Source organism: uncultured Friedmanniella sp. (assembly GCF_964244005.1).
In the GTDB taxonomy this organism is placed as follows: domain Bacteria; phylum Actinomycetota; class Actinomycetes; order Propionibacteriales; family Propionibacteriaceae; genus Microlunatus.
Map to the genome: position 1 here is coordinate 1 of NZ_CAXTHG010000011.1, position 57,671 is coordinate 57,671.

Here is a 57,671-nt window from a genome sequence, read left to right on the forward strand (position 1 = left end):
TGGTCCGCCCCGACGGCACCACTATCGAGGTTCAGTCCGTCGACGCCACCGGCGAAACCGCGACGGTTCACAACTTCGAAGTCGACGGCCTCCACAACTACTACGTCCAAGCAGGTGAGCATTGGATACTTGCTCACAACACCTGCGTCCTGCCTACACCAGAGGTAACGCCAGGTACGCGCCTATATAATATTGTGGATAATCTCTACAGGGGTACTACGAATGAAAACCGGATAGGAAATGGGACAACGATGGACGCAATTCGATACGAAGTGGCTACTCAGCAGGAGGTTCACGGCAGGATGCATGTTGCTAAGGGTCGTGAATCATTGAGAGGCATCAAGAATTGGCAGCGGAAGTACCCAGATGCACCATACCAAGATAGATTAGTAGCCGAGAGTTTGAGGATGGAACTCGGGGACGTTCTTCCGTGAGGGGCCCAGTGAGCGACGTGGTTTCGGCGTTTCAAGATCTGGTTGATGGCGAACCAACTCTTCGGCCCCTCCTGCAGGATCACCTCGAATATTACGATCAGGAACTCCTCCCCACCCTATTCATCGCAGAAATTGTCTCCTGGGTAGTCGACCATCTCGAGGACGCTCCCGAAGTTGCACATGTGGTGATCAGGTGGATGAATGAAACATATCCTGCTGCTTCTGAAACTATGAAGAATGTGATCGCGACGGGTGGAGTCGAGGCTATGCCAAGCCCCGGCCAGCCGGGGTGTGAATTGCGAGACCTGCTGAGTCCAGAGCTACAAGCAACCGATCCATGGTGAGGCTCTCTCCCTGCGAATTTATAAATCTCGCCAGAGTCGAGGCGTTCAAGCTGCATGGTTCACACGGTGGTCGTTGATCATCGTCGGGCGCGCTTTGGCCGTCTTTCAGTGTTGATTCTGCCGTCTAGGTACGACGATTCGACAAAGTGTCTCGCCCGGGCGTTTCTTCCAGTTATCAGTTTGTTACGACTGCCGCGGAGCATCCAAATTTGGCTAATGTGAGCCCCGTTTACCCCGGAAAATGTTTTTCCAAGACGGATGGGGCCGACTACTTCTTAGTGGACGCGAACAAATGGTCCGCCGGGAAGCACCATTACTAGACCCGCGTTGTGGAACCCGAAGGGAAGACTAGTGCCGATGGATGACATTGGAGAGTTGATGTCAGTTGGGAGCGATACGTCCTTTCTTGCATTCAGGGGAACGGTTCGTGAGCTCTACAACGCGGTGCTCGGATGGACTGACTCAGGGCTGGTTGCGCGAGTGGCTCGCGGATACAAGATAGAAGTATTAGCGGATCTGATGAACGAAGTATCGCCAGCCTTGCAATTCTCATACTACTTTGGAGAGAACTGGTCTGCCGCGCAGGACTGCCTGAACGACATGGATTGGCTCCCTCGCGGGGACGGGGTCGTGGTAGCAATCTCCGATGCCTCCCAGGTGTTATCTCGGGATCACGTCGAAGACTTTGAGACTCTCATACGGAGTCTCGTTAGTGCGATGGCGATTTATTCTCATCCGGTAAACGAGGGAGCGTGGTGGGACCGGCCGGCTGTTCCTTTCCATGTCGTCTTGCATTTTGAACTTGATGACGTTTCTGGACTTGATGCTTGGCGCGCGGCGGGAGCAGTGGTTGTTCCGATGATCCACTAGGCACTACCTTCGCTGGGGCCAGGTACCCCCGGCTTGATGGCGTTGAAGGCTAAGGCGCAGCCTCACGACACCACCAGCATGAAGCCGCAATTGTTTAGCGGTAACTGACAACGTATTCACCCCCACCGATTCATAGCGCGCCATCCTGGTCCACGAAATGACAAAAGGTGTGAAAGCGGCTACAGATAACAGCGACGACCGCCGTCCATGCGATCTTGGTCACCGAGTTCTTCTGGGACACCGCCGCCTACGCTGGCGCACCCGTCCTCGCCGGCGACACCCCGATCCTCTCGGCCGGGCCGGTCACCGGCATCGGCAGTGACTGGACAGCGCCGGGCTGGCGCACCGCCCGCTCCACTGACGCCGACCCCTGGGCCGCGGGCGGCGGCACCGCGCTCGGTCCGTCGGTCGCGATCGACCCGTCTGGCGGCCTGGCCATTGACGGTCTCGAGTGGATGGGCGCCCGGGTCTATGACTCGACCGCCCGCGGCATCCTGTCGGTCGACCCGGTTGACAACTTGACGCGGTCGTGGGATAACAACCCGTACGCTTACGCCGGCAATGACCCGATTCACGCTCTGGATCCGCTCGGGCTGGCGCCGGTTACCGACTCCCAGCTCGCCGACTATCGAAACAACAACGGCATTGTCGGGACATACAACGCGGTGAAGAGCACGGCCAGCACAGTCGCGAACGGCGTCGGGCACTGGTTCGAGAATAACTGGGAGTACGTCGCGGGCGGCGCGATGGTGGTCGGTGGCGCGGTGCTTATCGCTACCGGCGTCGGTGGTCCAGCCGGGATGATGCTCGTGTCCGCCGGCGCGGACACGATCATCCAGAAGGCGACCACGGGCGAGGTTAACTGGGGTCAGGTCGCTGTTTCGGGCGCGGCGGGTGCTGTCGGGTTCGGTGTCGGCGGGGCGATCGCCAAGACAGCCCTGAGCACGGGCGCGAACACCGTTCTCAGTAACGTGGGCAGCAGCGTCGCCGAGGGAGCGTTCAGCGGCGGAGGTAACTACCTCACCGGCTCCGGCCCCAAGACGGTGAGCGGGTTGGTTCGGGCGACAGCCAGCAACGCGGCGTTGGACGGAGTCACCGCGGGGATCGGTCACGGGGCTCCGACCAACAAGCTGCTCGGCAAGGTCGAAGCCACCGTCGCCGACGGGTGCTTCGTCGCCGGCACGGACGTGCTTCTTGCGGATGGGTCGAGCAAGGCCATCGAGGACGTCGAGACCGATGATGAGGTCCTCGCGTACAACCCTGAGACGAACCAGACCGAGAAGCGCCGGGTTGTGCGCACCTACGTGCACGAGGACAAGCCGACCTATGACGTCGTCGTCGAGGACGGCGAGAAGGTCACCGCCACGTCCGAGCACCCGTTCATGGTTGCGGGGAAGGGCTACACGCCGGTCGACGAGATGGAGAAAGGCGACCTCCTGGTTCGACCCGACGGCAGCACCATCGAGGTACTATCCGTCAACGCGACGGGTGAGACCGCGACGGTGCACAACTTCGAGGTCGAGGGCCTCCACAACTACTACGTCTTAGCCGGGCATGACTGGATCCTGGTTCACAACGACTGCTTGACGCGCGTCCGGCATTACACGTCGAAGTCGGCTGCCGATAAGATCATGGAGGAGGGCCGAATCATAGCGAGTGACCAGAACAAAGTCTTCGTCACGAAGGCGAAGGAGAAGCTGTTGGGGGGCGAGGAGGCGCGAATTCGTCTTGGCCTGACACCGGGTCGGGGCCACAGTGTGATCGAGTTCGACGTCCCCAGTCACAGACTCGAAAAGCAGTTCAATTCACGCCAAGGCCGAGTTGAGCATTTCATACGAGGTGACGTGGAGATGTTGAATCCTGTGAGGGTGCGATGAACTTGGATCATGAGATCAAGTTGACGGCTGACGAGGCGGACGAGCTGCTCGAGATTCTCACCGATGTTGTCGTCTCCCTCGACCGCATGGGGAGCTGGGAGGCTTCGGGCGAGGATCCCGGGCACACCTGGATCCATGAGTATTTCAGTACGGGCGGCGCGACCCGTCGGCTGTCCCATGCGCGCGGTATCCTTGATTACGCGTTTCACCGGGTGTACGACGAGGACGAGCTTGAGGAAGCATGGGCCGAGCGGCCGTGGCCTGCCTGGACTAAGCCCGAGCCGGATATCGGAAACGACGCATCTCCGGGCGACTGATCTACTCCCTCCTGCGTGGTGTTGGAGTTGCTCGTCGACGACGGCGAGGGTGCTGCGTTCGTCCTCCTTGACTGCGGCGCAGGGCGGCGCAGCAGCTGTGAGCAGCGAGCTGGAGACGGTCGAGGTGGTCCGCGTCATCTAGCCGCCCCCAAAGGCTCGGGAGCTCGCGTTCGAGCGGTGTTCGTCCAGTTCGATCTCGTTCGCTTACTCGCTAAGTAAGGTTCCTCCTGCAGTCCGGGAGTGGCCTCTTTTGGGAGATATCGAACACCGGAGAGTTCAGCGGGCTCTCGCAGAGGGTATCACTAAAGGCATGTCCGTTCGGAAGCAAGAGAAAGCTGGTATCGGCCTGGATGGCGTGAGAGTGAAGTTGTTTGGAAGTCTGACCTAATCGGAAGAGACTTGATGGGCCACACTCCTGATGCGAAGCACATCCACCTCTATCTCGACGCGTTTTCATCGAGAACAGCTCTGCGTCAGGACTTTGGGGCACGAAGAACTCATGTCGACCAGATGAAAACTTTTGGTCAGCCGAGACCTCCGAAGACCTGCAAGCCTTCGAGAAGGCAGCGTACGAGATCGACTACCAATGGTAAACATGCGGCTGAACGCTAAATGGCTGAAGAGGTTCGAAGCAGTTCTCCTAGGTGACGATCCCGCTCAAATGCTCTGCCCCTCATGCCGCTGTACGGGACTTGAATCGTTGTGTCACGTAGCGGCGCCAGAGACCAGGCTTGGGTGGTGCGTTATCCGCTGTCAAACATGCGGCCACGGCGGTTGGGTTAGTCGCCTGGTCGTCCCCCAAAAGTTAGAAACCGAAACAGATCCGGCGGATTGGCCCGACACAGTTCTCGATTGACTGACTTAACTGAGTATCGACTCCGCTAGAGGCGGACCATCAAAATACGCAATTATCGGACCGAGAATGACGTAGTCGTCAGAACTCCTAGTCAGTCGGGGTTCAACCATAACCCTCGATACTGATACCTGAACCAACCACTGACGTTCACTTCATTAAGGGCTCGACATCGCCGAGTGTCGTCCCGACTAACCCAGGATGGCAGGCGAAATGAGTCAGCTAGACTTCTTTGACTCTGAAGAGTACGGACGTATTCCGTTCTGGGAGAACTACCTCGTTTGCCAAGCGGTACAGGCATCGCTCGGTAGGTACCCTCCGCATGCCACTGCGATCGGCATCGAAGTGAAGGGGAGAAATGCAATCTTCCATTTCCAGATGCCCTACGCATCACAGGAGGACGAAGAGGAGATGCTGGACATCCTTGATGAGTTCGAGACGATAGCGGAGGTCGAAGTGCACGTGAGTAGGCACATTGCCATTCGTAGTGAGCGGCAGACCGCGCCGTCAGACGGCGTTACTTGGATTTACCTGTCACGCACGAAATAGCGACCTCCGGGCTACTGCGGCAGATCGGGAACGCTTGACCTCTTGAGAACCAACAGTCGACGGCGCGAGGGGAGGCGAAGCTACATTTCGACCGCAGGCGGCGGTGGCGCTACCCCTGAAGGGGATTGGTGCCCGAGGAGCCAGCGGACTTTCCGGTCGGCAAGACAAGTTTGCGTGAGGGTCGTCGAGGAGAACAGCCCGAGGAGGCCGCGGTGACCGCAAAGACCAGTACTCAGCAGGAATGGTTCAGCAACTACGCAAGCTCGACGATGTCGATCCTGGGCGCGCACGCGCCCGACGCCGACGGCGACCTCCCGGTGTCTGGCGAGACGTGCATGGCCTGGGTCCCTACGGAGACGAGCGATCCCTGGGGTGTCCGTGTGTTCGCCTTGGCTGCCCGGAACCCGCCGCTCAAGGCCGCCGTCTACAACGAGATCCGAGCCAACGGGGCCGAATTGGGGTACGACGTCCGCGGCCTCTCACTGTCGAGCACTCGGCTCCAGGAGCTGGCACCGCCCGCTGGACGTACGACCTCGACAGCCAGGTCGTCAACTACCACGTCCGAGCTGGACATTGCTGGCTTCTAGTTCACAACCACTGCTTGACGCGCGTCAGGCATTACACAAGGAAGTCCGCTGCCGAAAGATGATACAAGCAGGACGATCGTTGGCGACTGGTCAGAAATAAAGTCTTCGTCTCGAAGGCGAAGGGGAAGATGCTGTCGCCAGTGAGGGCGGAAGAATTCCTTGGTATTGATCCAGGTTGTGGTCACAGTGTCGTCGATTTCGATATGCTCAGCCATAGACTCAAGGCGCAGTTTGATTCACGCCAAGGCCGATTTGAGCATTTCATACGAGGTGACGTGCATATGTTGAATCCTGTGAGGATGCGATGAAGCTGGAGCATGAGATCAAGTTGACGGCTGGCGAGGCGGACGAACTGCTCGAGATTCTCACCGATGTTGTCGTGTCGCTCGACCGCATGGGGAGCAGGGAGGCTTCGGGGGAGGATCCCGGGCACACCTGGATCCATGAGTATTCCAGTACGGGCGGCGCTACCCGTCGGCTGTCCCATGCGCGCAGTATTCTTGCCAGCTCGTTTCGCCGGGTGTACACCGAGGACGAGCTTGAGGAAAGGTGGGGCGAGCGCCCTTGGCCTGCTTGGACTGAGCCGGAGCCGGATACCGGAGACGACGCCTCTCCGGGTGACTGATCTACTCGCTCCTCCGCGGTGCTGGAGTTGCTCGCCGACGACGGCGAGGGTGCTGCGCCCGTCCTCCTTGACTGCGGCGCGACGCGGCGTAGCAGTGGTGAGCAGTGAGCTGGTGACGGTCGCGGGGCGCCGCGCTATCTATCGATCTAGCCGCCCCCAGAGGGGCTCTACGAACTTGAGAGGGGTGCCTGACTGGGGTTGGGCTCGTAGCCCCGACATGCTGTTTGGTTTCTCACAACGTCCAGCAGCTACCCTGCGAAGCACCGCGATCAGTCTCCTACGAGTGACGTCGGCACCAACACGTCGTCCAAGGCCTACGACATCACGCCCGTGACCCGAAATCCATCCTCAAAGTGCTCCTGACCTGCTGAACACGACTTTGCCGAGCCTTGGGCACTACCCGTCGAAGTCCTCTGCCGGTAAGATCACGGAGGAGGGCCGAATCATAGCGAGTGACCAGAACAAAGTCTTTGTCACGATGGCAAAAGAAGAAGCTGTTGGGGGACACGGAGGCGGGGGATCTTCTTGGCGTGGAACCGGGTCGTGGTCGTAGAATTTATTTGGATCGAGACGACCCCGGACTGCGAGTTGAGGGGTGGGCGACAACCTTAACCAAAGCAAGAAGGCTCGTTCTCAATAAGTACGGGAAGGGCACGTCCTTCGATCTGGAACGAGGAAGACGCCGCGCGGTCCAGATGACCACAGTTTGAGCCGCTCAGCTCGATAGGAGTGGCACCGCACTCAGTCCGTCGGTCGCGATCGACTCGACCGGCGGACTCGCCATCGACGGTCTCGAGTGGATGGGCGCTCGGGTCTACGACTCGACCGCCCGCAGCTTCCTGTCCGTCGACCATCGACACTCTCACGCAAACGTTCGAGAACTACCCGTACGCCTACGCCGGCAACGACCCGATCCACGCCGTCGACCCCGCCGGCCTGTCCCCGGTGACCGACCAACAGCTGGCGGAGTATCGCAACCGCAACGGCATTGGCGGGGCCTACAACAATGTGAAGAGCGGCCCTCGCTGCCGCCAACGAGGCGGTGGGCCACTGGTTCAAGAAAGCTGGGAGTACGTCGCCGGCGGCGTCAACTGGGGCGAGGTTGCTGTGTCGACCGCTGCCGGAAACTGTCGCATCTCCCGCCGAACGTCTCACGCAAGCTCGTTGAGGCTGATCTCGACGGCAAGGAACTGCTCCGGGAAGGCCTGCAACACCCTGAGCCGAGGATCAGGAACGGGGTAGACGCGCGGCTGTAGCCGCGGACGTAACGGCGCGAGCCGGGAGTCGGCCAGCACGGCGGAGACGGCGCCGGCGTCGCCGCCACCGATCACGGCATCCAGGTCGGCGACGTGGGGCAGCAGCAGCCGGGCCACGACGTCGGCGGTCTCGGCGTACGCCTGGGCGGCCTGGTTGCCGCGGCGCCGGGCGTAGCGCTGCTGGGACCAGCCGCCCGCCTTGGTCCGGCCCTGGACGTAGGTCGAGTCGACCTTCGACGAGACCAGCCGATCCCCGACGAACCGGCCGACCGCGTAACCGCCGAGGCGTACCAGCACGACCCCGACCGTCCGGTCCTGACCGACGTGGGCCAGCAACGCGGGAACAGGCTCGCCGACCGGCGACCACCCCAGGAACGGGACGGTGATGACGGCCACCGCCCCGTCCGAGGCCGTGAGCGTGACCGCGTCGCTGCGAAGGCCCGCGGTGAAGGAGCCGTGCCGACGGGCGAAACCGTCGATCCAGCCGGGCAGCCGTTCACGCGAGACGTGCACGACCCGGTCGGCCACGGCGCTCCTTCGGACAGGGAATCAGGTCCAGACATGGACGAACCCGCGAGCTGATCGGCGTTCTCTCTGGAGAGTCCGTCGGCCGGGGAACAACTCCGGCACTCGCGGGTTCGGGTGTTGGCTGTGGATTAGCCGGCCGCACGGGACCAGTTAGCACAGTCAGCGCGTGCGGCTAGCTGGCCGACACCTCACATGTCCCAAAGTCACTCATTCTTTGGACCACCTCCTCTCCGTGTGGTTCGACGATAGGTGGCGGTTCGGCGATGCGCAACGGCTATTTTCAGGCCAGGATGACCTCGACGCCGGACCCCTGCAGCGTCTCGACCGTGGCCGGGTCGGCGGCGCTGTCGGTGAGCACCGCGGCGACCTCGTGCACGTGGCAGATCCGGGAGAAACCGACCGTGCCGAGCTTGGACGAGTCGGCGACGACCACCGTCCGCTTGGCCTGCTGCACCATCACCCGGTTGATCGCGGCCTCGGCCTCGTCGTGGGTGGTGATGCCGGCGACGGGGTCGAGGCCGGTGGCGCCGAGGAAGCAGATGTCGGGCGTCAGCTGGCTGAGGGTCTCGCTGGCCATCGCCCCCACCAGCTCATAGCTCTGCGGTCGCGCCACCCCGCCGCAGACCACGATCTTGATGAACGGACGGACGGTCAGCTCGGTCGCGATATTGATCGCGTTCGTGACCACCGTGATGCCGTTGTGCAGCGGTTCCGCCCCGGGGATCGCCCGGGCCACCTCGACCGTCGTCGTGCCGCCGTTCAACGAGACCGTGCACCCCGGCCAGAGCATGGCCACGGCCCGCGCGGCGATCCGGCTCTTCGCCTCGCCGTGGTTGCTCGACTTGTAGCGCAGCGGCAGGTCGTAGGAGGTCGTGTTGGGGACGGCGCCGCCGTGGGTGCGGCTCAGCAGCTGTTGGTCGGCGAGATAGTCCAGGTCGCGCCGGATCGTCGCGGCCGAGACCGCGAACCGCGTCGCCGCCTCCTCGACGTCGAGCTTGCCGGCGTTGACGAGCAGCTCAAGCAGCGCGGTGAGACGCTCGGCTCGTGTCATCGCTTCACCTACTTCCGCTCCGAGCGCCGACGCGCCAATACATGACCATGATATGTTCATATCTGCTCGTTTACGCGGAAAACAAACATAAGTCAGATGCTACAGGGGTTACTGTGGGATTTTTCGTCGAAGCCGAGATCACATCGCAGCCGGAGTGCTGGCGGCGTGCGGCTGCTCTGGCCCGCGAGCTCGCGCCGTCGCTCCAGCGGCGGGGTGAGCGCATCGCCTTCGTCGGCTGCGGAACGTCCTGGTTCATGGCCCAGGTGCTGGCTTCCTGGCGCGAGTCGGCCGGCTACGGCGAGTCCGACGCGTTCGCCGCCTCCGAGATGCCCGACCGCCGCTACGACCGCGTGATCGCCCTCACCCGCTCGGGCACCACGACCGAGGTCGTCGACCTGCTGCGGTCGCTGCGCGGTCGGACGCCGACGGCTGTCGTGCTCGGCGACCTCGACACCCCGGTGGCCGAGGTGGCCGATGAGGTGGTCGACCTCTCCTTCGCCGACGAGCGCTCGGTCGTCCAGACCCGCTTCGCCACCAGTACGCTCGCGCTCTTCCGGGGCGCCTACGGCGCCGACGTCGCCGCGCTCGCCGACGCCGGCGAACAGGCCGTGGTCGAGCCCCTCGCCGCCGGCTTGGCCGAGGCCGAGCAGGTCAGCTTCCTCGGCCGTGGCTGGACGATCGGCCTCGCCCACGAAGCCGCGCTGAAGTTCCGCGAGACCTCCTCGTCGTGGGCCGAGTCCTACCCGGCCATGGACTACCGGCACGGCCCGCTGGCCATCGCCGGCCCCGGTCGCCTGGTCTGGATGTTTGGCGAGCCACCGTCCGGGCTCGTCGACGAGGTCCGAGCGACGGGCGCGACGTTCGTGAGCTCCGACCAGGACCCGCTGGTACACCTCGTGGTCGCCCAACGCGTCGCGGTGGCCCGCGCGATCGCCCTGGGCGTCGACCCGGACGCCCCGCGCCACCTCACCCGCTCGGTCGTGCTTGCCGGCTCAGCCTGACGCGTGTCCCACCCCAGCGACTACGTGGTCGCCGTCGACCTCGGCGGCACCCTGACCAAGCTCGCGTACGCCGGGCGCGACGGTACGTCGAGCCCACCCCGTCGGCTGCGCACCGAGACCGCGGACGGACAGGTCTCCATCGGCTGGCTCGCCGACGTGCTCTCCGACGCGGTCCGGGACCGGCCGGCCGACCGCTGCCTCGGCTACGCCGTCGTCGTTCCCGGCGTCATCGACGTCCCCGGCGGCGTCGTCCGGGCGGCCCCGAACGTCGGCTGGTACGGCGTCCCACTCCGGGCGCAGCTGACCGAGCGGACGGGGCTGGCCGGCACCGTCGGCCACGACGTCCGCTCCGGCGGTCTGGCCGAGTGGCGGGTCGGTGCGGGCCGGGATGTGGCCGGCGTCCAGGCCACGAACCTGCTCTTCCTCGCCCTGGGGACCGGGATTGCCGGAGCCATGGTGGTCGACGGCCGGCTGGTCGACGCCGACGGCTACGCCGGCGAGATCGGGCACACCGCCGTCCCCGCCGCCCAGGGACTCGACTGCCTCTGCGGGCAGCGCGGCTGCCTGGAGACCGTCGCCTCCGCGACCGGGGTGTCCCGCACGTACGGGCGACGCGCCGGCGGTCCTGCTGTCGACGCCCGCCAGGTCGCCGACCTGGCCCGGGGCGGCGACGCGCACGCGCAGGCGGCGTACGGGCTGGCCGTCCGCGCGTTGACCGAGGCGTTGCACACGTACGCGACCCTGCTGGCGCCGGCCACCATCGTGGTCGGCGGCGGGCTCGCGGGGGCGTACGACCTGATCGGTCCCCCGGTCGAGGCCGGGATCGCGGCCGCGATGACCTTTCAGCGGCGACCGCGTCTCCTACCGGCTGCGCTCGGCGCGGACGCCGGCGTGATCGGCGCCGGTCTGGTGGGCTGGGACCGAGTCCGATCCGAGGAGGGTGCATGACCGATCTGTGGTGCGAGCGGGCCGTGCTGCCACCTGGGGCGGCGACCGGCGTGCTGCTTGAGGTGGCGGACGGGCGGTTCACCACGGTCCGGCCCGCCGAGCGACCGACGGAGGGGGCCGAACGGTTGGCCGGCTGGGCCGTCCCGGGCTTCGTCGACACGCACGTGCACGGCGGCGGCGGTGCCGACTACGCGACCGTGGACCCCGACGAGGCGCTGGCGGCCCGCGGGTTCCACCGGCGGCACGGCACCACCAGCTCGTTCGCCAGCCTGGTCACGGCCGACCTGGACACGCTGGTGGCTCAGCTGCGGACGCTCGCGCCGCTCGTGCACGCCGGTGAGCTGGCCGGCGTGCACCTCGAGGGGCCGTTCCTCTCGCCCGCACGCAAGGGCGCGCACACCGAAGCCCTGCTCACGCCCCCCACGCCGGCCGCGGTCGACCGGCTGCTCGAGGCGGCGGACGGCACCCTCGCGATGGTCACCGTGGCGCCCGAGCTGCCGGGCGCCCTGGAGACGACGGCCCGACTGGTCGCCGCCGGGGTCGCCGTCGCGATCGGCCACACCGACGGGGACGAGACCGACGTGCGGCGGGCACTGGACGCCGGCGCGTCGGTGGCCACCCACCTGTTCAACGCCATGCGACCGATCCACCAGCGCGAGCCAGGGCCGGTCCCGGTGCTGCTGGACGACGAACGGGCGATGGTCGAGCTGATCGGCGACGGCTTCCACGTCCACCCCGACGTGGTCCGGATGGCGGTGGCCGCCGCCGGGCTCGACCGCGTCGCGCTGGTCACCGACGCCATGGTCGCCACCGGGATGCCGGACGGCGGCTACACCCTCGGCGGCCTGGACGTGGTCGTCCGCCGCGGCGAGGCGCGACTGGTAGCTGAGGACGGCTCGCCGGGCTCGATCGCCGGCTCCACCCTGACGATGGCGGCCGGCTTCGCCTTCCTGGTGGGGATCGGGCTGAGCGTTCCCGGGGCCGCCTGGCTCGCGGCCAGCACGCCGGCCCGCCGGCACGGACTGGACGGGGTCGGGGTGATCGAGGTTGGTGCCGCCGCGGACCTCTGCGTCGTCGACGACTCCGGTCGGCTGTCGCGGGTGCTGCAGCGTGGCGTCTGGGTGGACCGGTGACGCGGGCTCGGCTGGTCGACGTGCTGCAGGCGGCGGTGGAGGCCGGCTGCGGGCTCGGGGCGTTCAACGTCTTCAGCCTCGAGCACGCCGAGGCCATCGTCGCGGGCGCCGAGCAGGCCGGGACGCCGGTGGTGCTGCAGCTCTCCCAGAACGCGGTCCGCTACCACGGCAGTCTGCGGCCGATCGCGCTGGCGACCCTGGCCCTGGCTGAGACCGCCGCCGTACCCGCGGTGGTGCACCTCGACCACGCGACCGACGTCGCCCTGGTGCACGAGGCTCTCGCGCTCGGCGTCGGCTCGGTCATGTTCGACGGGTCGGCGCTGCCGTACGCCGACAACGTCGCCGCCACCGCGGAGGTCGTCGCGCACGGCCACGCGCACGGGGTCGACGTCGAGGCCGAGCTGGGGGAGGTCGGCGGCAAGGACGGCGTGCACGCGCCGGGCGCCCGCACCCGGCCGGACGAGGCCGTCGCGTTCGTGGCCGCCACCGGGGTGGACGCGCTGGCCGTCGCCGTCGGCAGCTCGCACGCCATGACCGAACGCAGTGCTCGGCTCGACCTCGAGTTGATCAAGGAAATCCGTGCTGTGGTTGGCGTTCCGCTGGTGCTGCACGGCTCCTCGGGCGTTGATGATCATGAGATCCTCCGGGCCGTGGCGGCCGGGATGACCAAGATCAACATCGCCACCCACCTCAACCACGTCTTCACCGACGAGGTGCGCGCGGTGCTGGCCGACCGACCCGGCCTGGTCGACAGCCGGAAGTACCTCGGTCCGGCGCGGGAGGCGATGGCCGCGGAGGTGGCTCGTCTGCTCCGTTTGCTCCTGACTTCACATCCCTAAGTTCGGTGCCGCGGGCAGTCGCTCGTCCCACCTTCAGGAGACTCCGTGTGTCCACCCCGCCCACGAAAACCGCCAGCGCTGCGACCCTGACCGAGGTGGTGTTGTCTGTTGCGACTGCTTTGGGTCATTTGGTCTTGAACGCGTCAAGGTCGGCGCCAGTCAGCTACCCTCTGAATTCTTCTGACCGCCTCGGGGCGAGCGGAGCGAACATTGCTGTTCAGTGAGTTTTTCGAGCGTGCGACGGGGTTCGCCCCGCATCCATACCAGGCGCGAGTCGCGGCCGAGGGCCTTCCGGACCTCCTGCGGGTCCCGATGGGCGCGGGTAAGTCGAAAGCGGTGGTGCTCGGCTGGCTATGGCGTCGGCTCCACGGGTCCGACGAGGTGCGCCGAGCGACGCCGCGTCGCCTCGCTGTCGCCCTCCCGATGCGAACCTTGGTCGACCAGTTCGAGACGGACGTCCAAGAGTGTCTCGACAGGCTGGGACTCGCCGCCGAGGTCGGTCTCTACGTGGTGATGGGTGCCCGCCGGTCGGACGAGCGCCGCTGGCGCATCGAAGCTCACCAGCCGTCGATCGTGGTGGGGACGATCGACTGCTTGGTGAGCAAGGCGCTCAACCGCGGGTACGGCATCTCGCGCAACGCCTTCCCGATCGACTTCGCGCTGATGACCAACGGAACCCACATCGTCATCGACGAGATCCAGCTCGCCGCAGCCTCGACGGTGACCCTTCGTCAGATCGCCGGCTTTCGGCGGACCTGGCCCGCGGCCGAGCCCGCCGGTCTGACCTGCATGTCGGCCACCGTCGACCGCCGAATCATCAACACCGTCGACAACGCTGACGACGATGTGGTCACCATCGCTCTGGGCGAGCCCGACCGACACGGTCGTCTGGGCGAGCTGCTGGCCGCGGGAAAGGTCGTACGTCGGATGCCCGGCGAACAACCCTCGGCACCGCCGGCGGTCGCTGCCCACGCGCAGGCCAGGCACCGCCCTGGCAGCAGGACCCTGGTCGTGGTCAACACCGTGAAGTCGGCCAAGGCGATCTTCGCTTCCTTGCGTCGGCTCAAGCCGGCCGCGGAGGTGTTGCTCATCCACTCGCGCTTCCGCGGGGTGGAGCGGGCCGAGCTGGCCCGGCGGCTGATCGGACCCGTGCCCGAGGCCGGCGTCATCGTGGTCGCGACCCAGGTGGTGGAGGCGGGGGTCGACCTGGACTCCTCGGTGCTGATCACGGAGTCGGCGCCGTGGCCCTCCCTGTGCCAGCGCAGTGGGCGGTGCAACCGGTACGCCAAGGTGAGCGACGCCGAGTTGTGGTGGTTTTCTGGGTCCTCGCCGGGGCCGTATACGGCCGAGGACATCGTCGAGACCGAGCGCGTGTTGACCGGTCTCGAGGGAGAGCCGTGTACAGGTGAGGTGCTGCTGGCCCAGGTGGTGACGCCGGGCGACCTCGCTCTCCGGGTGCTGCGTCGCCCCGACTTCCTAGCGCTGTTCGACACTGCCCCCGATCTTTCCGGGGTCGACATCGATGTTGCGCCCTTCATTCGCGAGGGTGCCGACTCCCTGGATTGCCAGGTTGCCTGGATCGAGGTGCCGCCGAAGGGCGCTCCCGAACCTGGGGCGGCGCTGCCTGGGCAGGCGTGGAGGTGTCCCGTTCCCGTCAACGAGGCGCGGTCGTGGGCCAAGAGCGTCGAGGCTTGGACTCTCGACGTGGTCGTTGAGCGGTGGGAGCGGGTTCGCGCGCAGACACGAATCCGGCCTGGGGAGCTGATTCTCGTGGCTGCGAGGTCCGGCGGCTACAACCCCGATGTGGGTTTCGATCCCACGAGCACGCTGCTGGTTCAGGGAGAACCGCCCTCGGCCACCGATGCGCCCTCGGGTGCCGAGGAAGTCGACCTCTTGAGTGCCGACCTCACCAACGGTGAGGCGCGCCGCTGGGAGCTGCTCGACGAGCATCTTCGTGCGACCCGAGACCACGCCGTCGCCTTGGTGAAAGCACTCGACCCCGACCTAGACGAGGGAATGCGTCGCGTCACCGTCGCGGCCGCGTACACCCATGACATCGGCAAGGCCAACCTCGAGTGGCAGCAGGGACTGCGTGCGACGGCTCACCCGATCGAAGGTCCGGACGGGCTGCTGGCCAAGTCCCCGGGCCGCGGGAGGTTGGCCGTGCCGGGCCGATCGTCGTTCCGGCACGAGCTCCAGTCGGCGTTGATGCTCGGCACCCCCGAAGCCGCGGACCTACGCACGCACGCGGGCATCACCGACGATGACGTGTTTCTCGTCCGCTACCTGGTCGCGGCGCACCACGGGAAGGTCCGGCTGCAGGTCCGCCAGCCCTCCGGATCGGCCGGCCCGTCCCACGGAACTCTTGGCTTGCGCGACGGTGAGCTGCTCGGTCCCAGCACCGTGCTCGACACGTCCGTCGAGCCATGGGTCGTCGACCTGGGCCTGCTTGCCCTGGGTGGTGAGCAGAGCTGGACACGTTCGGCGCTCGAGCTACTGGACCGTTACGGGCCGTTCCGGCTGGCTTATCTGGAGATGCTGGTGCGCGTCGCGGACTGGCGCGCCAGTGCTGGGCTCGGTCTACCAGACGGGGCTGTTCGATGACCGCCGCGGCCCCGACACGGATGCCGATCGCTTGTGCTGGACTGAGCGCGAACTCGTTCAGCCGCTACCTGGCCGGTCTTGGTCTGGTCCGGGTGCTCGCGGCGCAAGCCGACCCGGACCTGGCCGCCTGGTGGGACGGCAGCACCTTGATGATTGACACGACGGTGCCCGATCCGGCCGCGTGGCTGGTCACGGAGTACCGGCCCACCCCCGTGATCAGCCCGTGGAACGGCGGTTCGGGCTTCGGGCTGAAGGACAAGTCCTCCCGGGTGGTGCTGGAACGTTTGCAGAGCGAGAGCTCCGAGCGCCTCGCTGAGCTTCGGCAGGCGGTGGGTGTGGCGGAGATGATCATGGTGCAGGCGGAAGAGCGGGGTTGGGACAAGGCCCGCCAGGTGTCTGAGCTGCGCAACGTCTGTCCGGAGTCGCTACTCCGGTGGCTCGACGTGTGCGTCGTCCTCCGGGACGAGGGTCCGGTCTTCCCGCCGCTGCTCGGCACGGGCGGCAACGACGGGCGCCTCGACTTTTCGACCAACTTCCACCAGCGGCTCATCGACGTGCTGCCCGAGCTAGGGGCGAACCCCGTCCGCTCCCGAGGCTGGCTGGAGGACCTGCTGTCTGGTCGCTCGTCCGTGCCCCTCGTACGGGCTGCCGTCGGGCAGTTCGACCCAGGCGGCGCCGGCGGTCGCAACTCCTCGCCGTTCGGTGCCGCGGAGTCGCAGGTGAACCCTTGGGAGTTCGTCCTGCTGATCGAAGGCGCGCTCTACTTCGCCTCGGGCGTGGCGCGTCGGCAGGGTTCCGCGCAGAGCCGGGCCGCCATGCCGTTCTGCGTGCGACGTAGCGCCGACGGACCCAACCCGGGCGCTGACGACGAGGACTCCCGAGGGGAGATCTGGGCGCCGGTGTGGAGCTCGCCGCTCCGGGCCCGCGAGATCGCACAGGTCTTCGCCGAGAGCCGGGCGTCCTGGCAGGGGGAGATCGCCACCCATGCGGCTCAGATGTACGCCGCACTCCGGTCCTACGGCGTGGCGCGGGGCATTGACCGGTTCGTCCGCTACGGGCTGCACAAACGCAACGGGCTGGCCTTCTCCGCGGTCCGGCTGGACGAGGTCGTTGTGCGAGAGGACTCGGCCATCCAGCTCTCGGTCGCACCTCAACGGGTCGCCCAAGCGTACGAGCGGGTGACCTCGCGCACGGTGGCGACGAGCCGACGGCGGGCCACCCGAGCGCACCTGGCTTTGGTTGCCGAGCTGAAGCCAGCGGCACTTCGGGACCTGCTCGCCGAGCTCACCGCCATGGATCTGGCGACCATGCGGTCGACCCGGGCCCGGACCGACCTGGGCTGGCGTCCACCGCCGCCACCGGCTCATGACTTTGCCCCGTTCCTCCACGCCGGTCTCCGCGACCAGGCTGCCTTCCGGGTCGGGGCGGCACTGGCGGCTAGCCAGATCCGGAACGACGGGCGGGTGACCTCCGTACGTGACCTGGTGGTCGGGATCTTGCCTCGCAGCAACCAGGAGGCGTTCGTCGACGCCGAGGTCCCGGGGTTGGGTATCCGACCTCTGCCCGAGGTGCTGGCGGACCTCGTGCGATGGCGGGCGCAGCAAGACAACATCGGCCCGGAGTCTGGGCGGGGTTTCGTGCCGTTCCTCAGTTCCGGTGTCGAGGTGCCCTGGCAGGACGTGCACGACTGGGCCTCGGGCCGCGTCAACGATCGCGAGGTCAGCCGGTCTTTCCTGGCCTGCCTGGCCCTGGACTGGAGCCAAGCCAAGATCACGCTCAGACCGACCATGCCCGCCAGCCTGCCGAACCTGGAGCTGGCGCTCTACCAGGCGTTCGCTTCGGGTCGAGTGCGCTCCGGGGCTGAGCTGACCAGGGTCGGTCTCGAACGTCACTGGCCGACTCGCCTGCTCGCCGAAACGGGCGCTCCCGGCGTCTCCTCTTCGGTGGCCCAGGAGGCTGCCCTGCTCCTTCGGCGGATGGGTTGGAACCTCTCGGCCCCGTCTCGCACCGAGATGAACCGGAGTCGGCTCGTCGCCGCGCTGGTGGCGCGGTCTACCACCGAGCCGTTGCGCAGGTCCGGGGCCAGCCCACCCACCGACCGTGGTTCCGACGTCGTCCCCGACCCCCAGAGCGTGAACGAGCAAGGAGAAGAGTCATGAGCAACCGCACCATTCATCGGATCGGGTTGCGTCCGATCTTAGGCAGCCGGTTCCAACCCACCGGGTTCCCGGACCTCGGACCCGCCCTGTTCGAGCGCTCGGGTGCCAACAGCACCACGACCGACGCGTTGTTGGTCGAGTCTGTGCAGTCGATGGCCAACTGTGCCGAACGCACGACATGGGACGACGCCGAGGCTGAGCAGGTCAGTTCCCTTGCCGGGCTACCGCACGTCCGCGTGGTCACCTCCGACGGCGAATTCCTCACGTCCTCGCGGCTCGAGGCCCACCGGCTCGCCTCGGCGTACGTGATGGACGCGACCGTCGACGGCGGCACCGGAGAAGCGTGGCTGGAGACCTTGTTCGGCCTGGCGAAAGGCCGGCCGCAGAACCACCGCCGGATCGCCGCCGCCATCTGTCGCCTCGACCCCCTGTCGCTCGTCCACGGCGTGTTCTTCGCTCGCGGCAGGTGGCCCTGGCAACCGAAGATCGCCCGGGCCCTGACCTGCTTCATCGAGGCCGACGGGGTCCGGCAGGCGGTGTCGGGTGGGGTCAAGAAGGATTCGGTCGACCAGAGCGGCAGCAACACCGACACGGGTTACGGGATGGTGCCGCACCAGCGGGTCGAGTTCACTGCCACGTCCATCACTGCGTACGTCGCGGTGGATCTGGACCAGATCTCCTCCTACGGCCTTGGGGCGCCGGGGGAGGAACTGCTCAACGCCATCGTCGACTTCCAGCTGGCGACGATCTTCGAGGGCGGGCTCCGGCTGCGCACGTCGTGCGACCTGGAGGTCGTCGATCCCCCCTCGAGCGGACTGCCCTCGGTGGCCGTAGCCGAGGAGCGGGTCGGCAACGCGATTGCGAGTGCGGGCGGCCTGCTCGGCCCGATCACCGAGGTGGTCTGGTCGGAGCGTTCCGTCAAGGCCAAGAAGTAGCTCGGGTGGCGACCGCGATCGCGATTCATTTTCCCCTGGGTCGCTATCACGCGACGCCGTGGGAGCGGGCAGTCAATGAAGGAGAGATCGAGTGGCCGCCGTCCATGTGGCGGTTGGCGCGTGCGCTCATCGCGACCCGGCACCATCGGTGGCCCGAGCTGGAGGGTGGGCGGCTCGACGCTGTTCTTGCCGCGCTGACGAAGTCCCCGCCGGCGTACTGGACTCCGCCGGTGTCACGCGGGCACACCCGGCACTACATGCCGGCCCTCGATCATCAGTCGGGAGCCCCGAGCACCGACTTGGTGCTGGACCCGTACGCGTGGGTCGAGGGTGACGACCCGCTGCTGGTGAGGTGGGAGGTGGAACTGACGGCGCAGGAGCGCGCCGACCTCGCCCGGCTCTGCCAGCTGGTGCCCTACCTCGGAAGGTCGGAGTCCTTGGCCGAGATCGAGCTGTTGGAAGAAGCTCCTGATCTCGACGAGCAGTGGTGGCAGCTCGACTCCGAGCACCGGCCGAGCGTCCAGCTCCTCCAGCCCGGTGCCACGGTCACCCGTGCGGAGCTGGAGGTGACCACCCCGCAGCTGCGGAGGCAGCGACTGCCCTTGCCCCCGCAGACGTCGCTGCGCACGTACGGTCGACTTGAGGTGGACGTGTCACCCGAGCCGCCGGCGGTGCGGACCCAGGTCGAGGCGGTGCGGTGGCGCTTGGAGACCAAGGCGCCGTTCCGGGTCGAGAACGGGATCCTGGCCACGGAGCACCTGAGGACGCTGAAGCTTGCCCTTGTCCAGCGGGCACTGCCCGCCGTGCCGGCGCAGCTGAGCGGGAAGCAGGACGCCGCGCACGTCACCGACGACCACCGGCACGCCCACTGGCTGTGGCTGGGCGACGGTCTCGGACTGGTGCACGATCTCGTCTTGTGGATGCCGGACGGCAACCTGGGCTCGGACGCGGCCGCCGCCTTGATCAGCCGGTCCGGTTTCAAGGGTTTCGAGCGGTGGAATCCGACCGGCTTTACCGAAGGCAGTGCTCACCTGGTGGGACTGGGTCCAGCAGATCAAGTGCTGCCCGAGCTGGTGGGCCCCGCTACCGCCTGGACCGCCCGTACGCCCTACGTCCCTGTCCGCCACCGCAAGAAGAACCAGTCTGTCCTGGAATGGGTGGAACACGACGTGGGCAAGGAGTGTGAGTACCGCGGACTCCCGGCTCCGGTGCAGGTGGAGCTGCATCGGGACCGTCAGGCCGAAGCGGTGCGTTACCGGCGCTACCGGTGGAAGGAGTCGATGGCCCAGCGCAAGGATGCTCTTTGGGTCTCGCTGCGGTTCGCCGATGAGGTGGCTGGTCCACTCTGCCTGGGCCGGCTCAGCCACTTCGGTCTTGGTCTGTTCGCGCCCGGGCCGGGCGAGCCCTCGCTATGACGACCGTGGTCGACCCGGCCCAGCCCGATGCTCTCCCGGAGCTGCTACCTGCGCGGATGCTGAACGAGTTCGTCTACTGCCAGCGCCTGTTCTACCTCGAGTGGGTCGACCACCGTTGGGCCGACAACGAGGACACCGCGCAAGGACGCTTTGCGCATCGTCGGGTCGACCAGACCGGTCCGGCGCTCCCGCCGCCCGCCGAGATGGAGTCCTTCCTCCAGGCCCACTCCGTCCAGATCGAAAACGCCGAGCTGGGTCTGGTAGCGGTGATCGATCGCGTCGACCACAGTGACGGAACTGTTTCGCCAGTGGACATCAAGAAAGGCTCGCCGACTCCGGACGGCCAGGCGTGGCCCGCCGATGAGATGCAGCTGCTGGTGCAGGCGGTGCTGCTCCGGGAGGCCGGGTACCAAGTCGAGTCCGCTGCCCTGTACTACGTGGCAGCCAACAGGCGGGTCGAGGTCTCCATCCCTGCTGATGTGATGGATCGCGTAAGCTCGGCCGCCATCGAGGCGCGCCAGGTGGCAGCGCGTCCGTCGCCACCTCTTCCTCTGGTGGACTCACCCAAATGCCCGCGGTGTTCGCTCGCGGGCCTGTGTCTGCCCGATGAGGTGAACGCGGCGCTTGAGCGCAGCGACCAGATGCCTCGGCGGATCGTGCCCCGAGATCCCGACCACCGTCCGATCTACGTCACGGAGCAGGGTGCTCTTGTCGGCATCAAGGGCGGGCGACTGGTCGTCAAGCTCAAGCAGGTCGAACTGGCCAGCGTGCGGCTTATCGACGTCAGTCAGCTCTGCGTGTTCGGGCACGTGCAGATCTCGACGGAAGCACTCAGCCGGCTGTGGGCACGCGGGGTCCCCACCCTGTGGTTCAGCTATGGAGGGTGGCTCAACGGCTGGGCTCAGGGTGAGATGTCACGCTACGTCGAACTTCGACGACGGCAGGTGATCAACCAGGGTGCCGTTGGGATCGAGATCGCCACTCTGATCATCGCCGGCAAGATTCGCAACAGCCGCACCCTTCTCATGCGCAACGCGAAGACTACGGCCGACAGCAAGGTCATTGCTTCTCTCAAGGAGCTCGAGCAGCGGGCCCGGAGCGCTTCAAGCCGATCGTCGCTGCTCGGCTACGAGGGCACGGCTGCGCGTCTCTACTTCGAGCAGTTCTCGACGATGCTCAACGACAAGAACGCAGAGGTATCGCGTCTCTTCGACGTCAACGGACGCAACCGTCGCCCACCTCGTGATCCCATCAACTGTCTGCTCAGCTTCTGCTACAGCCTGCTCGTGAAGGACTTGGTTGCCACCTGCATCGGGGTAGGGCTCGACCCCTACATCGGTGTGCTGCACTCCACTCGCTTCGGCCGGCCGTCGCTCGCGCTTGACCTGCAGGAGGAGTTCCGGCCCCTGATCGGGGACTCAGTGGTGATTCAGGTCCTCAACAATGGTGAGATCACCGCCAAGGACTTCGTCGTGCGCTCTCGCGGGGTCATGCTGACTCCGGAGGGGCGTCGCACGGTCATCGCCGCATACGAACGGCGTCTCGACACCGAGATCCGACACCCGAAGTTTGGCTACAAGATCTCGTACCGTCGCGTGCTGGACGTGCAGGCGCGGCTACTTGCCGCCACGCTCATCGGAGAGCTTTCTTCGTATATCCCCATGACGACCCGGTGACCGATGGCTCGTCGACGCTTCCTGATCGCCTACGACATCTGCGACCCCAAACGGCTACGACGTGTCATCAAAGTCATGGAGTCCTATGGACAACGGCTCCAATACTCGGTATTTTTATGCGATCTCTCCGGGCAGGAACTTGTCGACTGGCGTGTGGACATGCTCAGGGAGGTCCGACTTGGCGAAGATTCGGTGGTCCACATTGATCTGGGCCCAGTCGAAGCGGCAGCGCACATCGGCGTGATCGGTACAAGTCGACGGCTGCCGCGTTCAGGTACGGTCATCGTATGACCGTGCGAGCGCTCGGTCGCTGGAACGACAAGCCGGGACCCCTCGTGACCTAGTCAGCGAGGGTTTGAACCTTGGAAACTCAACAGCGTGCGCCGCCAAGCACCCCGAAGCGTTCCACCGCTCGCAGCACGCGCCATCGAGCCTTGTCAGAGGCATCGAAAGTTGCGAGCGGTATTCCCCGTCAGAAGTGACGGGCTCCATTGCAGCAGGGTGCGCCATGACAGCTCGAGCTGGCCGAGGCTGGGTATTCCCCGTCAGAAGTGACGGGCTCCATTGCAGCCGGACCACCGAGGAGTACGCAAAGGACGGCCGCTATGCGTATTCCCCGTCAGAAGTGACGGGCTCCATTGCAGCCATGTTGGGGAGTCTGTGAATGAACTCCGTTGGTGCGTGTATTCCCCGTCAGAAGTGACGGGCTCCATTGCAGCCTGGTAGGAGGCGACCGCGCCGGTCGCGCCGGTGGCGGGTATTCCCCGTCAGAAGTGACGGGCTCCATTGCAGCAACCAGGCCATCGTCCGCTACGGCCGCGGCCAGTTCACGTATTCCCCGTCAGAAGTGACGGGCTCCATTGCAGCCAATCCACTTGTCGCTATACGTTGAGTACCATCTTTTGTATTCCCCGTCAGAAGTGACGGGCTCCATTGCAGCAGGATCCGGCCGAGCCGTTCTGCGAGGCGCACCTTCAGCCAGTATTCCCCGTCAGAAGTGACGGGCTCCATTGCAGCAGCTTCCCCGCAAGTGACGCAAGTCGGTCGACCGGCTTGTTCGGGTATTCCCCGTCAGAAGTGACGGGCTCCATTGCAGCTGTCGAGCGGGATCATCACCATCAATCAGGCGATGGGTATTCCCCGTCAGAAGTGACGCGCTCCATTGCAGCGATCTGGGACTGGGAGGGGCTGCGGTCGCGGGAGTGGGTATTCCCCGTCAGAAGTGACGGGCTCCATTGCAGCCAAACGAACCTTGGTGACGGGTACACCCGGGGCTGCGGTGTATTCCCCGTCAGAAGTGACGGGCTCCATTGCAGCGACTACGACATCACACCAGTGAGCACCAGCCCGCAGATGTATTCCCCGTCAGAAGTGACGGGCTCCATTGCAGCAAGACAACGGCGACCGTGGCTGCGCTCGTCTCCGAGTGTATTCCCCGTCAGAAGTGACGGGCTCCATTGCAGCGATATCCGCTACTCCAGTCTGGACAGCGACGCCGACGAGGTATTCCCCGTCAGAAGTGACGGGCTCCATTGCAGCAGCTCTGCAGAAGTGCCGGCAGGCGGAGCTGGTGCTGGTATTCCCCGTCAGAAGTGACGGGCTCCATTGCAGCGTGCTGACTGCCCAGTGGATGACCTGGATCAGGTCGGGTATTCCCCGTCAGAAGTGACGGGCTCCATTGCAGCCCAATCACCGTTCGGTCCCCAGATGAGGGACGGGGAGCTATTCCCCGTCAGAAGTGACGGGCTCCATTGCAGCCCAAGAGAGGCGAGGTCCGGGGGCCAGTCGGCGGGACGGTATTCCCCGTCAGAAGTGACGGGCTCCATTGCAGCGGCATGAGCGCCGTCATCCTGCCCGACCGCCTGGCCCTGTATTCCCCGTCAGAAGTGACGGGCTCCATTGCAGCTCGTCGAGTGCCACCGATCGAGCTGGCTGCCCGACGACGTATTCCCCGTCAGAAGTGACGGGCTCCATTGCAGCCCCGTGCCGGGGTTGGGCTTCCCACCCCGGTCCTCTGTATTCCCCGTCAGAAGTGACGGGCTCCATTGCAGCAATCACCCTCACCAAGTCGGCCGACGGCAAGACTGCCCGTATTCCCCGTCAGAAGTGACGGGCTCCATTGCAGCGAACGGGGTGCCTGACGTGAACGCCTCAAGGGCCCAGCGTATTCCCCGTCAGAAGTGACGGGCTCCATTGCAGCCGGGACTCGTGGGCGGCGAGGATGCGCAGCCGCCACAGCGTATTCCCCGTCAGAAGTGACGGGCTCCATTGCAGCTTGTGTTCCGAACACCGCTTCGGTTTCCGGCCTCGACGTATTCCCCGTCAGAAGTGACGGGCTCCATTGCAGCCCATAAGCGCCTGCCTCGCGGCGGGGTCGCGGTGTGCGTATTCCCCGTCAGAAGTGACGGGCTCCATTGCAGCGCCGGCAGCGCCACCGCGCCGATCACCACCCCGCCCGGTATTCCCCGTCAGAAGTGACGGGCTCCATTGCAGCTACATCGACTCGGCCCAGCTCGTCCGGTACTTCCTGCTCGTATTCCCCGTCAGAAGTGACGGGCTCCATTGCAGCGGCCCGACATCAGGGACATGCGCTCGAGCGTGCCCTACCGTATTCCCCGTCAGAAGTGACGGGCTCCATTGCAGCACGTGAAACGCACGGGTCCTGGGTGGCCTAGATAAGCGGTATTCCCCGTCAGAAGTAACGGGCTCCATTGCAGCACCACGTCGTATGTACCGCTGACTGCTGGTGTTCTGCGTATTCCCCGTCAGAAGTGACGGGCTCCATTGCAGCAGGGATCAGACGGTGGCGAAGGTGCCGTCGTCGTCGTACTCGTATTCCCCGTCAGAAGTGACGGGCTCCATTGCAGCATCCTCGGCTGGACGTGGCACGACGGGGACCAGGGCCGGGTATTCCCCGTCAGAAGTGACGGGCTCCATTGCAGCGAGCAGCTGACCTTCCGGCACCCGAACGGATGCCCAGGTATTCCCCGTCAGAAGTGACGGGCTCCATTGCAGCGGTCACCGTTGCGACGGTCAATGACGAGTACCGGTCTGTATTCCCCGTCAGAAGTGACGGGCTCCATTGCAGCGCCGAAACTGGCGTCTTCTTTCCCTTCGGGGTGGCCCCGAGAATTCCCCGTCAGAAGTGACGGGCTCCATTGCAGCGACGGGTGCGGGGTCGCGGACGAGCAGGAGACGTTCCGGTATTCCCCGTCAGAAGTGACGGGCTCCATTGCAGCCACTTCGACGGTGAGCGGCTTCACGGCTTGCCCTGTATTCCCCGTCAGAAGTGACGGGCTCCATTGCAGCTGCACACCGTGAGCGCGGTAGTAGGCGATGGCGCCGTTGTATTCCCCGTCAGAAGTGACGGGCTCCATTGCAGCGATGAGATCGTCGGGGTCGATATGGAGAAGCGGCACGGGTATTCCCCGTCAGAAGTGACGGGCTCCATTGCAGCATTCAGATCCTGCTGTGGGTGGGCTGGGCGGCCTGGGTATTCCCCGTCAGAAGTGACGGGCTCCATTGCAGCGTGATGGTGACCGCGGACCCGGCCGCGTACGACAGCGTATTCCCCGTCAGAAGTGACGGGCTCCATTGCAGCCCCCCGACGCGGAAGTTGTCGGTCTCCGTCAGCGTCAGTATTCCCCGTCAGAAGTGACGGGCTCCATTGCAGCCGGGGAACGTCTCACCTCGGCGCTGCTGTGCGCTGCCATGTATTCCCCGTCAGAAGTGACGGGCTCCATTGCAGCCACGCTGGTCAACGATCTGTGTTACACGCTGACTGGTCGTATTCCCCGTCAGAAGTGACAGGCTCCATTGCAGCATAGCCCGAAGTGCTGCAATCTCTGCGTGCTCTGAGGGTATTCCCCGTCAGAAGTGACGGGCTCCATTGCAGCGACTGGTTCTTCGCCGGTGCCGCGCGTGGCTGAGGTCGAGTATTCCCCGTCAGATGTGACGGGCTCCATTGCAGCGACATGACCCGCACGGACAGAGTCCCGAACCGGACCCAGTATTTCCCGTCAGAAGTGACGGGCTCCATTGCAGCGCTGTCGTTGTCGATATCGTAGGCGTGGCGTTCACGTATTCCCCGTCAGAAGTGACGGGCTCCATTGCAGCCACTTCACGTCCTCGACGGTGGCTGCTGCGGTCATGAGTATTCCCCGTCAGAAGTGACGGGCTCCATTGCAGCGCGAAGTAGCCTCCGGCGAAGCTGAAGCCGACGGTGATGTATTACCCGTCAGAAGTGACGGGCTCCATTGCAGCCAGGATCGTGACTGCGGGTCGTAGGTGGCGAATAGCCTCGTATTCCCCGTCAGAAGTGACGGGCTCCATTGCAGCACCCAGGTCGAGTTCCACGGCAAGCCGCTCACCGCTTGTATTCCCCGTCAGAAGTGACGGGCTCCATTGCAGCAGAAGGCCGAGGTCTACCGTGCGGTAGACCCCGACCTGTATTCCCCATCAGAAGTGACGGGCTCCATTACAGCCTCACCACCATCCGCACTCACGCCCGGGTGATCCCAGTATTCCCCGTCAGAAGTGACGGGCTCCATTGCAGCAGGAATATTGGCATCAACCTGCTCGGTACCAACCCATTGTATTCCCGGTCAGAGGTGACGGGATCCATTGCAGCGAGGTCTGGTTCAGCGCATCGGACAGTGCGACCAGGTGTATTTCCAGTCAGAAGTCACGGGCTCCATTGCAAGGTCGAGACCGTCCAGTCCCTCTTGCCGCAGAACTCAGTATCCCCTTCAGAAGTGACGGGCTCCATTGCAGCGACGGGGGTCCCGTTGACCGTGGACCCGACGGTGCCGTATCCCCCGTTAGAAGTGACGGGCTCCATTGCAGCTCCAGCGCGAGCGCGAGCGCGATCGTGGCCAACGGGTATTCCCCGTTAGAAGTGACGGGCTCCATTGCAGCGTGTAATCGCGCTGATGCATAACTTGCCCGTAGCAGAATTCCCCGCCAGAGGTGCCTGCCTCATTGTGAGCCGAAAGCGTTTCGTACTGGCTGATGCTCGGCGTCCAAGGCTGGTCCAAATGAGGCAGACATTGAACCCGCCCTCCGACTGCCTTGACTGAGCATTCCGATCAGGTATGTCTGGTCCGACTCAAGGTCGCTCGCGAAGGGCGGCGTACCGGGCGAGTGCCTCCTTGCGCTCGGCCGCGTGCTCGACGATGGGCAGGGGGTAGCCCTCCGGCGGACCGCCCGGTGCGGTCCAGGGCTGGTGCAGGAACTCCGGCTCCACGTCGGCCAGCTCGGGCACGTAGCGACGGATGTAGCGGCCGTTGGGGTCGAACTTCTCCGACTGCAGCACGGGGTTGAAGACGCGGTAGTAGGGCGCCGGGTCGTTGCCGCAGCCGGCGACCCACTGCCAGTTGAGCTGGTTCTGGGCGATGTCTCCGTCGCGCAGGTGCCGCATGTAGACCGCAGCGCCGTGCTCCCAGCCGATGTGCAGGTCCTTGACCAGGAACGAGCCGGTGACCAGCCGCAGCCGGTTGTGCATCCAACCCTCGGTGACCATCTGGCGCATCCCGGCGTCGACCAGCGGATAGCCGGTCCGACCCTGCTCCCACGCGGTGAGCCGTTCCGCGGCCAGACTGCCGGACACCGGGTCGTCCAGCTCCATCGCGCGGAACTCCGCCTTGATCGGGCGGCTGACCGCGTCCGGCCGGTGCAGCAGCACGTCGGCGTAGAAGTCGCGCCACGACACCTGCCGGGCCAGCGCCGCGGCGCCGTCCGAGGGACGCTCGGCCAGGTCGGCGAGCACCGTCCGCGGGTGCAGGTGGCCCCAGCGCAGTGCCGGGGACAGGTGGGTGGACGCGTCGGCGCCGGGCACGTCGTGCAGCCGCTTGTAGTCGGCTGGCCCGGCGGTGTCCCGTTCGAGCCAGTCCCGCCACGCCCGGGTCGCGTGCTGCTCCCCGGCCACGCGTGCGTACGCAGGGTCGGGCGCCTCGGGCGTCACCCGGTCCGGGGCCGCCAGCCAGGTCACCTGGTCGGCGGCCACCGCAGGCGCCGGCCCGTGCACGCCGTGCGCCAGCCAGGCTCGGTGGAAGGGGGTGAAGACCGCGTACGGCTGGCCGCTCTGCCCCGTCAACGTCCCGGGCGCCACCCCGTACGGCGATCCGGTTGCCCGCAGCTCGACCCCGGTCGCGGCCAGCGCGGCGGCGACCGCGGCGTCCCGGCGCCGCCCGTACGGCGCGAAGTCCGCGCTGACGTGCACCGATGCCGCACCGAGCCGACGAGCGACTGCGGGCAGCACCTCGGCCGGTCGGCCCTCGAGCACGCTCAGACCTGGGCCGCCACCGGTCCGCAGGTCGGCGTCCAGCGCGTCCAGCGAAGCGAGCATCCAGGCGCGTCGACCGATGCCGGCCGAGCGCAGCAGCACCGGGTCGAGCACGAAGAGCGGCAGCACCGCCGCACCCGCGTCGACGGCCGCACCCAGCGCAGGATTGTCGGCCAGACGGAAGTCGCGGCGGACCCACCAGATGGTGGGTGTCGTGGGGAAGCGCATCGTCTAATCTTGCCTGGCTCGTCGCGCCGGGCCCGTGGGGGACTGAGGCGACGAAGAATCGGGGACAATGGCACCGTGAGTGACCTGATCGATACCACCGAGATGTACCTCCGCACGATCTATGAGCTCGAGGAGGAGGGCATCGTGCCCCTCCGCGCCCGGATCGCGGAGCGGCTGCACCAGAGTGGTCCGACCGTCTCGCAGACCGTCGCCCGGATGGAGCGCGACGACCTGCTGCGGGTCGAGGGCGACCGTCACCTCGAGCTCACCGACGAGGGCCGCAACCGCGCCATCCGGGTGATGCGCAAGCACCGGCTGGCCGAGCGGCTGCTGATCGACGTCATCGGGCTCGACTGGGAGAAGGTGCACGACGAGGCCTGCCGCTGGGAGCACGTCATCTCCGAGGACGTCGAGCGTCGGCTGGTCGAGCTGCTGCACACCCCGACGGTGTCGCCCTACGGGAACCCGATCCCCGGGCTCGCCGAGCTCGGCGTGGTGGGGGAGGCCGGGGTCTTCCGTGAGGGCAACGAGCAGCTCCAGGACGTCATCCGGCGCCAGACCTCACCCACCCGGGTGGTCATCGAGCGGATGAGCGAAGAGATCCAGAAGGACGTCGAGATGATGGGCACGCTGCGTCAGGCCGGCATCCAGCCGGGCGCCGAGGTGAGCGTCGAGGCCGGCGGCCTGGGCGTCCGGCTCTCGGCCGAGGGCTGGCCCGACTGCGAGATCGACCGGGAAGCCTCGACCCACCTCTTCGTGTCGCGCGTCTGATCCGCCGATGGCGGGTACGGCTGTCGGGGCCACGGCGATGAAGGCGTTGCTCGACGGCCACTGGTACGACGCGGTCGTCGGCCTGCTCGACGTCTCGCTCGACCAGACCGGCTCTCCCGTTGATCTCGGCCACGCTCGCGACCTCTCCCTCGCCGCCCGGCGGGTGCTCGACCTGGACGCGGAGGACTTCGCCGAGATCGCCGCCGGCTTCGACCGCCCGTGGGCGGGTCGGCTGGCGGCCTCGGGCTTTCCGGCCGAGCCGCGGGCGGCGGTCCGCGGTGCGCTCGGTTCGCTGGTGCCGCTGTACGAGCTGATGCTCGAGATCCTCGACGTCCGGGCCGTCCGCCGCGAACCGTTGCAGGTGGTGGTCACCGCCCACCTGATCGGGGAGTACCTCGCCCAGCTGGCCTGGGAGTCCACGCTCGGCCACGCCGGCGACCCGCTGCGGCTGGGGGAGCTCGTCGGCGGCAGCCGCTGGGGGACCGACGACCGGGCTTGCCCGCACTCCGCGGCGCTGCGGAGCACGGCCAGGCGTGCGCTGAACGCCTGCAGCGGGGACACGGCCGGCTACACCGCCTACCTCGACCGCTTCCACTCCCGCCAAGGCGACGCGCTGGCCGTCTGCGCCGTCAACGGTGCGACCGTCGGCGCTGGTCAACGGCCCGACGTGGGCGACTGGTGCCCCACGCCGTGCCGCTTCGTCACCGACCTGCCGCTGGAGCAGCGCCGCGACCTGGACGCGCGGGTCCGGCTGGCCCGGCTGTACGTCGAGTCGCCGGTGGTCGCACTGCGGCACCACGCGCCGGTCGGGCACTTCTTCGGGGTGCCGTCCACGGCGGAGATCTCGGCCGCGTGGCTGCAGACCTGGCACAAGCTGTCGGCGCCCTGGCCGGACGGGGCGAACCCGCTGCTGGGGCAGACGCTTGACCGCGCGGCCGCCTCCGAGGCGTTGCCCGGGATGGCGGCGCTCGTCTCCGCCGTCGCCGGGCAGCCGATGGGTCCGGGACGGGTGCTGCGCGACATCGGCGACGACGTGGCCCGCGCGCTGGAGGAGACCGAGCAGGAGGTGATGGCATGACCGGGCAGGAGCCGCTGGACTGGAAGCGGTTCGTGGCCGACTTTCACGCCACCCGGACGGGGGTGGCTGAGGCGGTGCTGTCGCGTGCGCTGGCCGGCGACCACACCCCGTACCGGTGGCTGGCCCGAGCGGTGTCGGCGGACGCCCGTACGGTGGTCGACCTCGCGTCCGGCTCCGGGGCGGTGTCGCGCGAGCTCGCCCAGCCCGGCCGGACCGTCGTCGGGATCGACCTGAGTGCCGACGAGCTGGCGCTGGCCGCCGAACGCGGGCCGGGTCCGTGGGTGCGGGGCGACGCGCTGCGGCTGCCGTTCCGGGACGGGTCGGTCGACGTCGTGACCAGCTCGATGGGGCTGGTCGTGGTGACGCCGCTGCACGAGCTGTTGGCCGAGGTGACCCGGGTGCTGCGGCCCGGCGGGGTGCTCGCCGCCATCGCCCCCGCGCTCCGGCCACTGCGGCCCACCGACCTGCGGGTGCTGACCCGGATCGGCGGCCGGCTGCGCGCCACGCCGCAGTTCCCCGGTCCCGTGGAGGTCGCCGGCTTCAAGCGGACCCTGACCGACGCCGGCCTGACCCGGGTCGAGGACAAGCGCGAGCGCTACCACTTCACCGTCCGCAGCCGGGAGGACGCGGCGCTGATGCTGTCGTCGCTCTACCTGCCGGGCACCCGGCGGTCGCGGGTGGAGGCGGCGGTGGAGTACCTGGAGGACCGACTTCGGCGGCGCGAGCTCGTCGAGGTGGCCATCCCGATGCGTCGCGTCGTCGCGATCAAGTAGGCGCCGCGGGTGGTCGAGGCTGGGGAATAGGTGCTTGCGATGACTGGTTGTGACCCGTGACCGCGGAGCGCAGCGGCCGAACCTTTGACAGGAGTTGGGCATGGCCACCATCGACATCAACGCCGAGAACTTTGAGACCACGATCAGCGACAACGAGATCGTCCTGGTCGACTTCTGGGCCGACTGGTGCGGGCCCTGCAAGCGTTTCGGCCCGATCTATGAGAAGTCCTCCGACCAGCACCGTGACGTCGTGTACGCCAAGCTCGACACCGACGCCAACCAGCAGCTTTCCGGCCAGCTCGGCATCGAAGGTATTCCGACCCTGATGGCTTTCCGCGAAGGCGTGATGGTCTTCAACCAGGCCGGCGCCCTCCCCGGCCCCGCCCTCGAGCAGGTCATCGACGCAGTCAAGGAGCTGGACATGGACGAGGTCCACGCCCAGGTCGCCAAGCTCCAGGCTGAGCACGGCGAGCACGCCGACGCCGAGCACTGAGCTGAGACAGTCGCTCCGCTGAGCGAGGGCCTCGCCTCCGCTCGTGCGCCCCTTCGGCGCTCCTGCGCCCGATAGACCGGGCGCACCAGTCCGTAAGAGGCGCACGGCGGGTCAAATTGCGGACATCAGGCCGCGTACGCGTTCATCACGTCGATGAACGCCTGCGCGGCCTTCGTCACGTCCAGGTCCAAGACGACCTCGATCGTCCGCCACGGATCCCGACCGAGCTCGGCCGCGTCCTGCGCGACTGTCCGCCGGTCCACGATCGTCTGACCGCGGCCGATGCCGCTCAGGTTGACCCGCGTCGGGTGGGAAGCCGTGGTGAACAGCTCGGGATGGGTCAGGTAGACCAGCGCGCCGGCGTCCCCGATCTGCCCGACGTACTCCTGCTGGGACCCGTCAGCTCGGGATCCCCGGCGCAGCAACAGCTCCCCGGCCAGCCGCTGCGCCGGATGGTCGCTGGCGGCGAACCGCTCGGCGTGCTTCTGCGGAACCGTCAGCCGGGTGAAGACGTCCAGCCCGTACATGGTGACCGGGACCCCGGACTCGATCACGCAGGTCGCCGCTTCGGGGTCCTGCCAGACGTTGAACTCAGCCACCGCGGTGATGTTGCCCGTGCCCGCTGAGCCGCCCATGAACAGGATCCGCTCGAGGTGGTCGGCGACCTCGGGGTGCAGCGTCAGCAGCATGGCGATGTTGGTCTGCGGCGCCAGCCCGACGAGGGTCACCGTGGTGTCGGCGTCCACGATCTGCTGCCGTAGCAGCTCGACGGCGGTGAGCCGGGATGGCGTGCGTTCCGTGCCGGGCAGCACGATCCCGCCGAGCCCGTCCTCGCCGTGGAACGCCTCCTCCTGCCGGGTCCGTTCGATCAGCGGTTTGACCGCCCCGGCCGCGACGGGGATCTCGGGCGCGCTCGCCGCGTCCAGCACCTTGTGCGTGTTGGCGACCACCTGCTCCAGGCTCGCGTTGCCGGCCACACAGCTGATCCCGCGTACGTCGACGTCGGGATGCTGGACGGCGTACAGGATGGCGAGCGCGTCGTCGGTGCCGGTGTCGACGTCGAGCACGATGGGGTGGACGGGCACGCGAACCTCCGAGGTTGGGCGCGGGCTCGCGCGATCCACTAGCCTAGGCCGTCGGGCTGGACGCCCTCGGTCGCCGGCCCCCATAGCTCAGGGGATAGAGCAAAGGTTTCCTAAACCTTGTGTCGCAGGTTCGAATCCTGCTGGGGGCGCTCCTGGTCTGAGGTAGCTACTTGCCTCTGGACTACGCCAAGTGGCCGATTCGGCAGTGGAGCGCAGCCGTCATCAGTGGTGCCGAGTTACCGTCGACAGCGCACCTTTCCGTGGCTGACTCGTCGCGCAGCGCGAGCACCTCGCCGCCCACCGGACCCAGCGGTTCCTCCGTGCGGCTGTCTTGGACTTGCTGATGAAGAGCAGCCACATCACGAACCCGATCACGCCGACCCCGAGCAGGGCGAGGATGCCGAGCGCGAGGGGCAGCAGAGTCAGCGGTTGGACGTATCCATGGCGACCACCGTGCCTGCGCTGGCGCCCCCGGCCCGACCTGAGCCACGCAAGCCTGGCCAGTTCGTCCCACGCGGTGAAGGCACGACCTGACCTCACGCTCAGCGTCGGCGAGCCCTCACCACCACGTCGCCGACCGAACGTGCGTCACCCTCGTGACCGAGGGGCGCTCGGGCTCGGACCTCGGCGACCTCGATGTCCCAGCCGTCGGAGGGCAGGTCGGCGACGATGGTCTCGGCCGAGGCGAAGCGGTCGGCGCCCCAGATGGCGTGCCGCTCGTTGAGGTCGTGGCCGACCCACAGCAGGGTGCCGCCGGGCGCCACGGCCGTCGCCAGCCGGGCCAGCAGACCGGGACGCTCCTCCGCGGTCGGGTGCAGGAAGTGTGCGCTGACCAGGTCGAACGCGCCCGAGGGCGGCGTCCACTCCCGGACGTCGACCGCCTGCCAGTCGACGCGGTCGCCGACTCCGGCCGCCTCGGCGTGCGAGGCGGCGCGGGTCAGGGCCGTGGCCGACCAGTCGACGCCGGTGGTCTGCCAGCCTTGCGTGGCCAGCCATACCGCGTCGGCCCCTTCGCCGCAGCCGAGGTCCAGCGCGGTGCCCGGCGTCAGCCTGCTCGCCTCGGTCATCAGCTGCTCGTTGGCCCGGCCGCTCCACACCGCGGTCGAGGCGCGGTACCGCTCCTCCCACGAGTCGACGTCGAGGCCGGGCGGCTCGTGTCCGTCCTCGGCGCCGGCGTCAGCATGTGCCGCGCCGGAGGAGTGCCGGGCCTCCTCGACCGCACGCCGGGTGTCCTCGGCGATCAGGTCGGCGTTGAGCATCGCGGCGGCGTTCAGGCCGGCAGCAGCGGAGCTGATCACCTGCGCCTGGAGGTCGGTCACGTTGCCGGCGACCCAGACGCCCGGGACCGCTGTCGCTCCGGTCGCGTCGGCCGGCACCGTCTGTCCGATGACGATGCCGCCCAGCTCCTGCTCGACGGCCTTCAGCCCGAGGGACTCCAGCAGCGCGGAACGGGCGACGAAGCGCGGCGCCGTCACGAGGGCGCTCAACGGCACGACCTGGCCCGAGGCCAGGCGGACCCCCGAGAGGCGTCCGTCGCTCGTCTCGAGGCCGGCCACCAGACCGTCGACCACCGTGACGCCGCGGGCCGCGAGCTGCTCAACCTGCTCGGCGACCAGCTCCGGGCCGGTGTGCCGGAACAGCGTGACATCGGCGCTCCACTGCCGCCACAGCAGCGCGCCGCGCGCGCCGAAGGCGTTGGTGGCGAGCACCCCGATGGGCTGGTCGCGCACCTCCCAGCCGTGGCAGTACGGGCAGTGCAGCACGTCTCGACCCCACAGCTCACGTAGGCCGGGCAGGTCGGGCAGCTCATCGACCAGGCCGGTGGTCACCAACAGCCGACGCGCCACCACGGACCGCCCGTCGGCCAGGTCGACGACGAAGCCGTCACCTGCGTGACGTGCGCTGACGGCCTCGCCCGGCTCGACCACTCCGCCGTAGCTGGCCACCTCGGCCCGGCCGGCCGCCAACAGGCCGGCGGGGGACGTGCCCTCCCGACCCAGGTAGTTGTGCACGTGTCCGGCTGGTGAGTTGCGGGGAGTCCCGCTGTCGACCACCAGCACCGAGCGGCGAGCCCGGGACAACGCCAGCGCCCCGCTCAGACCGGCGGCTCCACCGCCGACGACCACCACGTCGTACTGCTGTTCCATGACTGCTCCTCAGGCTTCCGCGACGACCACCGCCGGGAGCTCCACTTTGCGTCGCGAGGCGGCCGCTTGACAAATACTGTTGCCAGAATGGCAAGGTAGTCCGCATGGATGACGACGCGGAAGCGGTGCTGAGCGGCGTGGGGGCTCGGCTGCGCGCGTTGCGGCAGACCCGCGGGTTGACCCTGGCCGAGCTGTCGGCCACCACGGGCACGTCGGTGAGCACGCTCTCACGGCTGGAGTCCGGACAGCGGCGCCCGACACTGGAGCTGCTGCTGCCGCTGTCCCGCGCTCACGCCGTCCCGCTGGACGCGCTCGTCGGTGCTCCTCCGGTCGAGGACCCGCGGTTCCGTCCGCAGCCGGTCGAGCGGAACGGGATGACGCTCTGGCCGCTGACTCGGCGCCCCGGCGGCCCGCAGGCCTACCGGGCGATCATCCCGCGGCGCGACGCCGCCGAGCAGGAGCAGCGCAGCCACGAGGGATACGAGTGGCTGTACGTGCTCTCCGGCCAGCTACGCCTGCTGCTGGGCGAGCACGACCTGGTGCTGGCCGCGGGCGAGGTGGCGGAGTTCGACACCCGGGTGCCGCACTGGTTTGGCGCCACCGCCGACGAGCCGGCCGAGGTGTTGATGCTCTTCGGCTCCCAGGGCGAGCGGATGCACGTCCGTGCCCGACCCAAGGCGAAATCACGGACGAGTTGAGAGCCGTCAGTGCGGGTACGGCCGGGCGCGCTCGATGTCAGGGTTGAGGCGGACCCCGAAGCCGGGCCGCTCGGGTACGACCATTCGGCCGTCGACCGGAACCGGCTCGTCCAGCAGCAACGGGGAGAACATCGGCACCACCTTCTCGGCGGTCTCGTGCATCATCAGGAACTCCGCGAAGGGGCTGTTCGTACGGGTGACCACGAAGTGGTAGCTGTACACCGATGAGCCGTGCGGGACGACCAACGTGGCGTGGGCGTCGGCGAGCGCGGAGATCTTGATCAGCTCGGTGATGCCGCCGCACCAGTTCACGTCGGGCTGGATTATGTCGACGCCGGTCTCGAGCAGCTGTCGAAAACCCCAGCGGGTGGCTTCGTGCTCACCGCTGGTGATCAGCATCCCGGGCGGCGCCTGCCGCTTCAGCTGCGCGTAGCCCCAGTAGTCGTCGGGGATCAGCGCCTCCTCGATCCACTTCAGCCCGTACGGGGCGGCGCGATGGGCGAGCCGGGTCGCGTACTCGACGTCGAGGGACATCCAGCAGTCCCACATCAGCCAGAAGTCGGGTCCGACCCGCTTCCGCATCTCGGCGAGCTCGGCCAGGTTGGCGAGCAGCCCTTCCTCGCCCTCGCTCGGGCTGTGGTGCAGCGCCATCTTGCCGCCGATGAACCGAGCTGCTGGGCGACGTCGGGCCGCGCACCGGTGGCGTAGAACTGCAGCTCGTCGCGGACCGTCCCGCCGAGCAGCGCGTACACCGGCTCCTGGCGCAGCTGGCCGAGCAGGTCCCACAGGGCCAGGTCGACGCCGCTGATGGTGTTCAGCACGACCCCGCGGCGACCGTAGAAGAGGGTCGAGCGGTACATCTGGTCCCAGATCCGCTCGGTGTCGGTGACCTTTGCGCCCTCCAGAAACCGCGCCAGGTGTCGTTCGACGATGAAGGCCCCGATCTCACCGGCCGTGGTCACCGCGAAACCGACGGTGCCGTCGTCGGCTTCGATCTCGATCACCAGGGTGCCGAGGACGTTGATGCCGAAGCTCTGCCGCGACTCCCGGTACTCCGGGTAGACCGACATCGGGGTGGAGATGTGGTCGTCGATCCAGTGGCCGCGCGCCTGGTCGTGGTAGTCCGCGCCCTGGCCCTTGACCGTGTACGCCCGCACGTGCGCGATCGTCCTCGCCATCGTCATCGCTCCTCGGTTCTCAGCGGTCCGTCGTGCTCAGCGGTCGAGGCGGACGAGCACCTTGCCCGGCGTCCCGTCCCCGCGGGCGAGACTGGCAAAGGCCTCCGGACCCTCGGCCAGCGGGACACTCCGGCTGATCAGGGCGGCGGTCTCCGGTGGGGCGGTGCCCATCCAGGCGGCGGCGGTCGCGAAGTCGGCGGCTGAGTAGGTGAAGCTGCCGACGAGGGCGTGCTCGTCGACGCTGATCCGGTACGCGTCCAGCCCGAGCCTGGGCGAACCCATCCCGACCAGGCAGACCACGCCGCCGAGCTTGGTGGCCAGCAGCGCGTCCTGGACGGTACGGTCGAGCCCGACCGCGTCGATGGCCACGTCGGCGGGACGGCCGAACGCGGCCCGGACCTGCTCGGCGACGTCACCGGCCGTCGGGTCGATCGGCTGGGCGCCTAGCCGCTCGACCACCTCGCGCCGGACCGCGTCGACGTCGGAGACCACGACCTGCCCGGCGCCGGCCATCTGCAGCGCCAGCACCACCGACTGTCCGATCGGCCCGGCGCCGACCACGAAGACCGCGTCCCCGGGCTGGACGCCGGCGCGGGCCACGGCGTGCACGGCGACGGCAAGCGGCTCGACCAGCGCGCCGTGCTCGATCGGCATCTCGGCGGGCAGCGCCACCACGTTGCGTGCCGGCACCGCAACCAGCTGGGCGAACGACGCCACCACCTGAGGGGCGACGCCGATGACGTACTTGTCCGGGCACATCTGCTCGCGGCCGGCGTACTCGGCCTGCGCGTCCTCGGGAATGACCACCGGGTTGAAGGTCACCGGGTCACCAACGCTCAGACCGGTGCCGTCGGTGTCCGGGCCGAGTGCGGCGACGGTACCGACGCTCTCGTGCCCCATCACCTGCCCCGGACTCCGGCGACCGTTCTCGCCGGTGAAGCCGTGCAGGTCCGAGCCGCAGATCCCGGTCGCCACCATGGCGATCAGCACCTCACCGGTCCCGGGCACGGGGTCCGGTCGTTCCTCGACCGCCATCCGACCGAACTCCTGCAGCACCAGTGCCAGCATGTCCCGTTCCCCTCAGTGAGCCGCGGCGAGATCGAGACCAGCCTGTCACCATGGCCGCTGTCGCCGCGAGGCGGCCTCGAGGGGTGCGCTGACCAATGCTCCGCAGCAGCGTCGTTTGGCTGAGCGGGCGCCTGGTGGAGGATCTGTGGAGCATTTCTCAGCGGTTGACCGGCTCACCGCGACCCGAGATCGATCGGGCCGGACTCACGGGCCGCCGCCCAGCCCTGCGGTTAGCAAACGGCCGACGGCCGTACACCTTCATGAACTCTGTCAGAAGATCCGACTCCACAGCTTCGGGCTCCTCCCCGGGCGTCGGCTTCCACGCCACCAACAGCTCGTCGCGGTCACGAAGCTGCCAGAGGTAGCGACCACCCCAGTGGCCGACGGGCTTGCCGGCGCCGTGGCGACGGTACTCGTCGAGGCGTCTGCGCAGTCCGCGTCGGCCGACGGCTCCACCCGAGGCCTTCCCGATGTAGAGCGTGACGGCCCCAGGGACCCAAGCTGCGGCCAGCAGGCGTGTTGGCACGGTTGGGTCCCTGCCCTTGAAGTGGCCTGCGCCGTTTCGCTCGAGGAAGTCGGGCGGAGCGCTCGAGTTCCGCACGACGACGTAAACGCCCGGATCGGTGGGAACGGCCACCGGCTCGAGAGTCGAGAGAGGAATGAAGCCGACGAATCCGGCGTCGGCCAAGCCCTTGCGCGTCCATTCCATGAGGCGATCCTCCCTCAGCAAGCCCGGTCGGGATTAGTGGGCTGCGTTCGACCTCGAGCCGCGTTGGCGTCGGACGAGAGGACGCGACGCGATCGCTCCCGTACTGGTGCGACACGTCCTGAGGGTCAGCTGACGAGGGTCAGCTCACCGCGCACGATGGTGTGACCGGAGTGCTCGGTCTGACCGGTGCCCTGCTGGGAGATGTCGAGGATCGAGTACTGCTCGAGGTCGATCGAGTGGTCGACGGTCCACAGCCCGTGGCGGCCGTCGAGGATGCCCAGGGTCTGTCGCCGAGCGGGGTCGTCGCGGTGGATGAGCCAGGCCTGCCGGACGCCGGAGGTCGGCAGGTCGGCGTGCAGAGCGACCTGCAACAGCCGCCGGCCCTGCTCGTCGGTGGCGAGCTCGGCGGTTCCGGACGCCTCCGACCAGGACGCTTCGACGGGCGTCAGCCGGACGTGCGCGCGCAGGTGATCGGGGGAGCCGTGGAACGAGCCGGCGATCGCAGCCTTGATGGCGGCCAGCGGTGAGCGCCGGCGGTCAGGGTGCGACAACGTACGGGGAGGAGGAGCGTCGACCGACCGTACGGGGGGCGGCTCGACGGAGTCGTCGAAGCCGAGCTCGTCGCGGATCCGTACCCACACGGTCGGACTGGGGGCGATCATCGTGGTCTCCGCGCCGACGCTGCGTCCCAGAGCGGTCACCCGCTGCAGCTCCGACAGCTCGGTCGCGCACTCGCGACAGGTCTCCGTGTGACGACGCTCGTCGTCGGTCCCCACCTGCTCACCCAGCGCGAGGAGGCTCAGCAGCTCGGCCTCAGCATGCATGGGTCTGGACCTCCAGCCGCGCGCGCAGCTTGAGAAGGCTGCTGCGGATGTGGCTCGCGACCGTACCGGAGGTCAGGCCCATCCGTTCGGCGATCTGGGTGTGGGTGAGGTCGTCGTGCAGGGCCATCCGGAGAACCCGCCGGGGGACGGCGTCCAGCCGGTAGACCTCGTCGGCGATCATCAGCCGATCGACCAGGTCGGCGGGCTCGACCTTGTCGCCCACCGGCGCCGCCTGGGCCCCGACGATCTCGTCCCGGGCGATCTGGAACAGCCAGGCCTGCAGCCCGACTCGCGTCGAGTCGAAGGTGTCCCGTGAGTTCCATGCTCCGGTGAAGACCCGCTGGGTCACCGCCTCCGCGTCCGCGACGTTGCCGACCGATTGCAGCGCGACGCTGTAGACCAACGGCGACCACTGGGCGTAGATCTGAGCCAGGGCCAGCTCGTCGCCGGCGCGGAAGTCGTCGATGACCGTGGCGGGAATGCCTCCCGGCTGTGTCACCACCATCGGCTCCTCGTCGTCGGTACGCGCTCTCCACGTGGTCGCCGTCCAGCCTAGATGGCCGGTCCACACGCGGGCGTCGAACGGGCGAACGGGGTGCTTCTTGTTGCGTCGACGCAACCTCCTTCGACAGGCTCAGGACATGTCTTCGGGCCCTTCGACAGCGCGGACGACTCCGGAGGCCTGCTCGTCTGTCATAGCGGCGATCGCGTCGGGCGGATCTGGCGAATCAGCAGCCTTGTGGCTACATCGACGGCCTCGGCGGCGTCGTTGCGGGTGCCAGCGACCATGACATTGCGCCACTCGAAGCCAGCGATTTCAGCAGCACGCCGGAAGTCGTGAGGGCGATCTCGCATGATCGCGAACCTGACGTCAGCAAGAGCAGCGCCGGTCGTGATGGTGCCGATCGGGTCGGGTGCCCACGGCCGCTGCCGCCGAGCGGTTGTCGATGCCAACCAGTTGAAGCCCGTCGACGGCGCGCCCGCTGTGGATCACGGCCGGACGATGACGCGATCGGACGGCGTCGAGAACGGGTCGTCGTCGAAGGTGTTCCAAACGATGAGGCCCTCGACAGCTGCGTCAGCTGTTTGCTTCGGCGTAGCGTTCGGTGGGATCGAGCTTCATGAATGGCAGAGCTCGGGGATCGGGTTTTATGGACGTCAGAACTTCGCTGACTTCAGCGATAGTGAGGCCTTGGACTCTCCGACGTGCAGGCTCATTCGCCTCGTCATTCGACCTTTGCTCACCGACCACCCCGTCGGTCAGTGGGAACATCGCGAGTTCAATCCACTCGCCGGGGGACGAGGGATCAGTCAAGTTGGTGAAAGTGAAGACACCGAGGTAGTCCTGACCAACGCTAAGGTCGACTTGGCCGTCGAAACAAAGTTCTGTCTCCCTCTTTTCTGAATTGAAGGTCCACCCTCCGCTACCAAGCTCCAATGTCGTTGGCGCCGGTGTGCGGGCTCCAGACCCTTCCAGAGCGGTTGATTGAGGGCAACCGTCACTAGCCGGATGTCGACACCTTCCCCTCGCTGAATCTCATTCTCCGTTCTCGATTGCCTGCGGATAGACGTCGCCGTGAACGGCAACAGGTAATCGCCATACGTTACCCATATGTATGTCTGTTCGTATTCAATGGCGTGGTCATGCACGAGGTGATGGGGTCGTCGTTGTCTAGGTACGGAGATTGGTCCTGGCCATGGAGAAGCATGATTGCGTGGCCAGTCTCGTGACAAGGGAGGTGCCCACACGGCTTCGTTGGGCTTGAAGTTCACGTATTGCTGATCGTAAACTGCGTTATCGCAGAACGTGTATCCAATCAGATCGGAGCCAGCCGGGAAATCGTCCGGTTCAAGTCGGTATATCACATCTGTTTCGCCTGAGCCACTGTCAACAGGCGTGCTGTCGTAAAATGTGGTGAGGTCCGTGGTGTCAAGACCGTCCATCGATCGATTTACCGGGCTGCGTGACTTCGAACCGACCTCTGTTTCAGAGAAGTATCCGACCAATGCGTTGTCAGTCATTGCATACCGTCGCGGATCTAGGTCCCGGCCCAGTGCTCAAACAGGTCGGCGAGTAATTTTGGTTCGGTACAGAGTAATTTTGGTTCGGTACGATCGAGTCCTACTGGTGGCTCGCGGAGGCGTCGCTCACAACGAGGATCATGATCATCGGAGAAGCAAAGACCACCCGCGACTTAGATCTCACTTTCCAAAAGTAGACAAGATGTCAAGGGCAGCAGACCAACGGGCCACGTCGCTGTTGGCTTCATCCTCTCCAGTTGCCGGGACTCCTGCGCTGACTGCCTCGACGGTCTTGGCCATCATCTGTCGGCCGCTGGCTCGGTCGGGTTCGCGGTAGGCGGCGACCATGCGCTGGTAGATGCCCCGAGGTTGCTTCGACCTGGACGTTGGTCGTCGCCGGCGAATAGTGTAAGCAGCCGCGCTCGTTGTTTGTCGGTGAGCAGGTCGGCGCCGGTGTGCAGGGTCCGCCGGCACCGGTAGAGCGGATCGGTGGTGCGGCCGCGGTGGCCGTGCAACTCCTGCTGGATCCGCTGGCGGCACAAATCGAGCGCGTCGCCGGCACGTGGACGACCTGAAAGAGATCCCTCACCGCGACCGCCTGCGGGGCCTCCTCCGGGGCGGCGGTCTTGAATCGGGTGAAACCGTCCCTGGCTCGATCACCAACCCGTCCCGCCATGCCTCCAGCCGCTCAGCCAACCATTGCTTGACGGCCTGTTTCGAGCGACCCTCGGTCATGTCGAGCAACCTGACCGGCCGGTGCCGTTGCGGATCCCGGTCAGGTCGATGATCACGGTCACGTACTTGTCACCGCGCCGGGTGTGTCGCCACACGTGTTCGTCGAACCCGACCGTGGTCACCCGTCGAACCGGCCCGGATCGTTGATCAACACCCGCTGGCCCTCGGCGAGGACGGCATCGTTCGCGGTCCAGGACAAGGCTCAGGGCGCGTGTGGTTGGCCTTCGGCAGGCTCAGGGGGCGATTGGGGTGGGCGTGGCGTCAGCCCTTCCGTCTTCAACGTACAGCGCAGGGGCGGGCTTGCCGCAAGACCCAGGGCAGGGAGCAAGATCGGACCTCGACCCCCAGGAGATGCCCGTGACCACCAGCGTGTTCGACCTGCCCGCGCGGCTGGCCGCGAAGGCGGAGCCGGCGATGATCGGGGCTGACGAGCAGCATCTGACCGTCGTCGCCGAGACCTTGGCGCAGCAGCTCAGCGACCTGTCCGAGCAGCTGGAGGGGCTGCGTACGGCTCCTGGCGGGAAGGGCCGCGCGGCCATGGACCGCGATCTGGAGATTCACCGGTTGACCGCGCGGCTGCGACTGCTGCGCCGCTTCGGGCTCGACCTGAACCTCGGCCGGATGGTCAGCGCCGACGGTGAGGCGACGTACGTCGGGCGGGTGGGACTGGCGGACCCGGCGGGGCGCCGGTTGCTGATCGACTGGCGGGCGCGGGCCGCAGAGCCGTTCTTTGCCGCGACCCACGCCCACCCGATGGGCCTGACCAGCCGCCGCCGCTACCGGTGGACGCGCGGCCGGATCAGCGACTACTGGGACGAGGTGTTCAGCCCCGACGGGCTGGAGGGGCACGTGGCGCTCGACGACCAGTCGGCCTTCGTCGCGAGCCTCGGGAGCAGCCGCTCAGCGCAGATGCGGGACGTGCTCAGCACCATCGCCGCCGACCAGGACGGCATCATCCGGGCCTCCTCCCGCGGCGCCCTGGTCGTCGACGGTGGCCCCGGGACGGGCAAGACGGTGGTCGCGCTGCACCGCGCCGCCTACCTTCTCTACTCCGACCCGCGGCTCGCTGACGGCCGCGGAGGGGTGTTGTTCGTCGGACCGCACCGGCCGTACCTGGCCTACATCGCCGACGTGCTACCGAGTCTCGGCGAGGAAGGGGTGCAGACCTGCACCCTGCGTGACCTGGTGCCCGAGGGTTGGTCGGCGGCGGTCGAGTCAGATCCGGAGGTGGCGCGGCTGAAGTCTTCCGCGGCCCTGGTGTCGGCGGTCGAGCCCGCCGTCGGCCTGTACGAGGAGCCGCCCGGCCAGGGGGTGCTCGTCGAGACCGACTGGGCCGACCTCTGGATCAGCGCCGCCGACTGGGTCGAGGCGTTCGACGCGCCGGACCCCGGCACGCCGCACAACGAGGCCATCGACCAGGTCCGCGACGAGCTGCTGAGCATCCTGGTCGACAAGCTCGAGGACGACGACGTGTCGCCGGACCTGCTCCGCCGGTCGCTGCGGCGCAGCCCCGAGCTGAACCGCGCACTCCGCCGGGCGTGGACGGTGATCGAGGCCACCGACCTGGTCGGCGACCTGTGGACGGTACCCGCCTACCTGCGCCGCTGCGCACCGTGGCTCAGCCCCGAGGAGGTCCAGCGACTGCAACGCGCGGACGCCCAGGCCTGGACGACGTCGGACCTGCCGCTGCTGGACGCGGCCCGGCAGCGGCTCGGCGACCCGGAGACGTCCCGCCGTCGGCGGCAGCAGGAAGCGGCCCTCGCCGCCGAGCGCGCCGCCATGGACCAGGTGGTCGACGACCTGCTCGCGGCCGACGACGACCCGGAAGGGTCGATGCAGCTGCTGCGCCGCGCCAGCATCCGGGACTCCCTGGTCGATGAGGGTGCCTCGCCGAGCGCCGGCACGGACCGGCTGGCGGGTCCATTCGCCCATGTCGTGGTGGACGAGGCGCAAGAGCTCACCGACGCGGAGTGGCAGATGCTGCTGCGACGCTGCCCGTCCGGGAGCTTCACGATCGTCGGCGACCGCGCCCAGGCCCGGAGCGGCTTCGCGGAGTCGTGGCGGGAGCGGCTGCAGCGGGTCGGCCTGCACGCGATCGACGTGGCCACGTTGACGATCAACTACCGGACCCCGGAGGAGGTGATGGCCGAGGCGGAACCGGTCATCCGGGCGGTGCTTCCCGACGCCAGCGTGCCGACCTCGGTCCGCCGTACGGGGGTGCCGGTCGGCCACGGCTCGACCGCTGACCTCGGCGCGACCCTGCAGACCTGGCTCGCCGCTCACGACGACGGCATCGCCTGCGTCATCAGCGCGGACGGCAGTGAGCACCCGGCCGTCCCCACCTCGTCCCGCGTCCGCAGCCTGACCCCGGAGTCCGCCAAGGGGCTCGAGTTCGACCTCGTCGTGCTCCTCGACCCGGACCGGTTCGGATCAGCAGGGTTCGGGGCTGGTCCCCACGGCCAGAGCCTCGCCGGAACCGTCGACCGCTACGTCGCGATGACCCGCGCGACGCAGCAGCTCGTCGTCCTCACCGGTTCCTGAACCGGAGCGTCGATGTTAGGTTCGGCCGGTGGTGTTCTCCCTCGTCTACGTCAGCTCGGCGAGTGCCACGTTCACCGAGGACGAGCTCGTCGACATCCTGCGGACCAGCCGTGAACGGAACGCCGCGGCCGGGATCACCGGAGCACTGCTCTACTCCAACGGCAACCTGATGCAGGTGCTCGAGGGCGACGAGCCGGCGGTGCGTCGGCTGTACGCCAAGATCAGCCGCGACCGTCGGCACACCGGCCTGATCACCCTGATCGGAGGCCACCAGGAGACGCGCCAGTTCGCCGACTGGGCCATGGCCTGCCAGGACCCCGACATGAGCGGTTCCGCGGACGGGGAGGGGTTCGACGACTTCTTGACCACCCCCTTCACCAAGGCGGAGTTCGGCGCCGACCCCACCGCCTGCCAGCGGCTGCTGCTGGGCTTCAAGCAGCGCCTCAGCCGCGCCAGCTGAGCGGCCTGGCCGTCGCTCCGCTCCGGCGGACCTGGGCTCTGGAGGTCCTCGGCGGACCTGCGACCACCGCAACCCGGGCCTCGTGCGATGACGTGGCACCACGATGTCGTCAAGTCCAGGCGCCACCTGGTGAACCGACGACGCCAACGTTGATCATCTTCACCCGGGCGGACCGCCTCTGACCAAGCAGCAGGCCCGCACCGACACGGTGCGGGCCTGCTGGGTGGTACCTCCTGCAGCGTTCAGACCTAGCCGGCTGCGACCGAGCTGCCGAAGTGGTCCCCCGCTTCGGAGAAGCTGGGGGCGCCCTCGGTGCTCTGGGTGATGACCTGGTCCTTGCTGACCGTCACGCCGGCCGTGGCGCCCCGGAAGATCTGGACCGACCCACCGGCTGTGGCGGGCCCGACCTTCTCATAAGGCACACCCACCACGAGGTCAGCCAGGCTGGAGCCGACGACGTTCGCGCCGGCGAGGGATCCCCCGAAGTGGTCGTTGGTCTCCACGGCCGCCTCGGAGCCGGGTCGGTCCTGCTGCAGCAGCTGGTCGCTGCCCAGGCTGAGGCCCTTGGTCCCCCCCGGGAACACCTGCACCGCACCGGCGTTGGACTTGCCGTTGAAGTTCTCCAGCGGCACCCCGACGGCCAGCTCGGCCTTGCTCGTCCCGGACAGGTTGGCCGCGGCGAGTGCGGCTCCGAAGTGGTCGGCCTTTTCGGACTTGTCGACGGCACCCTTGCTGTTCTGGGTGATGAACTGGTCGCTACCGGTGCTGAGGCCAGCCTTCGCCCCGCGGAGCAGGGCGATGGCGCCGGCGTCGGCGACCTTGCCGACGTTCTCGTAGGGAATGCCCACGGCCACGTCGGCGTAGCTGGTGCCGGCGATGTTCGCAGCGGCCAGGGCGGCACCGAAGTGGTCACCCTTCTCCGCCTTGTCGGCGATGCCCTTGCTGTTCTGGGTGATGACCTTGTCGGCTCCCGTGCTGACGGCGCCGGACGTGCCCGGGAAGAACTGGACGGCGCCGGCGTCGGCGACCTTGCCTACGTTCTCGAGCGGGATCCCGACCACGAGGTCACGCTTGCTGCCGGCGCCCACGTTGCCGATCGCCAGGGCCGTACCGAAGTGGTCGCCCTTCTCGGACTTGTCCCCGGCGCCGGTGCTGTTCTGGGAGAGCAGCTGGTTACCGGCGGTGGTCAGCCCGCTCGAGGACCCGCGCAGGATGTGCACGGCTCCGGCGTCCTTGGCGCTGCTCACGTCCTCGTACGGCACGCCGACGGCCAGGTCGGCCTGGCTGCTGCCGGCGATGTCGCCGGCGGCGAGTGAGCTGCCGAAGCGGTCGCCGGTCTCGGCAGCGTTGACCGATCCGGACGTGGCCTGGCTGAGGAACTGGTTGCCGGTGACACCGATGCCGCCCGCGGAGCCGTAGAGGACCTGCACGGCGCCCGCGTCCTTGATGGTGCCGACGTCCTCACCGGGTACGCCGACGGCAAGGTCGGCGTAGGAGTCGCCGTTGAAGTCGCCGATGGCGACGGCGGCGCCGAAGCGGTCACCGGTCTCCGGGTCGTCCACGACAGCGCCGCTCTGGGAGAAGACTTTGCTCGCCGCCGGGTTGATACCCTCCGCCGCGCCGTAGAAGACCTGCACGGAGCCGGCGTCAGTCGCGGAGCCGATGTCCTCCCCCGGTACGCCGACGGCGAAGTCGGCGTAGCCGTCACGGTTGAAGTCAGCTTTCACCGTACGGGCGGCCGTCACCGGTGCCGGGGCGGCCTGAGCGGTGCTGGCTACGGTGGCGCCGGTGGCGGCAGCCGCCAGCCCCACGAAGGTCAAGGTCGCGACTGCTGCGCGACGGTAGGACCGGGTCATCTGCGTCGTCCTCCTGGACTAGTCCTGCGGCTGACGCGGGCGGACAGCCGCTCGAGCTCCCCACGTGGAGGCGTACGGCGAGGCTCCAGCCGCAGCAAGCGACGGCGCCAGCCCCCCGGGCGAGGCGGGGCCGACAGTAGCAAGGCGGGGGGCCAGAGCCAAGCCGGTCACGCTAGCGCCCGGCAGCGGGGCGGACAGACACCGGGGCGGTAACCGCACCGCACGACCCTGGCCGGCCGGCGCGGCGACGGGGGCCGGCGACCACGGGCACAGCGCCTTCGTCGACGTCGACGCACTGGTCCGCGCCTGCGACGGAACCGTCGCCGACCTCACCGGCTGAGTGGTCGATCGTTCGGTCAGTCGTCGACGACGTGCCGCAGGTAACGCTGCGGAGCGTGGAGAAAGCTGCGCCAGTGCTCGACCAACAGCAGGTCGTCCCAGCCGGTCTCGCGCAGCCCCCACTCGCCGACCTCGAGGATCCGCGCGCCGGGCAGCGAACACAGCACGGGCGAGTGGGTGGCGCAGAGCACCTGCGCGTCACCGCGGGCCAGCTCGGCGAGCAGCCCGATCAGCGCCAAGGTGGAGGTGAAGGACAGTGCCGCCTCGGGCTCGTCCAGACAGTAGAGCCCGGGGGAGCCGACGTTTCGCTCGATCACCGCCAGGAACGACTCGCCGTGGCTCATCTCGTGGTAGCGCGGCGTGCCTCGAGGGTTCGCCACGCCCTCGAGGTAGGTGTAGTAGCCGTGCATGCTCTCCGCCCGGAGGAAGAAGCCCCATCGGGACGCGCCCGGACCGCGGGTGAGCTGCAGCCAGGACGCGAGCTCCGACTCCGACGGGCGCGTCACGTGTCGGCTGTTGGGGGTGCCGCCCTCCACGTCGAGCCCGAACGCGCCGGCCACGCCCTCGACCAGCGTCGACTTGCCTGACCCGTTCTCCCCGACCAGGAAGGTGACTCCCGCGGGCAGCTCGAGGCCGTCCTCGAGCAGCTGTCCGACGGCGGGAACGCTCGCCGGCCAAGAGGATCGGCCGGTCGGAGCACTCGTGGACGGGCCGATCCAGCGGACGGGTCGCCGCTCGTGCGGCCACCCGCGTCCGCCCCTGACAGCACCCATCCGGCGATCTTGGCAGGTCCGCGGAACCGTCACCCCCGGCCCCTACACTTCGCGGCATGGCGAAAACGGGGGCACACAGCCGGATCGTGCTCGCACTCGTCTGGCTGCTGGTCGGGGCCGCCATGGTTGCCGTCCCGGTCTGGCTGGGCTGGACGCGCTGGCAGCCGATCCTCACCGGCAACCCCGCGATGATGGTGCTGTCCATCGCCTGCGGCCTCCTGGGGTTCGTGGCTCTGGCCTGGGCGGTCGCCACGTTGGTGATCGGCGACCGGGTCGAGCAGGGTGAGGCCGCGCAGACGCGGACCGAGCGGCAGCGGATCCGGCGGGCCAACCGACGTGTGGTGCTCGCCGTGCCCGCCCTGTTCCTGTGCGTGCTGACCGTGGGGCTGCTGGCGTGGGCGCGACCCTTCGCCGCCACCCAGACCGCGCTCACGGCGATGCGCTCCGCTGACGACATCCGCGTCTCGGACCGGATCACCTGGTACGAGATGACCTCGGTGGCCAAGAACGCCGACGAGCAGGTCGTGAAGCCGACGGTCGGGATCGTCTTCATTCCGGGGGCGCGGGTCGACCCTCGAGCGTACGCCCGGGTGCTGCGGCCGCTGGCGCAGGCCGGCTACCTCGTCACCGTCCTCAAGGAGCCGTTCGGGATCGCCTTCCTGCAGCAGAACCACGCCGGGACCGTGATCAAGCTGCACCCCGAGATCACCACCTGGGTGGTCGCGGGCCACTCGCTCGGCGGGGTGGTCGCCGCCACGTACGCCGACGACCACGCCGCGGTGGGGACGGCGAAAGTGGCCGGGCTGGCCCTCTACGCCTCGTACCCGGCTGCCAAGCTGAGCCGCAGCGACCTCAAGGTCACCTCGATCTCCGGTGATCTCGACGGGCTGAGCACCCCGACCAAGGTGGCGGACTCCAGGGCCGACCTGCCCGCGAACAGCAGGTTCGTCGTCGTGCCGGGGGCCGTGCACAGCTTCTTCGGCGACTACGGACCCCAGCCTGGCGACGGCGTCCCGACCGCGGACCGGGTGGCCGCGCAGGCCCAGGTCACGAAGGCGACGGCGGACCTGCTCGCCTCGGTGACGCCCAAGCCGAAGCCGAAGAAGAAGTAGGGCCGCGAGCGGGCGGCGGTGGGGCCCGGCCCGGCTGATCCCTAGGATCGGGGCATGAGCGAAGGACTGCAGCTGGCCAGGGACAAGATGACGGCCGCGGGCGTGAACGCCCAAGCCATCGAAGTGTTCAGCCACTACTACGCGCAGCTCCAGCAGGGCGTGACCGGCTTCATCGCCGAGGACAGCATCACCCCGCTCGAGCACCCGGACCTGTTGGCCGACGTCACCGTCGACGAGGACGAGGCGCGTACGGCGCTCGGCGCGACCGTGATGATCAAGCTGAACGGCGGCCTCGGCACCTCGATGGGCATGGACCGGGCGAAATCGCTGCTGCCGGTGCGGGACGGCCTCAGCTTTCTCGACCTGATCGTGGGACAGGTGCGGGCGGCCCGGTCCGCGTACGGGGTGACCCTGCCGCTGGTGTTCATGAACAGCTTCCGCACCCACGACGACACGCTGGCCGCGCTCGCCAGTCACGGCGACCTTGCCGTCGACGGGCTGGACCTGGACTTCATGCAGAGCCAGGAGCCCAAGCTGCGCGCCGACGACCTGACGCCGGTCGAGTGGCCGGCCGACCCGTCGCTGGAGTGGTGCCCGCCGGGACACGGCGACCTCTACACCGCGTTACGGGCGTCCGGCATCCTCGACCGGCTGCTGGAGCTCGGCTACCGGTACGCGTCGGTGTCGAACTCCGACAACCTGGGGGCCGCACCGGACGCGACGATCGCGGGCTGGTTCGCGGCCAGCGGCGCCCCGTACGCGGCGGAGGTCTGTCGCCGTACCTCCGCCGACCGCAAGGGCGGCCACCTGGCCATCCGCAAGTCCGACGGCCGGCTGATCCTGCGCGACACCGCGCAGACGTCCAAGGACGAGATGCCCTTCTTCACCGACGAGCACCGCCACCCGTACTTCCACACCAACAACCTGTGGTTCGACCTCGAACGGCTGTCGCAGACCCTCACCGAGCGGAACTCCGTGCTGGGGCTGCCGCTGATCCGGAACGAGAAGACCGTCGATCCCGCCGACTCGTCTTCACCCGCGGTCGTGCAGATCGAGTGCGCCATGGGGGCGGCGGTCGAGGTGTTCGAGGGAGCCACCGCGATCGGTGTCGGCCGGGAACGCTTCCTGCCGGTCAAGACCACCAACGACCTGCTGTTGCTGCGGTCCGACGTCTACGACGTGGACGGCGACGGCCGGCTGGTCAAGGTCACCGACCCGGCTCCGCTGGTCGACCTCGACACCGCGCACTACAAGACGATCAGCGCCTTTGAACAGCGGTTCCCCGCGGGTGCGCCGTCGCTCCGGCAGGCCAGCGTTCTGACGGTGGCTGGCGACTGGACCTTCGAGGCCGACGTGTCCGTCGTCGGCGCCGGCCAGCTGGAGGACGAGGGGGAGCCCCGCACCGTCCCGTCGGGGACGGTGCTGGGCGGCTGACGCTCAGGTCACCGACCGAACGGGTGAGCCCCGGCTACGCCTCCCGAGCTGCTTGAAGGTCCGCCGAGGCCGTTGGCGGAAAGATTGAGAAGACTTGAGCCGCATAGTCGCGGCTCAGGTCTACTCGATGATCTGTCTTCGGCTCGACCGGCCGTACGAGGAGGCGCAACCTCTTCGAGGCCAACGACCAAGCTCAGGGCGCGGCGGCCTCAACCGCGTACCGAGGCATGGGCTGTGGCTCAGGCCGTGGTGACGACCTCGTCGAAGTCGAGTCGGGGCAGGCGCGGGCGGTAGGACTCGGCCGTGGCGTGGCCCAGGTTGACCACCAGGAAGGCGCGGTGCCGGCCGTCGGAGAAGAACTCCTGGCTGACCGCGTCGACGTCGAACCCGGCCATCGGACCCGCGACCAGGCCCGCGGCGCGGACGCCGACGATGAAGTAGCCCGCCTGCAGCACGGCGCTCGTGTGGGCCATGGCCGCCCGCGCCGACTCGTCCGGAAACTTGTCACGCGCGTTGGGCAGGGCGGGGAAGACCCGGCTCAGCTCCTCGTGGAAGTCCACGTCGGCGGCGAGCACCGCCACCAACGGCGCTGAGGCGGTCCGGGCCTTGTTGTTGCCGGACATGTGCTCGACCAGGCGCTCGCGCGCTCCTGGCGTACGGACCAGGACGATCCGCAGCGGCTGGCTGTTCATCGCGGTCGGGCCCCACTTGATGAGGTCGTGCACGGCGCGCATCTGCTCGTCGGTGACAGGCTCGTCAGAGAAGGCGTAGCCGGTCTGGGCCGAGCGGAAAAGGAGGTCTGCGGTCTCGTTCGGCACGACGAGGGAGGGGGCGAACTCCTTCTCGTAGGCGGCGAGGTCGGCAGTGGTCAGGTCGGTGTCGGTCACGATCGTTCAAGCGTCAACCGTCGGAGGGCTATTCCGAGCCGCACTGTGACGCCTTGCACAGGACGTACGGCACCCTGGGGGCGTGAGCACGTCGGCGGAACCCCCCACCTGGCACCAGGCGCTGGCGTACGCGGTGACCGGTCAGCGTCATCCCGAGCTGGGCCGACAGGCCCAGCCCGACCTCAGCGCGCTGGCTGACTTCTTGCAGGGTCGGCTGCCGGCGGACCCAGCCGAGCGGCAGCGCCCGTACCCTGTGCCGTCGGACTTGTCCGCCGGCCTCGGGGCTGCGCAGCTGGGGGCGGCGGTGGCCCGGCTGCGGACCCTCCTCGACCTTGATCGTCGGGCGGAAGTTCCGGTCACCGCCGACCGCCCGCTGTCGGCCGACGAGCAGCGACTGCTGCGCGACGTACCGCCGCACCACGGATCGTAGGTACTTTCACGTTCGGGGAGCGACCCCGCCGGACGTCTCGGGTGCGCTCCAATGGCTGGGTCAGTGACGTCCGCTACGTCCGCGGGCTCTGCTCCCGCAGCAGGTCGCGGATCTCGGCCAGCAAGTCCTCGCTCGACGCCGCCTTCTCCGGCTCCTCGGTCTTGCGGATCGCGCTAAGCCGGTTGTACGGGACGACGACGGCGAAGTAGAGGACGGCCGCGGTGAAGGCGAACGTGATCAGCGCGGTCAGGAAGTTACCGATGTTGACCCCGCTCACGGTGAGGCCGCTGAGGCCCTTGACCTTCACGATCAGTCCGAGGACGTCGAGCAGGATCCCGGTGAACGCCGTGACCACCGTGGCGAAGACCGTGCCCATGATGAAGGCGACGCCGAGCTCGATCAGGTTGCCCCGCATCAAGAAGTCCTTGAACCCCTGCATGTCGTCCCCTCGGTTGCGGACACCGGGTCTCGACGCCTCGAGCGCTCAGCAGACCAGGTCGGCCCGGTCGACGCAAGCAGCCACCCGGGCGCCGGGTTGTCAGAACGTCACGGTGCTGGAGCACCGTGAGCGTCTGACACGTGGTGGTCACCGCCAGCTGACGGTGAGGGTGCCGGAGGCGGCCGCCTGGGCGAGCTCGGGGGCCACCCCGGCGGCGACTTGCACCAGGACGAGCGCACCGGAGGCCTCGGCCGAGCTGGTCTCGTCCACCACGGGGACGGTCACCACCCGGACCGCCCGGGCGACCACTCGTGCCTCGCCGCCCTGGCTGTCGGCGGCGATCACGTCGACGAGGTCCCCCGGGTGCAGCAGGGCACCAAGCCCCGAGTCGGCCAGCCGGACGGGCGCGACCACCTGACCGGCGGTCGTCGTCGTCCGGGCGGTGACCAGCGCGAGCGCGGTGAGCATCTGGCCCTCGGCCACCGGCCCGGCGAGCGTACGGCCAAGGAGCTCACCGGGATCGGCCACCGCCCCGGCCGGGGCGTCGTCGGCGACCACCTGGCGGACCGAGACGTCCGCAGCTCCGAGCACGGTCCCCGCGCGCAGCTGGTCGGCGGCCACCACGACCGCGACCGTGCTCGGCCCCTCGGGCAGGGCGGCGGAGACACCCGTCAGCACGGCCAGCGCAGCCGCGATCGCCGCCAACGGCCGCCGGTGCCAGGACACGGCGCGGACAAAGCTGAGCCACGGCCGGGCGCGACCAGCGGGGCGGATGGTAGGAGGTCGACTCACACCTCAGACGTTAAGGACGTCGCGCCTCCGCGTGCGCGCCATCCACAGGCTAGGAGGAGCCGTTCGCCCTTGTGGACGACGAGCCCTTGGTCGGGGAGGCGCTCGACGCCGCGGCCGGCTTCGGCGTCGAGGACTCCTTGGGCGGGCTGGCGTCGGTCTTGGGCGTCGACTTCTCGGTCGTGCTGCCCGAACCGGAGTCGGAGTCGCTCTTGGTGCCCGAGCCGCCGTCGCCGGAGCCGCCGTCGCCCGAGCCGCCGTCCCCGGAGCCGTTCGCCTTGCGGCTGTCGGTGCGGTAGAAACCCGAGCCCTTGAAGACCACGCCGACCGCGTTGAAGACCTTGCGCAGCGGGCCGCCGCAGCTGGGGCACTCGGTGAGGGCAGTGTCGGTGAACTTCTGCACCACCTCCAGGTCGTGTCCGCACTCGGTGCAGCGGTACTGATAGGTCGGCATGCGCGCGCTCTTCTCGTCCAGGTCCGTACCGGCGCCCTCCGGGGCTGCCGCACTTAGCACTCCAGCATAACGACTGCCAGTACGCTCCCGGGCCCTTGCCGCGCCCCGAGGGACGAGCACCGGCGTCCGCGGTCACTACGCTGAGCGGGTGCGTCGCCTCCCCCGCTGGCTGCTGTTCCCCGCCATCGCCCTCGTCCTGGCGTTGGTGGCGCTGCCGGTCGTCGTGGTGGGCAGCGTCCGGCAGTCCTTCCCCGAGCTGTCGGGGCGGCTGAGCCTGCCCGGCCTCAAGGCGCCGGTCGACGTGCTGCGGGACAGTCATGGCGTGCCGCAGATCTACGCCGACGACGCGGAGGACCTGTTCGAGGCCCAGGGCTACGTGGCGGCGCAGGACCGCTTCTACGAGATGGACTTCCGCCGACACCTCGCCGCCGGCCGGCTGGCTGAGCTGTACGGGGAGTCCCAGGTCAAGACCGACGCCTACGTCCGCACCCTCGGCTGGCGGCGCGTCGCCGAGGCCGAGCTCGACCTGCTCTCGCCTTCGACCCGCCGCTACCTCGATGCGTACGCCGCCGGCGTCAACGGCTATCTCCGCGGCCGCTCGCCCGGAGACCTGTCCCTGGAGTACGCCCTGCTGGGCGCCCAGGGCCTGCGCTACACCCCGGAGCCGTGGACAGCCGCGGACTCGGTCTCGTGGCTGAAGGTGATGGGCTGGCAGCTCGGGTCGAACATCAACCTGGAGACCTCGCGGGCCCTGATCACCGCCAAGGTGGGCACGGCTCGCGCCACCGCGCTCTTTCCCGACTACCCGCTCGAGGACTACGACCCGATCGTCGGCCGCGGCACCGTCGTGGGCAAGGCGTTCTCCCCGGACGCGGCAGCGGCGTCGCGGCGGCCGGCCGTTGCTGGTCTGAGCCGCAGCCAGCTGCGCGCCGCCGACAAGGTCCTGGGCCGAGCCGCCCAGCTCAACCAGGCCATCCCCGACGTCCTCGGCACCGACGCGGCCAGCGGTGAGACCGGCTCCAACTCGTTCGTGGTGGCCGGCTCGCGGACCGCCAGCGGGCACGCGATCCTGGCCAACGACCCGCACCTGGCCACCTCGATCCCGTCGACCTTCGCCCAGGTCGGGCTGCACTGCCGGACCGTCGCCGCCGGCTGCCCGTTCGACGTGTCCGGCTTCAGCCTGGCCGCCATGCCCGGGGTGGTGATCGGCCACAACGCCGCGATGAGCTGGGGGATGACCACCAGCTACGCCGACGTGCAGGACCTGTTCCTGGAGCAGGTCCGGGGCGACACCGTCCGCGTGGACACTGCTGCGGGCACGACGTACCAGCCGTTGACCTCGCGCACCGAGCAGATCCGGGTCCGCGGCGAGGACCAGCCGCGCACTCTGCGGATCCGCTCCTCACGGCACGGCCCGCTGCTCTCCGACGTCGACGAGCAGGTGCAGCGGGTCGGCACCCCGGACGTGCCCGGCGGGGACCCGTACGCGGTCGCGCTGCAGTGGTCCGGCTCGACGCCGGGTCGCAGCATGGACGCCGTCCTGGACATGGACGCCGCGCAGTCGTTCACCCAGTTCCGGGCGGCCGCCCAGCTGCTCGCGTCACCGTCGCAGAACCTGCTCTACGCCGACACCGCCGGCAACATCGGCTATCAGCTGCCGGGCGCCATCCCGGTCCGCGGCCGCGGCGACGGCCGGCTGCCGGCACCGGGCTGGGACAAGCGCTACGACTGGCGCGGCACGATCCCCTTCGCCCAGCTCCCCTACGCCTACAACCCGCCGAACGGCTACCTTGTCGCGGCCAACCAGCCGGTGATCGGGCGGCAGTACCCGTACCTGCTCGGTTCGGAGTACTCCTACGGCTGGCGCAGCCAACAGATCCGCGACCGGCTCGACGAGGCAGGGCCGCTGACCATGGACGCGGCGGAGCAGATCTTCTACGACACCGACGTCCGGGTGGCCGCTGACCTGGTGCCGGCGCTGCTGAAGATCAAGGTGGACGACCCGTGGGTGGCTGAGGGTCAGCGGACCCTGGTCGGCTGGGACTACTCCGCCTCGGCCGACTCGGCGGCGGCCGCCTACTTCAACGTGGTCTTCCACAACATCCTCAAGCTCGCCTTCCGCGACGAGCTGCCGGCTGACCTCTGGCCCACCGGCGGGGACCGTTGGTACGCCGTCGTCGAGCGGCTGATGAGACAGCCCGAGAACGCCTGGTGGGACGACGACAGCACTCCCGACAAGGTCGAACGGCGCGACGACATCCTGCTGGCGGCGATGACCGGCGCGCGCAAGGAGATCACCTCGCTGATGAGCCGGGACACCAACGGTTGGCAGTGGGGCCGGCTGCACGAGGTGCGGCTGGAGAGCCTGACGCTCGGGGCCAGCGGTATCGGTCCGGTCGAGTCAATGTTCAACCGGGGGCACTACCCGGTCGGCGGCGGGCCGGGGGTGGTGGACGCGATGGGGTACGACGACCGCGACGGCTATGCGGTGACCACAGCGCCGACGATGCGGATGCTGGTCGACCTGGGCAACCTCGACGGTTCGCGCTGGGTCAACCAGTCCGGGGTGTCCGGGCACGCTTACAGCCCGACCTACGACGACCAGACCGAGCTCTGGGCCACCAACCGGACCTGGGCGTTCGTGTCATCCCGGTCGGCGGTCGAGGCGGCCACCACCGACCGGCTCGAGCTGGTGCCGGGCGGATAACCGGCTAGGAGGGTGCCCGCCACGGCGGTAACATCGCCTCAACGACATCGATCCGGCCATCACCGGGGAGTCTTCGGAAGAACGGGTGCCCAGTTCTGTCTTGGCTGGGGCCCTAGTAGAACCGGACGGGTGGGCCCGTCAGCGCCTGTGAACGAGCGGTCCCGCTCGGTGCCCCTGCGGCTCCGGACGGGGCAAGCGAGGTGGTACCGCGGCGCAGCCTGATTCAGGGGTGTGGTCGTCCTCGTGTCGGACGAGACACGAGGAACGCGCGCGATGAGCTACCCGAAACAATCCACCGGCCCCGAGGACCGCTCCCTGAGCCTGTCAAAGGGCGTGCCGGCGAGCCCGAGCTTTCCCGAGCTCGAGGAGCGGGTGCTCGCCTTCTGGCAGCGGGACGACACCTTCGCCGCGTCCGTGGCGCGCAACCCGGCCGGCGACCAGGGCAGCAACGAGTTCGTCTTCTACGACGGTCCGCCGTTCGCGAACGGCCTGCCGCACTACGGGCACCTGCTGACCGGCTACGTCAAGGACATCGTGCCGCGCTACCAGACGATGCGCGGCCGGCACGTCGAGCGCCGCTTCGGTTGGGACTGCCACGGCCTGCCTGCCGAGCTGGAGGCGATGCGTCAGCTGGGGCTGAAGACCAAGGACGAGATCCTCGAGCTGGGGATCGACACGTTCAACGAGGCCTGTCGGGCCTCGGTGCTGCGCTACACCGACGAGTGGCAGGCCTACGTCACCCGGCAGGCGCGCTGGGTGGACTTCGACCACGACTACAAGACCCTCGACCTCTCCTACATGGAGAGCGTGCTCTGGGCGTTCAAGCGGCTGCACGACCAGGGTCTGGTCTACGAGGGGCTGCGCGTCCTGCCGTACTGCTGGAACGACGAGACACCGCTGTCCACCCACGAGCTGCGGATGGACGACGAGGTCTACCAGACCCGGCAGGACCCGGCCGTCACCGTCGGCTTCCGGCTCGCGACCGGTGAGCTCGCCCTGATCTGGACCACCACGCCCTGGACGCTGCCGAGCAACCTCGCCGTCGCCGTCAACCCTGGTGTCGACTACGTGGTGGTCGAGCATGGGGGGGAGCGATACATCTTGGCTGAGGCGCGGCTGGCGTCGTACGCGCGTGAGCTCGGCGAGGATGCCGCCGATCACGTCGTCGAGCGGCTGACCGGCGCGGACCTGGTCGGGCGTCCCTACACCCCGCCGTTCTCCTACTTCGCCGGCCGCGAGCACGCGCACCAGGTCCTGGCCGCTGAGTACGTGACCACCGAGGACGGCACCGGGATCGTGCACATGGCGCCGGCCTTCGGTGAAGAGGACAAGATCGCCTGTGACGCCGCCGGGATCG

At 68.0% G+C, this 57,671-nt stretch carries 47 protein-coding genes, 1 tRNA gene, 2 pseudogenes and 1 CRISPR repeat array (1 of these 51 running past the window's edge); of the genes and pseudogenes, 32 read left to right on the top strand and 18 right to left on the bottom strand.

Annotated elements, in window-relative coordinates; translation table 11 throughout:
• The 8 genes and pseudogenes from ACFE76_RS08810 to ACFE76_RS08845 form a co-directional block, all read left to right on the top strand.
• Nucleotides 1–434: pseudogene (locus tag ACFE76_RS08810) on the top strand (hypothetical protein); the annotation flags it as partial.
• An 8-nt stretch (nt 435–442) separates the two neighbouring features.
• Nucleotides 443–778 (top strand): hypothetical protein, encoded by a 336-nt coding sequence (locus ACFE76_RS08815; RefSeq protein ID WP_375431374.1) that lies wholly within the window; start codon nt 443–445, stop codon nt 776–778.
• Nucleotides 779–1,135: 357 nt separating this feature from the next.
• The gene (locus ACFE76_RS08820) at nt 1,136–1,648 is read left to right on the top strand and encodes a barstar family protein (protein ID WP_375431375.1); all 513 of its coding nucleotides are present in this window, start codon (nt 1,136–1,138) and stop codon (nt 1,646–1,648) included.
• Nucleotides 1,649–1,863: 215 nt separating this feature from the next.
• The gene (locus ACFE76_RS08825; RefSeq protein WP_375431376.1) at nt 1,864–3,525 is read left to right on the top strand and encodes a polymorphic toxin-type HINT domain-containing protein; all 1,662 of its coding nucleotides are present in this window, start codon (nt 1,864–1,866) and stop codon (nt 3,523–3,525) included.
• Nucleotides 3,522–3,842 carry a hypothetical protein gene (locus tag ACFE76_RS08830; RefSeq protein WP_375431377.1) on the top strand — a complete coding sequence of 107 codons (321 nt, stop codon included), beginning with the start codon at nt 3,522–3,524 and terminating at the stop codon, nt 3,840–3,842. Before ACFE76_RS08825 ends, ACFE76_RS08830 begins: the two co-directional genes overlap by 4 nt.
• Before the next feature lie 1,066 nt (nt 3,843–4,908).
• The gene (locus ACFE76_RS08835) at nt 4,909–5,244 is read left to right on the top strand and encodes a hypothetical protein (RefSeq protein ID WP_375431378.1); all 336 of its coding nucleotides are present in this window, start codon (nt 4,909–4,911) and stop codon (nt 5,242–5,244) included.
• A gap of 212 nt (nt 5,245–5,456) precedes the next feature.
• On the top strand, nt 5,457–5,831 hold the full coding sequence (locus tag ACFE76_RS08840) for a hypothetical protein (protein WP_375431379.1): 375 nt from the start codon (nt 5,457–5,459) through the stop codon (nt 5,829–5,831).
• Nucleotides 5,832–6,135: 304 nt separating this feature from the next.
• Nucleotides 6,136–6,456, top strand: a complete 321-nt coding sequence (locus ACFE76_RS08845) for a hypothetical protein (RefSeq protein ID WP_375431380.1) — start codon at nt 6,136–6,138, stop codon at nt 6,454–6,456.
• A gap of 1,151 nt (nt 6,457–7,607) precedes the next feature.
• Here ACFE76_RS08845 and ACFE76_RS08850 read toward each other — a convergent pair.
• Complete coding sequence (locus ACFE76_RS08850; protein ID WP_375431381.1) at nt 7,608–8,240, bottom strand: acVLRF1 family peptidyl-tRNA hydrolase; 633 nt, start codon at nt 8,238–8,240, stop codon at nt 7,608–7,610.
• 280 nt (nt 8,241–8,520) lie between these two features.
• A complete protein-coding gene (locus ACFE76_RS08855) occupies nt 8,521–9,291 on the bottom strand; it encodes a DeoR/GlpR family DNA-binding transcription regulator (protein ID WP_375431382.1) in 771 nt (256 codons plus the stop codon).
• 113 nt (nt 9,292–9,404) lie between these two features.
• On the opposite strand from ACFE76_RS08855, the gene ACFE76_RS08860 reads away from it, so the two are divergent.
• From ACFE76_RS08860 to cas2, 10 genes are all read left to right on the top strand, one after another.
• The gene (locus ACFE76_RS08860; RefSeq protein ID WP_375431383.1) at nt 9,405–10,292 is read left to right on the top strand and encodes an SIS domain-containing protein; all 888 of its coding nucleotides are present in this window, start codon (nt 9,405–9,407) and stop codon (nt 10,290–10,292) included.
• 3 nt (nt 10,293–10,295) lie between these two features.
• A complete protein-coding gene (locus tag ACFE76_RS08865; protein ID WP_375431384.1) occupies nt 10,296–11,240 on the top strand; it encodes an ROK family protein in 945 nt (314 codons plus the stop codon).
• A complete protein-coding gene (locus ACFE76_RS08870; RefSeq protein ID WP_375431385.1) occupies nt 11,237–12,373 on the top strand; it encodes an N-acetylglucosamine-6-phosphate deacetylase in 1,137 nt (378 codons plus the stop codon). The genes ACFE76_RS08865 and ACFE76_RS08870 overlap by 4 nt, the downstream gene beginning before the upstream one ends.
• Nucleotides 12,370–13,212 carry a ketose-bisphosphate aldolase gene (locus ACFE76_RS08875; RefSeq protein ID WP_375431386.1) on the top strand — a complete coding sequence of 281 codons (843 nt, stop codon included), beginning with the start codon at nt 12,370–12,372 and terminating at the stop codon, nt 13,210–13,212. Before ACFE76_RS08870 ends, ACFE76_RS08875 begins: the two co-directional genes overlap by 4 nt.
• A 210-nt stretch (nt 13,213–13,422) precedes the next feature.
• Nucleotides 13,423–15,816, top strand: coding sequence for a CRISPR-associated helicase Cas3' (gene cas3 / locus ACFE76_RS08880; RefSeq protein WP_375431387.1), 2,394 nt, complete (start codon nt 13,423–13,425; stop codon nt 15,814–15,816).
• Nucleotides 15,813–17,975 carry a type I-U CRISPR-associated protein Csx17 gene (csx17, locus tag ACFE76_RS08885; RefSeq protein ID WP_375431388.1) on the top strand — a complete coding sequence of 721 codons (2,163 nt, stop codon included), beginning with the start codon at nt 15,813–15,815 and terminating at the stop codon, nt 17,973–17,975. The genes cas3 and csx17 overlap by 4 nt, the downstream gene beginning before the upstream one ends.
• Entirely contained in the window at nt 17,972–18,910 is a 939-nt protein-coding gene (gene cas7u / locus ACFE76_RS08890) for a type I-U CRISPR-associated RAMP protein Csb1/Cas7u (protein WP_375431389.1), read from the top strand. The genes csx17 and cas7u overlap by 4 nt, the downstream gene beginning before the upstream one ends.
• A gap of 5 nt (nt 18,911–18,915) precedes the next feature.
• Complete coding sequence (csb2, locus tag ACFE76_RS08895) at nt 18,916–20,325, top strand: type I-U CRISPR-associated protein Csb2 (protein WP_375431390.1); 1,410 nt, start codon at nt 18,916–18,918, stop codon at nt 20,323–20,325.
• Nucleotides 20,322–22,001, top strand: a complete 1,680-nt coding sequence (cas1, locus tag ACFE76_RS08900) for a CRISPR-associated endonuclease Cas1 (RefSeq protein ID WP_375431391.1) — start codon at nt 20,322–20,324, stop codon at nt 21,999–22,001. The genes csb2 and cas1 overlap by 4 nt, the downstream gene beginning before the upstream one ends.
• Nucleotides 22,002–22,004: 3 nt before the next feature.
• Entirely contained in the window at nt 22,005–22,292 is a 288-nt protein-coding gene (cas2, locus tag ACFE76_RS08905) for a CRISPR-associated endonuclease Cas2 (protein ID WP_375431392.1), read from the top strand.
• A gap of 171 nt (nt 22,293–22,463) precedes the next feature.
• Nucleotides 22,464–26,989: direct repeats of the CRISPR family, unit length 36 nt; unit sequence GTATTCCCCGTCAGAAGTGACGGGCTCCATTGCAGC.
• Between the two features lie 119 nt (nt 26,990–27,108).
• Here the strand turns inward: cas2 and ACFE76_RS08910 are convergent.
• Nucleotides 27,109–28,512 (bottom strand): cryptochrome/photolyase family protein, encoded by a 1,404-nt coding sequence (locus ACFE76_RS08910; protein ID WP_375431393.1) that lies wholly within the window; start codon nt 28,510–28,512, stop codon nt 27,109–27,111.
• A gap of 75 nt (nt 28,513–28,587) precedes the next feature.
• Here ACFE76_RS08910 and ACFE76_RS08915 point away from each other — a divergent pair, with 75 nt between their 5' ends.
• From ACFE76_RS08915 to trxA, 4 genes are all read left to right on the top strand, one after another.
• Entirely contained in the window at nt 28,588–29,283 is a 696-nt protein-coding gene (locus tag ACFE76_RS08915) for an iron dependent repressor, metal binding and dimerization domain protein (RefSeq protein ID WP_375431394.1), read from the top strand.
• Nucleotides 29,284–29,290: 7 nt separating this feature from the next.
• Nucleotides 29,291–30,361, top strand: a complete 1,071-nt coding sequence (locus tag ACFE76_RS08920) for a hypothetical protein (RefSeq protein ID WP_375431395.1) — start codon at nt 29,291–29,293, stop codon at nt 30,359–30,361.
• Entirely contained in the window at nt 30,358–31,134 is a 777-nt protein-coding gene (locus ACFE76_RS08925) for a class I SAM-dependent methyltransferase (RefSeq protein WP_375431396.1), read from the top strand. Before ACFE76_RS08920 ends, ACFE76_RS08925 begins: the two co-directional genes overlap by 4 nt.
• Nucleotides 31,135–31,234: 100 nt before the next feature.
• Nucleotides 31,235–31,627, top strand: a complete 393-nt coding sequence (gene trxA, locus ACFE76_RS08930; RefSeq protein ID WP_375431397.1) for a thioredoxin — start codon at nt 31,235–31,237, stop codon at nt 31,625–31,627.
• Nucleotides 31,628–31,752: 125 nt separating this feature from the next.
• Here trxA and ACFE76_RS08935 read toward each other — a convergent pair whose 3' ends face one another.
• Entirely contained in the window at nt 31,753–32,712 is a 960-nt protein-coding gene (locus ACFE76_RS08935; RefSeq protein WP_375431398.1) for a nucleoside hydrolase, read from the bottom strand.
• Nucleotides 32,713–32,788: 76 nt separating this feature from the next.
• On the opposite strand from ACFE76_RS08935, the gene ACFE76_RS08940 reads away from it, so the two are divergent.
• Nucleotides 32,789–32,861 (top strand) — tRNA-Arg (locus ACFE76_RS08940).
• Nucleotides 32,862–33,254: 393 nt separating this feature from the next.
• On the opposite strand, the gene ACFE76_RS08945 is transcribed toward ACFE76_RS08940, so the two are convergent.
• Complete coding sequence (locus tag ACFE76_RS08945; protein WP_375431399.1) at nt 33,255–34,859, bottom strand: methyltransferase domain-containing protein; 1,605 nt, start codon at nt 34,857–34,859, stop codon at nt 33,255–33,257.
• Between the two features lie 104 nt (nt 34,860–34,963).
• Between ACFE76_RS08945 and ACFE76_RS08950 the strand changes: the two genes are divergently transcribed.
• On the top strand, nt 34,964–35,557 hold the full coding sequence (locus ACFE76_RS08950; protein WP_375431400.1) for a helix-turn-helix domain-containing protein: 594 nt from the start codon (nt 34,964–34,966) through the stop codon (nt 35,555–35,557).
• Between the two features lie 6 nt (nt 35,558–35,563).
• Here ACFE76_RS08950 and ACFE76_RS08955 read toward each other — a convergent pair whose 3' ends face one another.
• The 6 genes from ACFE76_RS08955 to ACFE76_RS08980 all read right to left on the bottom strand — a co-directional run bounded on the left by ACFE76_RS08955 (nt 35,564) and on the right by ACFE76_RS08980 (nt 39,835).
• Entirely contained in the window at nt 35,564–36,208 is a 645-nt protein-coding gene (locus ACFE76_RS08955; protein ID WP_375431401.1) for an enolase C-terminal domain-like protein, read from the bottom strand.
• A complete protein-coding gene (locus ACFE76_RS08960) occupies nt 36,106–36,735 on the bottom strand; it encodes a hypothetical protein (protein WP_375431402.1) in 630 nt (209 codons plus the stop codon). The genes ACFE76_RS08955 and ACFE76_RS08960 overlap by 103 nt, the downstream gene beginning before the upstream one ends.
• A gap of 36 nt (nt 36,736–36,771) precedes the next feature.
• The gene (locus ACFE76_RS08965) at nt 36,772–37,803 is read right to left on the bottom strand and encodes a zinc-binding dehydrogenase (RefSeq protein WP_375431403.1); all 1,032 of its coding nucleotides are present in this window, start codon (nt 37,801–37,803) and stop codon (nt 36,772–36,774) included.
• 157 nt (nt 37,804–37,960) lie between these two features.
• On the bottom strand, nt 37,961–38,512 hold the full coding sequence (locus ACFE76_RS08970; protein WP_375431404.1) for a hypothetical protein: 552 nt from the start codon (nt 38,510–38,512) through the stop codon (nt 37,961–37,963).
• A gap of 125 nt (nt 38,513–38,637) precedes the next feature.
• Nucleotides 38,638–39,336, bottom strand: coding sequence for a hypothetical protein (locus ACFE76_RS08975; RefSeq protein WP_375431405.1), 699 nt, complete (start codon nt 39,334–39,336; stop codon nt 38,638–38,640).
• Nucleotides 39,326–39,835 carry an RNA polymerase sigma factor gene (locus ACFE76_RS08980; protein WP_375431406.1) on the bottom strand — a complete coding sequence of 170 codons (510 nt, stop codon included), beginning with the start codon at nt 39,833–39,835 and terminating at the stop codon, nt 39,326–39,328. The genes ACFE76_RS08975 and ACFE76_RS08980 overlap by 11 nt, the downstream gene beginning before the upstream one ends.
• 354 nt (nt 39,836–40,189) lie before the next feature.
• Between ACFE76_RS08980 and ACFE76_RS08985 the strand changes: the two genes are divergently transcribed.
• Entirely contained in the window at nt 40,190–40,741 is a 552-nt protein-coding gene (locus tag ACFE76_RS08985; protein WP_375431407.1) for a hypothetical protein, read from the top strand.
• Between the two features lie 800 nt (nt 40,742–41,541).
• Here ACFE76_RS08985 and ACFE76_RS08990 read toward each other — a convergent pair.
• Nucleotides 41,542–42,292, bottom strand: a pseudogene (locus ACFE76_RS08990) (transposase); the annotation flags it as partial.
• Nucleotides 42,293–42,444: 152 nt separating this feature from the next.
• On the opposite strand from ACFE76_RS08990, the gene helR reads away from it, so the two are divergent.
• Nucleotides 42,445–44,634: an RNA polymerase recycling motor ATPase HelR gene (gene helR / locus ACFE76_RS08995; protein WP_375431408.1), complete on the top strand. Its 2,190-nt coding sequence runs from the start codon at nt 42,445–42,447 to the stop codon at nt 44,632–44,634.
• Between the two features lie 28 nt (nt 44,635–44,662).
• The gene (locus tag ACFE76_RS09000) at nt 44,663–45,094 is read left to right on the top strand and encodes a BLUF domain-containing protein (protein ID WP_375431409.1); all 432 of its coding nucleotides are present in this window, start codon (nt 44,663–44,665) and stop codon (nt 45,092–45,094) included.
• 248 nt (nt 45,095–45,342) lie between these two features.
• Here ACFE76_RS09000 and ACFE76_RS09005 read toward each other — a convergent pair whose 3' ends face one another.
• Entirely contained in the window at nt 45,343–46,950 is a 1,608-nt protein-coding gene (locus ACFE76_RS09005; RefSeq protein WP_375431410.1) for a hypothetical protein, read from the bottom strand.
• Nucleotides 46,951–47,306: 356 nt separating this feature from the next.
• Entirely contained in the window at nt 47,307–48,062 is a 756-nt protein-coding gene (locus ACFE76_RS09010) for an AAA family ATPase (protein WP_375431411.1), read from the bottom strand.
• A 56-nt stretch (nt 48,063–48,118) separates the two neighbouring features.
• On the opposite strand from ACFE76_RS09010, the gene ACFE76_RS09015 reads away from it, so the two are divergent.
• A complete protein-coding gene (locus tag ACFE76_RS09015; protein WP_375431412.1) occupies nt 48,119–49,174 on the top strand; it encodes an alpha/beta hydrolase in 1,056 nt (351 codons plus the stop codon).
• A 54-nt stretch (nt 49,175–49,228) separates the two neighbouring features.
• Nucleotides 49,229–50,608 carry a UTP--glucose-1-phosphate uridylyltransferase gene (locus tag ACFE76_RS09020; RefSeq protein ID WP_375431413.1) on the top strand — a complete coding sequence of 460 codons (1,380 nt, stop codon included), beginning with the start codon at nt 49,229–49,231 and terminating at the stop codon, nt 50,606–50,608.
• A 239-nt stretch (nt 50,609–50,847) separates the two neighbouring features.
• On the opposite strand, the gene ACFE76_RS09025 is transcribed toward ACFE76_RS09020, so the two are convergent.
• The gene (locus ACFE76_RS09025; RefSeq protein ID WP_375431414.1) at nt 50,848–51,495 is read right to left on the bottom strand and encodes a malonic semialdehyde reductase; all 648 of its coding nucleotides are present in this window, start codon (nt 51,493–51,495) and stop codon (nt 50,848–50,850) included.
• Nucleotides 51,496–51,577: 82 nt separating this feature from the next.
• Here ACFE76_RS09025 and ACFE76_RS09030 point away from each other — a divergent pair, with 82 nt between their 5' ends.
• Nucleotides 51,578–51,925 carry a hypothetical protein gene (locus tag ACFE76_RS09030; protein ID WP_375431415.1) on the top strand — a complete coding sequence of 116 codons (348 nt, stop codon included), beginning with the start codon at nt 51,578–51,580 and terminating at the stop codon, nt 51,923–51,925.
• 73 nt (nt 51,926–51,998) lie between these two features.
• Here ACFE76_RS09030 and ACFE76_RS09035 read toward each other — a convergent pair whose 3' ends face one another.
• The 3 genes from ACFE76_RS09035 to ACFE76_RS09045 form a co-directional block, all read right to left on the bottom strand.
• A complete protein-coding gene (locus ACFE76_RS09035; protein WP_375431416.1) occupies nt 51,999–52,364 on the bottom strand; it encodes an MscL family protein in 366 nt (121 codons plus the stop codon).
• 147 nt (nt 52,365–52,511) lie between these two features.
• Complete coding sequence (locus tag ACFE76_RS09040) at nt 52,512–53,156, bottom strand: SAF domain-containing protein (RefSeq protein WP_375431417.1); 645 nt, start codon at nt 53,154–53,156, stop codon at nt 52,512–52,514.
• Nucleotides 53,157–53,205: 49 nt separating this feature from the next.
• On the bottom strand, nt 53,206–53,607 hold the full coding sequence (locus ACFE76_RS09045) for an FmdB family zinc ribbon protein (protein ID WP_375431418.1): 402 nt from the start codon (nt 53,605–53,607) through the stop codon (nt 53,206–53,208).
• A gap of 148 nt (nt 53,608–53,755) precedes the next feature.
• Here ACFE76_RS09045 and ACFE76_RS09050 point away from each other — a divergent pair, with 148 nt between their 5' ends.
• Together ACFE76_RS09050 and ileS are read left to right on the top strand one after the other, a co-directional pair.
• Nucleotides 53,756–56,314 carry a penicillin acylase family protein gene (locus ACFE76_RS09050; RefSeq protein ID WP_375431419.1) on the top strand — a complete coding sequence of 853 codons (2,559 nt, stop codon included), beginning with the start codon at nt 53,756–53,758 and terminating at the stop codon, nt 56,312–56,314.
• Nucleotides 56,315–56,587: 273 nt separating this feature from the next.
• Nucleotides 56,588–57,671: the 5' end (the start) of an isoleucine--tRNA ligase gene (gene ileS / locus ACFE76_RS09055; protein ID WP_375431420.1), read on the top strand. The gene runs 2,153 nt beyond the window's last position; 1,084 of the gene's 3,237 nt are visible here — the first part of the coding sequence; the start codon lies at nt 56,588–56,590; the stop codon falls past the right edge of the window.

Excerpts from the sequence above, each read along its gene's own strand:
- ACFE76_RS08820 (WP_375431375.1), top strand. The coding sequence starts at position 1,136 with ATGGATGACATTGGAGAGTTGATGTCAGTTGGGAGCGATACGTCCTTT.
- ACFE76_RS08830 (WP_375431377.1), top strand. The coding sequence starts at position 3,522 with ATGAACTTGGATCATGAGATCAAGTTGACGGCTGACGAGGCGGACGAG.
- ACFE76_RS08835 (WP_375431378.1), top strand. The coding sequence starts at position 4,909 with ATGAGTCAGCTAGACTTCTTTGACTCTGAAGAGTACGGACGTATTCCG.
- ACFE76_RS08845 (WP_375431380.1), top strand. The coding sequence starts at position 6,136 with ATGAAGCTGGAGCATGAGATCAAGTTGACGGCTGGCGAGGCGGACGAA.
- ACFE76_RS08855 (WP_375431382.1), bottom strand. The coding sequence starts at position 9,291 with ATGACACGAGCCGAGCGTCTCACCGCGCTGCTTGAGCTGCTCGTCAAC.
- ACFE76_RS08870 (WP_375431385.1), top strand. The coding sequence starts at position 11,237 with ATGACCGATCTGTGGTGCGAGCGGGCCGTGCTGCCACCTGGGGCGGCG.
- csx17 (WP_375431388.1), top strand. The coding sequence starts at position 15,813 with ATGACCGCCGCGGCCCCGACACGGATGCCGATCGCTTGTGCTGGACTG.
- cas7u (WP_375431389.1), top strand. The coding sequence starts at position 17,972 with ATGAGCAACCGCACCATTCATCGGATCGGGTTGCGTCCGATCTTAGGC.
- cas1 (WP_375431391.1), top strand. The coding sequence starts at position 20,322 with ATGACGACCGTGGTCGACCCGGCCCAGCCCGATGCTCTCCCGGAGCTG.
- cas2 (WP_375431392.1), top strand. The coding sequence starts at position 22,005 with ATGGCTCGTCGACGCTTCCTGATCGCCTACGACATCTGCGACCCCAAA.
- ACFE76_RS08910 (WP_375431393.1), bottom strand. The coding sequence starts at position 28,512 with ATGCGCTTCCCCACGACACCCACCATCTGGTGGGTCCGCCGCGACTTC.
- ACFE76_RS08920 (WP_375431395.1), top strand. The coding sequence starts at position 29,291 with ATGGCGGGTACGGCTGTCGGGGCCACGGCGATGAAGGCGTTGCTCGAC.
- ACFE76_RS08925 (WP_375431396.1), top strand. The coding sequence starts at position 30,358 with ATGACCGGGCAGGAGCCGCTGGACTGGAAGCGGTTCGTGGCCGACTTT.
- trxA (WP_375431397.1), top strand. The coding sequence starts at position 31,235 with ATGGCCACCATCGACATCAACGCCGAGAACTTTGAGACCACGATCAGC.
- ACFE76_RS08945 (WP_375431399.1), bottom strand. The coding sequence starts at position 34,859 with ATGGAACAGCAGTACGACGTGGTGGTCGTCGGCGGTGGAGCCGCCGGT.
- ACFE76_RS08950 (WP_375431400.1), top strand. The coding sequence starts at position 34,964 with ATGGATGACGACGCGGAAGCGGTGCTGAGCGGCGTGGGGGCTCGGCTG.
- ACFE76_RS08955 (WP_375431401.1), bottom strand. The coding sequence starts at position 36,208 with ATGGCGCTGCACCACAGCCCGAGCGAGGGCGAGGAAGGGCTGCTCGCC.
- ACFE76_RS08960 (WP_375431402.1), bottom strand. The coding sequence starts at position 36,735 with ATGGCGAGGACGATCGCGCACGTGCGGGCGTACACGGTCAAGGGCCAG.
- ACFE76_RS08965 (WP_375431403.1), bottom strand. The coding sequence starts at position 37,803 with ATGCTGGCACTGGTGCTGCAGGAGTTCGGTCGGATGGCGGTCGAGGAA.
- ACFE76_RS08970 (WP_375431404.1), bottom strand. The coding sequence starts at position 38,512 with ATGGAATGGACGCGCAAGGGCTTGGCCGACGCCGGATTCGTCGGCTTC.
- ACFE76_RS08975 (WP_375431405.1), bottom strand. The coding sequence starts at position 39,336 with ATGCATGCTGAGGCCGAGCTGCTGAGCCTCCTCGCGCTGGGTGAGCAG.
- ACFE76_RS08985 (WP_375431407.1), top strand. The coding sequence starts at position 40,190 with ATGATCGCGAACCTGACGTCAGCAAGAGCAGCGCCGGTCGTGATGGTG.
- helR (WP_375431408.1), top strand. The coding sequence starts at position 42,445 with ATGCCCGTGACCACCAGCGTGTTCGACCTGCCCGCGCGGCTGGCCGCG.
- ACFE76_RS09005 (WP_375431410.1), bottom strand. The coding sequence starts at position 46,950 with ATGACCCGGTCCTACCGTCGCGCAGCAGTCGCGACCTTGACCTTCGTG.
- ACFE76_RS09010 (WP_375431411.1), bottom strand. The coding sequence starts at position 48,062 with ATGGGTGCTGTCAGGGGCGGACGCGGGTGGCCGCACGAGCGGCGACCC.
- ACFE76_RS09015 (WP_375431412.1), top strand. The coding sequence starts at position 48,119 with ATGGCGAAAACGGGGGCACACAGCCGGATCGTGCTCGCACTCGTCTGG.
- ACFE76_RS09020 (WP_375431413.1), top strand. The coding sequence starts at position 49,229 with ATGAGCGAAGGACTGCAGCTGGCCAGGGACAAGATGACGGCCGCGGGC.
- ACFE76_RS09035 (WP_375431416.1), bottom strand. The coding sequence starts at position 52,364 with ATGCAGGGGTTCAAGGACTTCTTGATGCGGGGCAACCTGATCGAGCTC.
- ACFE76_RS09045 (WP_375431418.1), bottom strand. The coding sequence starts at position 53,607 with ATGCCGACCTATCAGTACCGCTGCACCGAGTGCGGACACGACCTGGAG.